General features: G+C 52.9%; 62 protein-coding genes and 1 tRNA gene (2 of these 63 cut by a window edge). 40 read left to right on the top strand and 23 right to left on the bottom strand.

Features of this window, described 5'->3' with window-relative positions; translation table 11 throughout:
- The 4 genes from E3E23_RS00940 to trm10 form a co-directional block, all read left to right on the top strand.
- Positions 1-497, top strand: the 3' portion of a protein-coding gene (locus E3E23_RS00940) for an extradiol dioxygenase (RefSeq protein WP_167906507.1). The gene continues 289 nt to the left of window position 1, outside the view; only the last 497 of its 786 coding nucleotides appear in the window; its start codon lies beyond the left edge, outside the window; the stop codon is at positions 495-497.
- Positions 498-572: 75 nt separating this feature from the next.
- Positions 573-650 (top strand) — tRNA-Glu (locus E3E23_RS00935).
- 551 nt (positions 651-1,201) lie between these two features.
- Positions 1,202-1,951 carry a hypothetical protein gene (locus E3E23_RS00930; protein WP_167905735.1) on the top strand — a complete coding sequence of 250 codons (750 nt, stop codon included), beginning with the start codon at positions 1,202-1,204 and terminating at the stop codon, positions 1,949-1,951.
- A gap of 107 nt (positions 1,952-2,058) precedes the next feature.
- Positions 2,059-3,177: a tRNA (guanine(9)-/adenine(9)-N1)-methyltransferase gene (gene trm10, locus E3E23_RS00925; RefSeq protein ID WP_167906505.1), complete on the top strand. Its 1,119-nt coding sequence runs from the start codon at positions 2,059-2,061 to the stop codon at positions 3,175-3,177.
- A 44-nt stretch (positions 3,178-3,221) separates the two neighbouring features.
- On the opposite strand, the gene E3E23_RS00920 is transcribed toward trm10, so the two are convergent.
- Positions 3,222-5,876 carry a valine--tRNA ligase gene (locus E3E23_RS00920; protein WP_167905733.1) on the bottom strand — a complete coding sequence of 885 codons (2,655 nt, stop codon included), beginning with the start codon at positions 5,874-5,876 and terminating at the stop codon, positions 3,222-3,224.
- Positions 5,877-6,121: 245 nt separating this feature from the next.
- Between E3E23_RS00920 and E3E23_RS00915 the strand changes: the two genes are divergently transcribed.
- Positions 6,122-6,883, top strand: a complete 762-nt coding sequence (locus tag E3E23_RS00915; protein WP_167905731.1) for a class I SAM-dependent methyltransferase — start codon at positions 6,122-6,124, stop codon at positions 6,881-6,883.
- Here E3E23_RS00915 and E3E23_RS00910 read toward each other — a convergent pair.
- From E3E23_RS00910 to E3E23_RS00900, 3 genes are read right to left on the bottom strand one after another with little or no spacing between them, the layout of a single operon-like run.
- On the bottom strand, positions 6,864-7,829 hold the full coding sequence (locus tag E3E23_RS00910) for an aminotransferase class I/II-fold pyridoxal phosphate-dependent enzyme (RefSeq protein ID WP_167905729.1): 966 nt from the start codon (positions 7,827-7,829) through the stop codon (positions 6,864-6,866). The genes E3E23_RS00915 and E3E23_RS00910 overlap by 20 nt on opposite strands.
- The gene (gene cbiB / locus E3E23_RS00905; protein WP_167905727.1) at positions 7,814-8,698 is read right to left on the bottom strand and encodes an adenosylcobinamide-phosphate synthase CbiB; all 885 of its coding nucleotides are present in this window, start codon (positions 8,696-8,698) and stop codon (positions 7,814-7,816) included. The genes E3E23_RS00910 and cbiB overlap by 16 nt, the downstream gene beginning before the upstream one ends.
- The gene (locus E3E23_RS00900) at positions 8,686-9,432 is read right to left on the bottom strand and encodes a uracil-DNA glycosylase family protein (RefSeq protein WP_167905725.1); all 747 of its coding nucleotides are present in this window, start codon (positions 9,430-9,432) and stop codon (positions 8,686-8,688) included. The genes cbiB and E3E23_RS00900 overlap by 13 nt, the downstream gene beginning before the upstream one ends.
- Before the next feature lie 73 nt (positions 9,433-9,505).
- Between E3E23_RS00900 and E3E23_RS00895 the strand changes: the two genes are divergently transcribed.
- The 4 genes from E3E23_RS00895 to E3E23_RS00880 are packed head-to-tail and all read left to right on the top strand — an operon-like array spanning position 9,506 to position 11,846.
- A complete protein-coding gene (locus E3E23_RS00895; protein WP_240920709.1) occupies positions 9,506-10,162 on the top strand; it encodes a diphthine--ammonia ligase family protein in 657 nt (218 codons plus the stop codon).
- A complete protein-coding gene (gene cobZ, locus E3E23_RS00890) occupies positions 10,159-10,569 on the top strand; it encodes an alpha-ribazole phosphatase CobZ (protein WP_167905723.1) in 411 nt (136 codons plus the stop codon). The genes E3E23_RS00895 and cobZ overlap by 4 nt, the downstream gene beginning before the upstream one ends.
- A gap of 3 nt (positions 10,570-10,572) precedes the next feature.
- Entirely contained in the window at positions 10,573-11,268 is a 696-nt protein-coding gene (gene cobS, locus E3E23_RS00885) for an adenosylcobinamide-GDP ribazoletransferase (protein WP_167905721.1), read from the top strand.
- The gene (locus E3E23_RS00880; protein ID WP_167905719.1) at positions 11,265-11,846 is read left to right on the top strand and encodes an NTP transferase domain-containing protein; all 582 of its coding nucleotides are present in this window, start codon (positions 11,265-11,267) and stop codon (positions 11,844-11,846) included. Before cobS ends, E3E23_RS00880 begins: the two co-directional genes overlap by 4 nt.
- Here the strand turns inward: E3E23_RS00880 and E3E23_RS00875 are convergent.
- Positions 11,785-13,239 carry a cobyric acid synthase gene (locus E3E23_RS00875; RefSeq protein ID WP_167905717.1) on the bottom strand — a complete coding sequence of 485 codons (1,455 nt, stop codon included), beginning with the start codon at positions 13,237-13,239 and terminating at the stop codon, positions 11,785-11,787. The genes E3E23_RS00880 and E3E23_RS00875 overlap by 62 nt on opposite strands.
- A gap of 68 nt (positions 13,240-13,307) precedes the next feature.
- On the opposite strand from E3E23_RS00875, the gene cobT reads away from it, so the two are divergent.
- Positions 13,308-14,315, top strand: a complete 1,008-nt coding sequence (gene cobT, locus E3E23_RS00870; RefSeq protein WP_167905715.1) for a nicotinate mononucleotide-dependent phosphoribosyltransferase CobT — start codon at positions 13,308-13,310, stop codon at positions 14,313-14,315.
- Here cobT and E3E23_RS00865 read toward each other — a convergent pair.
- Positions 14,312-14,899 carry an adenosylcobinamide amidohydrolase gene (locus E3E23_RS00865; RefSeq protein ID WP_167905713.1) on the bottom strand — a complete coding sequence of 196 codons (588 nt, stop codon included), beginning with the start codon at positions 14,897-14,899 and terminating at the stop codon, positions 14,312-14,314. The two genes, cobT and E3E23_RS00865, sit on opposite strands and share 4 nt — an antisense overlap.
- 111 nt (positions 14,900-15,010) lie before the next feature.
- On the opposite strand from E3E23_RS00865, the gene E3E23_RS00860 reads away from it, so the two are divergent.
- Positions 15,011-15,526, top strand: a complete 516-nt coding sequence (locus E3E23_RS00860) for a molybdenum cofactor biosynthesis protein B (protein WP_167905711.1) — start codon at positions 15,011-15,013, stop codon at positions 15,524-15,526.
- A gap of 2 nt (positions 15,527-15,528) precedes the next feature.
- Positions 15,529-16,719: a gephyrin-like molybdotransferase Glp gene (glp, locus tag E3E23_RS00855; protein WP_167905709.1), complete on the top strand. Its 1,191-nt coding sequence runs from the start codon at positions 15,529-15,531 to the stop codon at positions 16,717-16,719.
- A 66-nt stretch (positions 16,720-16,785) separates the two neighbouring features.
- On the opposite strand, the gene E3E23_RS00850 is transcribed toward glp, so the two are convergent.
- The 3 genes from E3E23_RS00850 to E3E23_RS00840 all read right to left on the bottom strand — a co-directional run bounded on the left by E3E23_RS00850 (position 16,786) and on the right by E3E23_RS00840 (position 19,527).
- On the bottom strand, positions 16,786-17,007 hold the full coding sequence (locus E3E23_RS00850) for a hypothetical protein (RefSeq protein ID WP_167906501.1): 222 nt from the start codon (positions 17,005-17,007) through the stop codon (positions 16,786-16,788).
- 363 nt (positions 17,008-17,370) lie between these two features.
- The gene (locus E3E23_RS00845; RefSeq protein ID WP_240920708.1) at positions 17,371-18,465 is read right to left on the bottom strand and encodes a DUF835 domain-containing protein; all 1,095 of its coding nucleotides are present in this window, start codon (positions 18,463-18,465) and stop codon (positions 17,371-17,373) included.
- A 6-nt stretch (positions 18,466-18,471) separates the two neighbouring features.
- Positions 18,472-19,527 (bottom strand): hypothetical protein, encoded by a 1,056-nt coding sequence (locus E3E23_RS00840; RefSeq protein ID WP_167905708.1) that lies wholly within the window; start codon positions 19,525-19,527, stop codon positions 18,472-18,474.
- A 121-nt stretch (positions 19,528-19,648) separates the two neighbouring features.
- Between E3E23_RS00840 and E3E23_RS00835 the strand changes: the two genes are divergently transcribed.
- Positions 19,649-20,932, top strand: coding sequence for an AMP-binding protein (locus tag E3E23_RS00835; RefSeq protein ID WP_167905707.1), 1,284 nt, complete (start codon positions 19,649-19,651; stop codon positions 20,930-20,932).
- Between the two features lie 83 nt (positions 20,933-21,015).
- Positions 21,016-22,266 carry an HD domain-containing protein gene (locus E3E23_RS00830; RefSeq protein WP_167905706.1) on the top strand — a complete coding sequence of 417 codons (1,251 nt, stop codon included), beginning with the start codon at positions 21,016-21,018 and terminating at the stop codon, positions 22,264-22,266.
- Here the strand turns inward: E3E23_RS00830 and E3E23_RS00825 are convergent.
- Positions 22,259-23,215, bottom strand: coding sequence for a transcriptional regulator (locus E3E23_RS00825; protein WP_167905705.1), 957 nt, complete (start codon positions 23,213-23,215; stop codon positions 22,259-22,261). The genes E3E23_RS00830 and E3E23_RS00825 overlap by 8 nt on opposite strands.
- Before the next feature lie 45 nt (positions 23,216-23,260).
- Between E3E23_RS00825 and E3E23_RS00820 the strand changes: the two genes are divergently transcribed.
- Genes E3E23_RS00820 through E3E23_RS00810 form a run of 3 tightly spaced genes read left to right on the top strand, consistent with a single transcriptional unit; the run spans position 23,261 to position 26,100 of the window.
- A complete protein-coding gene (locus E3E23_RS00820) occupies positions 23,261-23,794 on the top strand; it encodes a GNAT family N-acetyltransferase (protein ID WP_167905704.1) in 534 nt (177 codons plus the stop codon).
- Between the two features lie 31 nt (positions 23,795-23,825).
- A complete protein-coding gene (gene tiaS / locus E3E23_RS00815) occupies positions 23,826-25,112 on the top strand; it encodes a tRNA(Ile2) 2-agmatinylcytidine synthetase TiaS (RefSeq protein ID WP_167905703.1) in 1,287 nt (428 codons plus the stop codon).
- A gap of 31 nt (positions 25,113-25,143) precedes the next feature.
- Positions 25,144-26,100, top strand: coding sequence for a hypothetical protein (locus tag E3E23_RS00810; RefSeq protein ID WP_167905702.1), 957 nt, complete (start codon positions 25,144-25,146; stop codon positions 26,098-26,100).
- Between the two features lie 10 nt (positions 26,101-26,110).
- Here E3E23_RS00810 and E3E23_RS00805 read toward each other — a convergent pair whose 3' ends face one another.
- Both E3E23_RS00805 and E3E23_RS00800 read right to left on the bottom strand, forming a co-directional pair.
- Positions 26,111-27,124 carry a deoxyhypusine synthase gene (locus E3E23_RS00805; protein ID WP_167905701.1) on the bottom strand — a complete coding sequence of 338 codons (1,014 nt, stop codon included), beginning with the start codon at positions 27,122-27,124 and terminating at the stop codon, positions 26,111-26,113.
- Between the two features lie 35 nt (positions 27,125-27,159).
- Complete coding sequence (locus E3E23_RS00800) at positions 27,160-28,206, bottom strand: FAD-dependent oxidoreductase (protein WP_167905699.1); 1,047 nt, start codon at positions 28,204-28,206, stop codon at positions 27,160-27,162.
- Positions 28,207-28,376: 170 nt separating this feature from the next.
- On the opposite strand from E3E23_RS00800, the gene E3E23_RS00795 reads away from it, so the two are divergent.
- From E3E23_RS00795 to E3E23_RS00780, 4 genes are read left to right on the top strand one after another with little or no spacing between them, the layout of a single operon-like run.
- A complete protein-coding gene (locus tag E3E23_RS00795; protein WP_206205586.1) occupies positions 28,377-29,183 on the top strand; it encodes an SDR family oxidoreductase in 807 nt (268 codons plus the stop codon).
- Positions 29,184-29,206: 23 nt separating this feature from the next.
- Entirely contained in the window at positions 29,207-29,839 is a 633-nt protein-coding gene (locus E3E23_RS00790) for an isochorismatase family protein (RefSeq protein ID WP_167905697.1), read from the top strand.
- On the top strand, positions 29,821-30,636 hold the full coding sequence (locus E3E23_RS00785; protein WP_167905695.1) for an NAD(P)/FAD-dependent oxidoreductase: 816 nt from the start codon (positions 29,821-29,823) through the stop codon (positions 30,634-30,636). Before E3E23_RS00790 ends, E3E23_RS00785 begins: the two co-directional genes overlap by 19 nt.
- A complete protein-coding gene (locus E3E23_RS00780; protein WP_167905693.1) occupies positions 30,620-31,567 on the top strand; it encodes a radical SAM protein in 948 nt (315 codons plus the stop codon). The genes E3E23_RS00785 and E3E23_RS00780 overlap by 17 nt, the downstream gene beginning before the upstream one ends.
- Positions 31,568-31,609: 42 nt before the next feature.
- Here E3E23_RS00780 and E3E23_RS00775 read toward each other — a convergent pair whose 3' ends face one another.
- The gene (locus tag E3E23_RS00775) at positions 31,610-32,752 is read right to left on the bottom strand and encodes an amidohydrolase (protein ID WP_167905691.1); all 1,143 of its coding nucleotides are present in this window, start codon (positions 32,750-32,752) and stop codon (positions 31,610-31,612) included.
- A 161-nt stretch (positions 32,753-32,913) separates the two neighbouring features.
- Complete coding sequence (gene thsB / locus E3E23_RS00770) at positions 32,914-34,557, bottom strand: thermosome subunit beta (protein WP_167905689.1); 1,644 nt, start codon at positions 34,555-34,557, stop codon at positions 32,914-32,916.
- 175 nt (positions 34,558-34,732) lie between these two features.
- Here thsB and E3E23_RS00765 point away from each other — a divergent pair, with 175 nt between their 5' ends.
- Complete coding sequence (locus E3E23_RS00765; RefSeq protein WP_167906495.1) at positions 34,733-35,047, top strand: hypothetical protein; 315 nt, start codon at positions 34,733-34,735, stop codon at positions 35,045-35,047.
- A gap of 1 nt (position 35,048) precedes the next feature.
- On the top strand, positions 35,049-35,711 hold the full coding sequence (locus E3E23_RS00760) for a Kae1-associated kinase Bud32 (RefSeq protein ID WP_167905687.1): 663 nt from the start codon (positions 35,049-35,051) through the stop codon (positions 35,709-35,711).
- Here the strand turns inward: E3E23_RS00760 and E3E23_RS00755 are convergent.
- Positions 35,708-37,432 (bottom strand): endonuclease MutS2, encoded by a 1,725-nt coding sequence (locus E3E23_RS00755; protein WP_167905685.1) that lies wholly within the window; start codon positions 37,430-37,432, stop codon positions 35,708-35,710. The genes E3E23_RS00760 and E3E23_RS00755 overlap by 4 nt on opposite strands.
- 22 nt (positions 37,433-37,454) lie before the next feature.
- Positions 37,455-37,976 carry a hypothetical protein gene (locus E3E23_RS00750; protein WP_167905683.1) on the bottom strand — a complete coding sequence of 174 codons (522 nt, stop codon included), beginning with the start codon at positions 37,974-37,976 and terminating at the stop codon, positions 37,455-37,457.
- A gap of 130 nt (positions 37,977-38,106) precedes the next feature.
- On the opposite strand from E3E23_RS00750, the gene E3E23_RS00745 reads away from it, so the two are divergent.
- On the top strand, positions 38,107-38,613 hold the full coding sequence (locus E3E23_RS00745; RefSeq protein ID WP_167905681.1) for a hypothetical protein: 507 nt from the start codon (positions 38,107-38,109) through the stop codon (positions 38,611-38,613).
- Between the two features lie 4 nt (positions 38,614-38,617).
- Here E3E23_RS00745 and E3E23_RS00740 read toward each other — a convergent pair whose 3' ends face one another.
- From E3E23_RS00740 to E3E23_RS00715, 6 genes are all read right to left on the bottom strand, one after another.
- Positions 38,618-38,869, bottom strand: coding sequence for a hypothetical protein (locus E3E23_RS00740; protein WP_167905679.1), 252 nt, complete (start codon positions 38,867-38,869; stop codon positions 38,618-38,620).
- 104 nt (positions 38,870-38,973) lie between these two features.
- Positions 38,974-39,441: a cyclic pyranopterin monophosphate synthase MoaC gene (gene moaC / locus E3E23_RS00735; RefSeq protein WP_167905677.1), complete on the bottom strand. Its 468-nt coding sequence runs from the start codon at positions 39,439-39,441 to the stop codon at positions 38,974-38,976.
- Between the two features lie 32 nt (positions 39,442-39,473).
- Positions 39,474-40,913, bottom strand: a complete 1,440-nt coding sequence (locus tag E3E23_RS00730) for an RtcB family protein (RefSeq protein WP_167905675.1) — start codon at positions 40,911-40,913, stop codon at positions 39,474-39,476.
- 60 nt (positions 40,914-40,973) lie between these two features.
- Positions 40,974-41,387, bottom strand: a complete 414-nt coding sequence (locus tag E3E23_RS00725; protein ID WP_167905673.1) for a hypothetical protein — start codon at positions 41,385-41,387, stop codon at positions 40,974-40,976.
- Positions 41,380-42,324 (bottom strand): tRNA (cytosine(49)-C(5))-methyltransferase, encoded by a 945-nt coding sequence (locus E3E23_RS00720; RefSeq protein ID WP_167905671.1) that lies wholly within the window; start codon positions 42,322-42,324, stop codon positions 41,380-41,382. Before E3E23_RS00720 ends, E3E23_RS00725 begins: the two co-directional genes overlap by 8 nt.
- 9 nt (positions 42,325-42,333) lie before the next feature.
- On the bottom strand, positions 42,334-42,762 hold the full coding sequence (locus tag E3E23_RS00715) for an archease (protein WP_167905669.1): 429 nt from the start codon (positions 42,760-42,762) through the stop codon (positions 42,334-42,336).
- Between the two features lie 58 nt (positions 42,763-42,820).
- On the opposite strand from E3E23_RS00715, the gene panB reads away from it, so the two are divergent.
- Both panB and E3E23_RS00705 read left to right on the top strand, forming a co-directional pair.
- Positions 42,821-43,678, top strand: coding sequence for a 3-methyl-2-oxobutanoate hydroxymethyltransferase (panB, locus tag E3E23_RS00710; RefSeq protein WP_167905667.1), 858 nt, complete (start codon positions 42,821-42,823; stop codon positions 43,676-43,678).
- Positions 43,679-44,344, top strand: coding sequence for a glycosyltransferase family 2 protein (locus E3E23_RS00705; RefSeq protein ID WP_167905665.1), 666 nt, complete (start codon positions 43,679-43,681; stop codon positions 44,342-44,344). It begins immediately after the preceding gene.
- On the opposite strand, the gene E3E23_RS00700 is transcribed toward E3E23_RS00705, so the two are convergent.
- Positions 44,334-45,176 carry a DMT family transporter gene (locus E3E23_RS00700; protein ID WP_167905663.1) on the bottom strand — a complete coding sequence of 281 codons (843 nt, stop codon included), beginning with the start codon at positions 45,174-45,176 and terminating at the stop codon, positions 44,334-44,336. The two genes, E3E23_RS00705 and E3E23_RS00700, sit on opposite strands and share 11 nt — an antisense overlap.
- A gap of 233 nt (positions 45,177-45,409) precedes the next feature.
- Between E3E23_RS00700 and E3E23_RS00695 the strand changes: the two genes are divergently transcribed.
- The 14 genes from E3E23_RS00695 to E3E23_RS00635 all read left to right on the top strand — a co-directional run.
- Positions 45,410-45,841 carry a hypothetical protein gene (locus tag E3E23_RS00695; protein ID WP_167905661.1) on the top strand — a complete coding sequence of 144 codons (432 nt, stop codon included), beginning with the start codon at positions 45,410-45,412 and terminating at the stop codon, positions 45,839-45,841.
- 51 nt (positions 45,842-45,892) lie between these two features.
- Complete coding sequence (locus tag E3E23_RS00690) at positions 45,893-46,816, top strand: integrase (protein ID WP_167905659.1); 924 nt, start codon at positions 45,893-45,895, stop codon at positions 46,814-46,816.
- Positions 46,817-46,823: 7 nt separating this feature from the next.
- On the top strand, positions 46,824-46,991 hold the full coding sequence (locus E3E23_RS10045) for a ribbon-helix-helix protein, CopG family (protein ID WP_167905657.1): 168 nt from the start codon (positions 46,824-46,826) through the stop codon (positions 46,989-46,991).
- Between the two features lie 222 nt (positions 46,992-47,213).
- Complete coding sequence (locus tag E3E23_RS00680; protein ID WP_167905655.1) at positions 47,214-47,390, top strand: hypothetical protein; 177 nt, start codon at positions 47,214-47,216, stop codon at positions 47,388-47,390.
- Positions 47,387-47,740, top strand: a complete 354-nt coding sequence (locus E3E23_RS00675) for a hypothetical protein (RefSeq protein ID WP_167905653.1) — start codon at positions 47,387-47,389, stop codon at positions 47,738-47,740. Before E3E23_RS00680 ends, E3E23_RS00675 begins: the two co-directional genes overlap by 4 nt.
- A gap of 3 nt (positions 47,741-47,743) precedes the next feature.
- Positions 47,744-47,872: a hypothetical protein gene (locus tag E3E23_RS10040; protein ID WP_255452934.1), complete on the top strand. Its 129-nt coding sequence runs from the start codon at positions 47,744-47,746 to the stop codon at positions 47,870-47,872.
- 188 nt (positions 47,873-48,060) lie between these two features.
- Positions 48,061-49,896, top strand: coding sequence for a carboxypeptidase-like regulatory domain-containing protein (locus E3E23_RS00670; protein ID WP_240920706.1), 1,836 nt, complete (start codon positions 48,061-48,063; stop codon positions 49,894-49,896).
- Between the two features lie 4 nt (positions 49,897-49,900).
- Complete coding sequence (locus E3E23_RS00665) at positions 49,901-52,111, top strand: glycine zipper domain-containing protein (protein WP_167905651.1); 2,211 nt, start codon at positions 49,901-49,903, stop codon at positions 52,109-52,111.
- 11 nt (positions 52,112-52,122) lie between these two features.
- Positions 52,123-52,659 carry a hypothetical protein gene (locus E3E23_RS00660; protein ID WP_167905649.1) on the top strand — a complete coding sequence of 179 codons (537 nt, stop codon included), beginning with the start codon at positions 52,123-52,125 and terminating at the stop codon, positions 52,657-52,659.
- Positions 52,660-52,670: 11 nt separating this feature from the next.
- Positions 52,671-53,006, top strand: a complete 336-nt coding sequence (locus tag E3E23_RS00655) for a hypothetical protein (protein ID WP_167905647.1) — start codon at positions 52,671-52,673, stop codon at positions 53,004-53,006.
- A complete protein-coding gene (locus E3E23_RS00650) occupies positions 53,006-53,239 on the top strand; it encodes a t26-9p (protein WP_167905645.1) in 234 nt (77 codons plus the stop codon). Before E3E23_RS00655 ends, E3E23_RS00650 begins: the two co-directional genes overlap by 1 nt.
- A gap of 3 nt (positions 53,240-53,242) precedes the next feature.
- Positions 53,243-54,055 (top strand): hypothetical protein, encoded by an 813-nt coding sequence (locus tag E3E23_RS00645; RefSeq protein ID WP_167905643.1) that lies wholly within the window; start codon positions 53,243-53,245, stop codon positions 54,053-54,055.
- A 71-nt stretch (positions 54,056-54,126) separates the two neighbouring features.
- On the top strand, positions 54,127-54,552 hold the full coding sequence (locus E3E23_RS00640) for a hypothetical protein (RefSeq protein ID WP_371807507.1): 426 nt from the start codon (positions 54,127-54,129) through the stop codon (positions 54,550-54,552).
- Positions 54,553-54,562: 10 nt separating this feature from the next.
- On the top strand, positions 54,563-54,837 hold the 5' portion of the coding sequence (locus E3E23_RS00635) for a hypothetical protein (RefSeq protein ID WP_167905641.1). The gene runs 523 nt beyond the window's last position; the window shows 275 of its 798 coding nt (coding positions 1-275); it begins with the start codon at positions 54,563-54,565; the stop codon falls past the right edge of the window.

Below are 54,837 nucleotides of genomic sequence, written 5' to 3'. Positions count from 1 at the left end.
AGATCCCTGTAGTGGACATCAACTTCGGGGCTTTGAGTGGAGAGTACTCCCGCTTCCCGCTGAGCTGGGGCGAGCTGATACCGCTCCACTTCCTCGAGAAAAGGCCCCTCGTGGTGGTAACACCAGCGAGGAAAGTGCCAAGGGAAACGCTCATCCGCTTCGGTGAGATTTTAGCTAAAACCCTCGAGGGTTACTACAAAAAGGTCGGCCTCATAATCAGCGCCGATCACGGACACGCTCACGACCCCAACGGCCCCTATGGCTACGCGCCAGAGTCCAAAGAATACGACGAGCTCGTGATGGAGCTAATAAACGAGAACAGACTTGAAGGGCTCCTGAATCTCAGCGAAGAGTTCATAGAGCGGGCTAAACCCGACAGCTACTGGCAGTTGTTGATTATGCACGGAGCGTTAAGGGTTATTCCAATGGAGCTGAAGGCAAGCGCCTACGCCTGTCCAAGCTACTTTGGAATGGCGGTAGCGTACTACACAAGGTAATTTCCGTTGGTGCTTTTTAAAATAGGGAGCCTCAGGCGAAAGATTTTTAAGCGTTCATAAGTCCTTAACTATCGAGCCCCGGTGGTGTAGCCCGGTCAAACATGCGGGCCTTTCGAGCCCGCGCCCCGGGTTCAAATCCCGGCCGGGGCACCAAAATAGCTTTTTGCCATTCTGAGCCGGTTTCAGAGAATAGAATCCTTTCTAAATAGCCTCTTCGATGAAACAAGACCTGTTATAAGTCACCCTGTCAAGGGGCTTTACTACTTTTGAGCCCGAAGTTATTTGGATCGGAACACGGTGTCTCTTAGGCTCTCTTTCAGCCATCCCCCAGCTATCCGCTCTTGCAGTTCTGGATGTATTTATTTCTCAGTAATTTTTCGTTGAAGAACTGCACTTCTTTGAATTTTGTTATTTATAAGATCCTTCCTCCTGAGGGCGGTAGAAGACACCAAAACCCCGATGGAGCTCAACCTCCTGAAGGTGGTCATAAACATGGCCCTCTGCAACATCCCAATTAATCTCCGTAGACAACTACTAAAATAAATACCTCGCCACAGTTGTTCTGAGTAAAGAACCTTTGCATTCTTATCATGTATCTCGAAGGATTTTGTGATTTTGGAGATTTTCCAAGTGATTATAATATATTGTTACAGAAATACCAGAAAATTTTTTAATATTCAACAGGGAATCTCAGTGGTGGTATTATGGTAGGTGTTGTCAAGACTGGTATAGAGGAGATTGATTCCGCCTTGGGCGGAGGAATAGTTGATATGGGAAATCTTTTGATAGCCTACGATAGGAGGTCATTGGGATGGTTATTGGGTTTGAAGATCTTTAAGAGTATGATTGATCAAGGAGCAATTGGAGTCATATTAAATACAACCTTGCCAATTTCAAAACTTCAGTTGAGGACCAGATGCGTTGGATTGGATATTGAAAAAGAAGCAAAAGCAGGAAAGCTTTACATAATTGACCTCTTTGGCTCCAAGTATAAAATACCCGATAACCGGCCATATATTGTTCAGATAAAAGATTGGAGTGACGACACTGGAATCCCAAAATTACTCAAGATATATGGCACGATTGCGTCAAAAATTCCTAAGAACTCAACAGTTGTTGGTCTTGCATCGACTCTGGAAGGACTTTATCACGAATTCGGAAAACAGACCATGGACAACCTAATAAGGGCATCACTTGCGAGCTTTGAGAAAGCGGCAATAAGGGAAAATAAGTTTAATATTGTCACAGTCTCCCTCCTGAACAGAGATGCTGTTCCCGATTATGTAACGGCGTGGTTCTATAGTCTTAGCGACCAAATCATAGAGTTTATTTCCAGCACTGACAACATGGGTCTGGAAGAGACTATACTGGTGCCCAAATCTCTTGTCCCAGAGTTCAAACCGAGGCACTACACCATAAGACTCTCAAAAGAGCACAGAATCCAGATCTTTTGATATCTTATTGTTTTCTTTTTGAATACAGTTTTTCTTTATTCTTTAACCTTAACCAGATTCGGATGGAAAGGCTTTTAACTCCTCACCCGTTTCCCCGCCCGATGACCATGGAGAAGCTCAGCGACGTCTTCAGGAAGCTATTAGTTAGTAGGGGCATAGACAAGGTCGGCACGCTATCGAAGAGAGTGCCAAAGAGGGACACTAAAGACAGACTGCAGGATATAGCAATCCACGTGCTCGAGGGTTACGGCTACATCGGTAAGGTCGAGGAGCCGACGGCGATAGCCTGGGACTTGGAGAACGGGACGACGAAGGATGCGATCTACGCATTCATTCCGAAGAACCTCGCCCACCGCTTTGAGGCGGTCATAACGGCTGAGGACATCAAGAAGGCCATCCCGGAGTGGCCATACTTCATCGTTGACTTGATGCACTGGGACAAGCACACCCAGAAGGAGAAGGGCAAGGTCTGCCTCCAATTAGCGCAGTGCTACGGCCTGCTGAGGGACTACTTCACGGGCGACCGCTTAGCTGTTACGTGGGCGAACGAAGAGTTCAGGGAAATGGCCAACATGCCTCTCGACAAAGTCACTCTCCACGAGGGCCCGACCACAGAGTTTCTGAAGAGCGAAGGCATCGATGAGGTCGTTCTGCTCGATCCCTGGGCTGACGAGGTCTTAAGCGAAGAAGATTTTGGCGTTAGGGCCTTTATCATCGGTGGAATCGTTGATACAGGGGGTACAAAGAAGAAGACCACTCCAAAAATCGGAGAGGAGCTTGAGGCAGCGGGGATAAAAGTTCGGCGCAGGAAGATAGTCCTCAGGGGCGACATCGTTGGCGTTCCAGACAGGATAAACCACATACTCGAGATTCTGCTCAGGATGATGGTTGAGGGCAAAGATATGGATGAGGCGGTCTATGACGTCCAGTCACCACTCCACGCCCGCTGGCGCCTGAGGAAGGAGCTTCCAAAGCATGCAACGCGCTATATGATTAACGGGAAAGTTTACCGCGTTGTCGAGAAGGAGCTGTTTGACGAGTACTCCAAGTGGCTCAAGATACGCTGGGAGGACTTCGTCAAGGTTCTGCGCGAGTTAAATCTCGTCGCGCTCGAGAGGAAGCGGATGCACCACCTCAACAAGATTTCCAACCCGAGGATAATCAACGGCAAGGCTTACAGGGTCATACTCCTCAAGAAGGCCGCGATGCTGTGCTACAACTGCTGAACGTTCCTCTTTCTCGTTCTCCGACAAATTAGAGAAAGAAAAGTTCAGAAGAACAGGATTACTGCATCGCCAACTACCGCCGTCTCCACCTCTTCGCCCTCGCTGAAAACCGCCTTCCTCAGCACGATGTCGTCCTTGTTGAGCTCGACCTTCTGTCCTTCAACCTCGAACTCGACCCTTCCACTCTCCTTGAGGGCCTTTGCTATGGCATCGGCGTTCTCCTTGAGGTAGGCGGTAATCTTGGGCACGAGCTTTCCGTAGCGCGGCCCAACGCTCCTGAAGTTCGGCTTTATCTCGACGATGCGCTCCTCGAGCTCCGGCTCGCCCTTGATTATCTCAAGCTTCTCGATGTTCATAGTTCCAGCGATGTCCTTTTCGATGGCCTTCAGCATCTCATAGGAGTCGGTAGCGTAGATCGCCACGTGCTTGAGCTTGGCGTTTAACGCCAAGCCGTGGGAGTTCTTGTAGCGCCTCATGACACCTACTATCTCCCTGGCCAGCTCGCCGAGCTTCTCGGCGTTCTCGTCAATCCTGCCTTCGTCGTACTTCGGCCACTCGAGGAGGTGGACGCTCTTCGCTCCGATGCGTTCTTTGAAGAGGTTCTGGTAGAGCTCCTCCGTGATGTGCGGCGCGAACGGAGCGAGCAGGAGCATGACGTTGTAGAGCAGCTCGTATAAAGCCACCTTAGCCTTAAGCTTGCTCTCCTCGTCGTCGCCGTAGAGGCGGTACTTGATCATCTCGATGTAGTCGTCAGCGACCTCGTGCCAGACGAAGGTTATCAGCTCCCTCGTGAGCAGGTTGAAGCGGTACTTCTCCATTTCCTCCGTGGCGAACTTGATGAGCCTGTGAAGTCTCGAGAGTATCCACCTGTCTATGGGTTCGAGCTCAATGCCTTTTGCTGCCTCGTAGTCGAAGCCTTCGAGGTGCCTCTCGGCGAAGCGGTAGATGTTCCAGACCTTCTGGAGGAAGCGGTAGTTGTAGTCGACGGTCTCCCACTTGAATGGATGATCTTCGCCCTGAGGAGCCAGAGCAGTCCAGAGTCTCAGGGCGTCGGCTCCGTACTTTGGAATCACCTCGTCCGGTGCAACGACGTTACCGTAGCTCTTGCTCATCTTCCTTCCGTCTGGACCAGCCACCATTCCGTTGATGAGGATGTCGTCCCAGGGCTTTTCCCCGGTGAGCACGTAGGTCCTGAATATTGTGTAGAATGCCCACGTCCTGATGATGTCGGTTCCCTGCGGCCTCAGAGCCGTCGGGAAGTTGTGCTTGAACCACTTCTCGTCCTTGCCCCACTTGGTGATGATGAGCGGTGTAATGCTCGAATCCACCCAACAGTCAAGGACGTCAGTTACAGGCTCGAGCTCGGCACCGCAGACTGGGCACTTCTCAACGGGCGGCTTGTCAAAGCGCGGGTCAACTGGCAGGTCTTCCTCTCTGGCAGGAACTACGTGGCCGTTCTTACAGACCCAGAACGGGATTGGGGTTCCAAAGACGCGCTGCCTGCTTATAACCCAATCCCAGTCCATTGACTCGGCCCAGTCCTTGAGGCGGAGGAACATATCGCTCGGATACCAGTTGATTTTCTCTGCCACTTTCACAATCTCGTCCGTGAAGTCCTTCACCTTTATGAACCACTGCTTCTTCGGCAGGAGCTCGATTGGGGCCATACAGGAGCTCCTCTCGGTGTGCCTCAGGACGCGGTGGGTTATCTTCTCCTTCTTGTAGAGAAGGCCCATCTTCTCAAGGTCTTCGGCGATGGCCTTCCTTGCCTCCTCGGTCTTCATGCCGGCGTACTTGCCGGCCCTCTCGTTCATAGTGCCGTCCTCGTTGATGGCTATGATAACCGGCAGGTTGTAGCGCTTCTGCCACACAACGTCCTGCTCATCGCCGTAGGTACAGTTGTAAACGGCACCGGTTCCAAAGGTCGGGTCAACGTCCTCGTCGGCTATAACCGGCACTTCCCTCTCGAATATCGGGAGCTTCACCTTCTTGCCGACAACGTCCTTATACCTCTCATCGTCAGGGTGGACAAATACCGCAACACAGGCCGGCATAAGCTCCGGTCTGGTAGTGGCTATCGGGACGTAACCGGAGCCGTCAGCAAGCGGGAGCTTTATGTAGTAGAGAAAGCCGTCTTCCTCAACATAACCTACCTCGGCCTTGGCAAGGCTCGTCCTACATCTCGGACACCAGTAAACGGGGTGCTCGTCGCGGTAGAGCATTCCCTTCTTGTAGAACTCCAGGAGGGACTTCTGGACCGTTGCCTTGTACCAATCGTCCATTGTGTGGTACTCCAGATCCCAGTCGGCGGAATAGCCTATCCTTATGAACTGGTTGCGCATGGCCTCGATGGCCTGCCAGGTCCACTCAACACATTTCTGAAGGAACTTCTCTGGCTGATCCTTGCTGATTCCGAACTCCTTCTCCACCTTCAGCTCAGTCGGAAGGCCGTGGTTGTCGAAGCCCTGCGGGAAGAGCACGTTGTAGCCGGTCATTCTCTTGTAACGGGCCACTATGTCAATCCAGGTGTGGCTGAGCACATGACCAAGGTGGAGCGTTCCGCTCGTGAACGGCGGGGGCGTGTCAATTGCGTAGCTCGGTCTCTTCTCGTCGAGCTCGTATTTGTAGATTTTTTCATCCAGCCAGAACTTCTGCCACTTGGGTTCGATTTCCTGCGGGTTGTAATTCTTCGGGAGCATCTTACCACCTACCTGAGGCTTTTTCAGTGATAGTTTCCCTATCAGAAAGGGCGTTTAAAAAGGTTAATCCCTTTGGCAGTGCTAGAGGAGTCTGAACTAACCCAGAAGCGAAAAACGCGGGCTGAAGTTCAGTTGCTTTCAGTCTTACGGTGGACGATAGGCACCACCGATGCCCCTAATGGTGCATAGCCTTAAAAGGTTTTCGCGCCTTTAATCCCGTGGGGTCCAGCGATAGGGTGCTTAGTATGGGGGAGCTTTACACCTTACTTGCTGAATACTACGATGTCATATACCGCAGGAGAGTCGAGGGAATAGCAGGGGAGATTGATTTTGTCGAGGAGATTTTTAGGAATGACGCGCGCGTGGAGGTTAAGCGAGTCCTTGACCTGGCCTGCGGAACGGGGGTTCCAACCCTCGAACTTGCTAGGAGGGGCTACGAGGTTGTTGGACTGGATCTCCAGGAGGAGATGCTCAGCGTCGCCCGCAGGAAGGCCGAGCGGGAAGGATTGAACGTGGAGTTCATACAAGGAGACGCCGCAGAGCTGGGATTCCGTGAGGAGTTCGACGCGGTGACTATGTTCTTCTCCAGCATCTGCTACTTCGACGAGCACAGAATTAAAGAATTATTTAATTCTGTAATTAATGCATTAAAGCCAGGTGGAGTTTTCGTCGCGGACTGGTCGAACGTCGCCTTCATGTGCTTCAGAGGGGTGGACATATGGGAGGAGAAGAACGGAGACGAGGTCGTGGTAACGACTGGCTGGAAGGAGGTGGAAAACGCAAGCCAGATGCTGCACCTCAGGTACCTCGTTCAAATCGTGAAGTCAAACGGGAAAGTTAGAGCATTCCACGTCCACGAGGTTCTAAACATATACACAGCGCGAGAGATGCGCCTCTTGGCAGAGAAGTACTTTGACGAGGTCAGGATATACGGGGACGAAAGACGGGAGCTCGGGCCAAACGCATCAAGGCTGTGGTTCGTTGGAATCAAAGGCCAAGCTCCCTGAATGCCTCAATAAGCCTCTCATTCTCCTCTCTTTTCCTCACGCTGAAGCGGACGTACTGAGGCAAACCAAAGCTCGTGCAGTCCCTCACGAGGATCCCCTTCTCCTTCAGCCGTTCGACGGTTCCCCTCGCATTGCCGACATTTTTTATGAAGAAGTTGGCGTCGCTTTTGATGTTCAGGGCCTTTTCCATCCGCTCCTTCTCACCCCAGATGAGCGGCATCGTTTTCTTGAGGTGCTCGAAGCCGTCCTCGATGAGGAACTCCAGAAAAGCGTAGCCGAGCGAGCCTATGCTCCAGGGCATGCGGACGCTTTTAAAGGCCTCCTCGAAGCCGATGACGTAGCCGACCCGTATCCCCGGTAGGCCGTAGCTCTTGGTGAAGGTCCTGAGCTTCACGAGGTTTTCCCCTTCGGGACTTTTCGCCCCTTTGACAAAGTCTATGAAGGCCTCGTCAAGTATGAGGAGTGCGCCTTTGTCTTCGACGACATCGAGAAGAGGCTTGAGCTCCTTTGGCGAGTAGAACTTACCGTCGGGGTTGTTGGGGTTGCAGAAGAAAACGATACTCTCCTTCTCCACGAGTTCGGCAAGCTTCTCTGGATCGTTTGGGCCTTTGATTACCTCCGTGCCGAAAATCCTCGCTACTCTCTCGTACTCCTCGTAGGTGTGGCGTGGGATTACTACCTTGCGCTTTTCCCTCATCGCGAGGATGCCGATTAGATAGAGCGCCTCAGTGATTCCGGCCGTCACCGTCAGGGGTTCACCAACTAACTCCGAAAGCTCTTCCTCGAGCTTTTCCCAGTACAAGTAACGGCCGCTCAGCTCTTTTGCTCGGTTAAACATATCATCTAGCCATTCCGGGAGATGCGGATTCAGAGAAGCGGAGAAGTCGAGCAAACCTTCTTCCCTCGCACCGCCGTGGTGGGCCTTGAAGCTTACAGGCTTAAGCATGGACACACCCCCACAAACAAAAGTGCAAGGCATATTAAAACCCACTCCCCCACAACAATCCAATAAACCCCGAGAGCCTTCTTAATGTCATCAAGCATCGGCTCCCTGCCTTCAAAGCGATAAACCCCTTCTTTCTCAAGCCAGACGCCGAGGACGGCGCTCATCGCTGCTATGGGCTTGTCGGCGTTTATCTTAAACTTCGCCTTCCCCCAGTATTCGAGAACCTTTTTCGGACTGAGCGGCAGGAAGAGGATGACCGTTATTCTAGCGGGGATGAAGTTGAGAACGTCATCGAGCCTTGCCGCAAACTTGCCAAAATACTCGTGCCTTTCATCGCGGTAGCCTATCATGGCGTCCATAGTATTCACAGCACGGTAAACAAGAGCTCCTGGCAGACCAAAGAGGAGGTAGTAGAACAGCGGAGCAACGATGCTGTCTGTGATATTCTCGGCGAGGCTCTCTATGGCCGCTGAATTGAGATGGGCCCTATCGAGCTTTGAGACGTCCCTGCTGACTATCCAGCCCACGTACTTCCTCTGCTCTTCTATGTCGTCCCTCACCGTGTTCTCCACGTGCTGGGCGAGGCTTTTAATTGCGAAGGAGCTTTTTAGAAGGTAAACGCCCAGAGCGAAACCTAGCCACCCTGGCAGAAGCTCCGGAAGCTTGGAAAGGGCGAAGGCGAAGGTGATGACAAAGAGAGAAGCAACGGTCCCGGCGAGAAAGTCCAAAATCGGGCTTCTTCTTCTGTATATCCCATCAAAGAGGCCGATTAGCCTGCCGAACCAGACGGTGGGATGGACTAAAGCGGGCGGCTCGCCGAGGATTAGATCCCACAGGAGCGCAACCACAAAAATCGCTAAAGCCTCCATTCCCCGAAAACCTCCTTTATCTGGGTGTATTCACTGAGCATCTCCTCGTTAGGTTCCCTCAAGCCCCTGCGCACGTACCAGGCGGGGTGTCTTAGATAGGTTGCATCAAAGCCAAGCCTTTTTAGGGCCTTCTCTGCAGTTCTGCCGATGGCAAAAATTGATTTAGGTCTCAAAATTTCAAGCTCCCTCTCCAGAAGGCCGAGCTCCCGTTTGTCGAAGCCCTTAAGCTTATTCCCCGGCGGATTGCACTTGACGACGTTGGTGATGTAGACAAAGTCGGGGTTCACATCGAGGGCAAAGAGGGCTTTCCTGAGCAGCATTCCCGAGGCGTCGCGATAGAAGCATATTCCAGTTAATCCGCATCCCTTCCTTCCCGGTGCTTCGCCGACCAAAACAACACCCGAACCGACCCAGCCGTTGGCGAATGGCAGACCATCGAAACTCCTAACCTCGAGCTGATAGCTGTAATACTCCTCGTGGCAGAAGCGGAGCGGCTCGTTCAGGAACTCGCGGTAGAGCGCCTCAAGCTCCCCTGCTACTTTTTCGTCTTTCTCGTTGAGGACCATAAAACGCTGCTCCGGATTGTAAATCGTCCTCGCGTAGAGGCCGTAAACCTTCTCCTCGAGGCTGAGAAAGTCTCGCCAGTCCCTCAAAAGCAGGGGACGTGACTTCAGATTCCTCGGGTTTACGTAGATATTGCCAATCCTCTCAAGCTCGCTGAAGTGGAGCAGCATATCCTAAGCTTTCAGGACTGGGTTATAAACCTCACCCAAAAGGATAAAACGTCCAAGTCCCAAATGGTAGGGGATGACGATGAACGGAGGCAAGGGCATCGCCTTATTCTCAGGCGGCAAGGACGGGCTTTATGCAACTTATTTAGTCCAGAAAAGCGGCATAAGTGTCCCGTATTTCCTCGTCCTGAAGACCACCATCGGACTCTCGCCGCACTACGAGAACCTGAGCGAGCTGGAAAAGCTCGCCGGAGCTATGGGAAAGGAGCTTCTGATCTTTGACATGGCAAAAGGGAGCGAGGCTTTAGCTGAATTCATCGGTTCGCTCGGCGTTGATTACCTCGTCGCGGGGGATGTGCTGCTCGAAGACCACCTGGAGTGGATCGAACGGCTGGCCGAAGGAGCGGACGTTAAAGTCTTGGAGCCTCTATGGGGCAGGGACACGCTTGAGCTCGCGAGAGAGATAATCGAAGCGGGATTTGAATACGCGATAATCGCGGTCAACAAGGAGAATCTCTCCAAGGAATGGCTCGGCTACACCTTCCGCTCGGTTGAGGATTTGGAGCGCTTCCTCGATGCAAACCCCGGCATTGACCCCCTCGGCGAGTTCGCTGAGTTCCACACGGTGGTCTTAAAGTGCCCGCTGTTTGAGGGAAGTTTTGAGCTGAAGCCGCAGAAGGTAGATGAGAGCGAGACCTACTGGTGGCTGAAGTTCAGGCTGGTGAGAGAATGAGAGCCGGAGAAATCCTCAGGAAACTTGAATCAAAGGGCATAACCCTTGAAAAGATGCTCGACACCGCGATGGAGCTCTACATCGGCGAAAATGCCGGAGACGTTAGAGAACTGCTGGAGGAGACGATGCTGAGATATCTTAATGACATCAACGTTCAGTCTCTGCTCATGGCGGCGCTCCTCCTCGAGGAGAATTTTGACGTTGGAGGTGACCCCGTGAACTTAGTCGCCGACGAGCTCATCGGGATAAGCATAGCGGAATACATCGGGGGTAAAATGGCTCTCTTCAATTTCTTCTACTATGACACGAGAAAGCCCGGAATACTGAAGGAGCTGCCGCCCTTTTTGGACGATGCAGTAGGCGGCTTCATAGCGGGCTGCATGACGAAGCTCCTTTCGGAGGACTGAGCCATGAAAAACCTCCTCCCCTTCCTGACACGGGTGCCAATCAAGGGCAACTTCGAGAAAGCTCGCGAGGAGCTCTGGGCCTTTCCACTCGTCGCTTTGGTGAGTTCGGCGCTCCCGACGCTTGTCCTCTACTTAAAACTTCCCCTCTCGAACGTCCTGGCGGTCTTGGCGCTCTACCTCACCATCGGTCTTCTCCACCTTGACGGTCTGGCGGACTTCGCCGACGGAGTGATGGTTAAAGGCGACCGCGAGAGGAAAATAAAGGCGATGAAGGATCTGAACACCGGGATAGCGGGTCTCTTCGCGGTGGTCATGGTTCTGTTCCTCCAAGTCTATTCCCTCCAGCTCGTTCCTTTCTACGCCCTCTTCCTGGCGGAGCTAAACTCAAAGCTCGCCATGCTCCTCGCGCTGGCAACCAGGAAACCGCTCGGCCAAGGGCTTGGGGCATACTTCATGGAGAAGATGAACAGCGGCCAGCTTCTCGGCGGGCTCATCTTCTACGCCATTCTCCTCGTCCCTGTAATTGTCTATGAGCAGAATGCCCTGGTCTCGCTCCTCGGTCTGGCCTTCGGAGGTTATACCATCAAAGTTGCCCTCGACAACTTCGGCGGGATAAACGGCGACTGCATAGGTGCAATAGCGGAGATAACGAGGGCTGGGACGCTTTTGGTTCTGGCTTTCGTTTGGTGGTATACATGATAATCATCCTCGCCGGAGGCAAATCAACCCGCATGGGGCAGGAAAAGCCTGTCCTCAAGGTGGCCGGTAAGCCGATGCTCCTCTGGGTCTACGAAGAAGCGGGGAAAGTTGACGACGTCCTCGTTGCTCTATCGCGGAACACCCCCAAAACAAGGGAGCTCTGCCTCAGGGAAGGGATTCCCTTCATTGAGACGCCGGGAAAAGACTACGTCCAAGACATCCAGTGGCTTTTGAGTGAGTTCGGCCCATTCGTAAGCGTCTCCGCCGATATCCCCTTTGTGAAGGCCTCGGATTTTTGGCTTATCGAGAAGGCCTTCGACGGAAAAACGAGCCTGACAGGGGTCCTTCCGCTTGAAAAGGTACCGGGAGACTTGAATCCAGTAGTTTACCGGGGTTATGCAATCGTTGGGCTGAATGCCGTCGCTGAAGAAGGAGAGAGATTTTTTGAGTTCACAAATCCCCTGTTAGCCTTAAATGTGAACACTCCTGAAGAGCTGGAGCTTGCGAAGAGGATTGCTAACCTAATCCGAGCTCCGAGAGGATGTATCCCACGTCGAGGTTCTTCTCAACAATCCTAGCAAAGCGCTCTATCTCTTCTTCGATGCTCCATCCATCAACGCTTATCGGCTCAAGCCCTTTCTCCACCCGCAGGAAGTTGAGGAGCCGCTCCGTGAAGGCGAAGTTATGGAAGATGCCGTGTAGATAGGTCCCAAAGGCTCTCTCACCAAGGGCCCCTTCGGGCTCAACGGCCTTAGCACCGTTTATCTCGCGTATTATCGAGAAGGGCCTCTCTGAGGTTGAGCGGCCCATCCTTATCTCGTAGCCCTCAACGCTCATTCTCTTAGCCGACTCCCAGAGGATTTCGGCCTTCAGGTGGTTTGTCCGCTTAACGGGCGTGAAGATCGTTTTAGCGGGCAGCAGTCCAATGCCCCTGACCTCACCGCGCTTCGATTCGACGTTGTCGATTATCTTCTCCCCGAGCATTTGAAAGCCGCCGCAGATTCCAACGACGAAAGAGCCTTCGCGGTGAGCCTGGATTATCGCGTCCTCTATTCCGTTCTCGCGCATCCAGAGCAAGTCCTCGACGGTGTTCTTGCTCCCGGGGATTATTATTAAATCGCCCTCGATTTCCTCTGCTTTTGTAACGTAGTCCACCCCATTGGCCCAGTGAAGGGGCTCAAAGTCGGTAAAGTTGCTTATGTGGGGAAGCTTGACTATCTGGATGTGGAGCTCGCCATTAACCTTCGGAAAGCTCGTCAGAGAGTCCTCTTCTGGCAACTTGTGCTCGACGTAGGGAACGACTCCGAGGGTGGGCTTCCCGTAGCGCTTCTCCAGATATTCGAAGCCTGGCTCCAGCAGGGAGGCATCGCCGCGGAACTTGTTGAAGACAAAGCCAAGGATTAGGTTTCGCTTCTCCTCGCTCAAGAGCTCCATCGTGCCCACTATAGAAGCGAAGCTCCCACCGCGGTCAATGTCGGTAACGAGGATGGTCTTCGCTTTGGCGTGCCTCGCAACGCGCATGTTGGCTATGTCGTAGTCCTTGAGGTTAATCTCAACGGGTGAGCCTGCACCTTCGATTATCACAATCTCGTGCTCCGCCATGAGTTCATCCAGAACCCGCATGGCCTTCCGAAAGAGCTCCTCCTTCCGGGAGAGCATGTATTCCCTGGCTGAAACGCTCCCTATGGGCTTTCCCATAAACACAACTTGGCTCCTCATGTTACCCTCGGGCTTGAGGAGTATCGGATTGAACCTTACCGAGGGCTTCTTTCTGCAGGCTACTGCCTGGAGGTACTGGGCACGACTTATTTCGCCGCCTTCTATGCTCGGTGCGGAGTTCAGGCTCATGTTCTGGCTTTTAAACGGGACAACGTCATAATCCAAGTTCGAGAAGATCCGGCACAGAGCCATGACGAGGAGGGATTTTCCAGCTCCGGAGGAAGTTCCCTGAATCATTAGGGCTTTTCCCATTCACACCCCCATTGGAGGTGGACGAAGAACATATAAACCTGTTGGATAAAACCTCCAGCGGTGATGCTATGAAGAGTCTCATGCTGATTGTCCTTGGGAACACAGAGATAAGCACCGTGCCTGGAATAAGCGTCGCCGGGGCGACGCCCGAATTAACAAAGCTCACCCCACCGGCTGACGCGGAGTATCTTTTCTATGAGAAGCCAAAAATCATAGATGTCATTCCAGTAACGCCCGAGGGGCACCCGACGCCGGCTATAATAACCAAGGCCGCCAGGGAGCTTGCAAACTTCCCGCTGATAATAGTCCGCGGTGGAACTTACCTAGCTCCTCTCGTGCCTCACGTCCACATCAGCGACCACGTTGGCAGGGACTTCAGGAAAGAGCCTGCCCTTCCGGGGGCTGAGGAGATAATTGAGAGGGCAAGGCTCTTCGGAGAGGAGTTGTCCAAGCTCCCGATAGAGGAACTCGTCATAGGTGAATCCACACCCGGTGGAACAACAACAGCTCAGGCCGTTCTCTGGGCCCTCGGCTACGAAGCGAGGACTTCCTCCGCAGCACCGAACAATCCCCAGAGCCTAAAGGAGGAGGTTATAAAAGCAGGCTTTGAAAGGGCTGGAATAAAGCCTGGAGACTTCAAAGAGAAACCCCTTGAAGCACTCAAACAGTTCGGCGACCCCATGATGGCGGCAGTTATAGGAATCTCGCAGGGCTTCACCGGGGAGGTTGTTCTAGCAGGCGGGACGCAAATGTTGGCAGTGGCCGCTCTGCTAAAAGCCCTCGATGAGGATCTGGACAGATTCATGATAGCGACAACCAGGTGGGTGATCAATGACAGGAGCTCAACCTTCATCGAGACGGCCAAGGAGATAGGGGTAATCAGCTATGCAGCGGATTTAAACTTCTCAAAGAGCGAGTTCAAAGGCCTGAGGGACTATGAGAACGGCTACGTTAAGGAAGGCGTAGGGGCCGGTGGAGCGACATGGCTCGCAGTTAAAGCCGGCTTTTCGCCAGAGGACGTCTCGAAGAAGGTGGAAGAGCTCTACAGAAGGCTGATGGAGCTGAAGGCCACCTAACTTCTGGTTTTCTCCCACTTTCTCAGGCTCTCCTCAAGGGCCTTCCTGACGGCTTTCCCTATCGAAATTCCGAGCTCGGTTGCAGTTCCTGCCCATTCCTTCTCTCCAGGATAAGCAAAAACCCCTATGCTGTCGCTCGTCGTCCCGGTGGCGTTGTAGCCGAGTCTCAGCAGGGTGTAAGTCTTTGCTTCAGTGGCAGTCATTATCGCGTTTGCCATGGCACCGACAGTTAGGCCTTCGTTTATCACGAGGGCGATGTTTATGGTTCCGGGTTTCCACGGCGGGGGAACTTCGCCGGCTATGGCTGGGTTCGTCACCCCCGCGGTGATGTAAGCCTCGACGCTTCTGACTCTGGATATAGAAAGAACCTTCCTCACGTCTGCTGCCGTCATGAAGCCGACGTAATCCCTCAATCCGTTCTCCAGCTCGAACCTCCTACAATCGGCCTTATAATCCCCTGAGTAGTTCTTGTGCACCATCATAAAGAAGAATCCGTTGGCCCTTACAAGTCCGCCCCGATGGGGCGCGTTGCTGAGGGCGAGCATCTCCCGCTCGAAAGGCCTGATGAAGTGCCCGAATTCCATGGGAGAACGTCCGCGGTGGCCTTATTAACGCTTGCGCCGAGCTGTTAAACGCTTCCGCTTACCAATGAAAAGGTTATTAACCCTGCCTGCAAAGGATTTTCGGGTGATAGGATGGGAACCGAAGAGCACAGGAAGAAAGCGCCCAAAAGGTTTAAGTTTGCAGTCATAACCGTCAGCGACACCGCGAGCAGGGGAGAAAAGGAAGACGCGAGCGGAAAGTTCCTGGTTGAGACCCTCACTGAGGCTGGAAACGAAAATGTTCATTACACGATAGTCCCCGACGAAAAGCTGGCCATCATAAAGGCCGTCATTGAGTCGGTTGAGAAAGGCGCTGACGTGGTCGTCACCACCGGCGGAACGGGGATAACGAGCAGGGACGTCACGATAGAGAGCTTACGGCCCCTCTTCGATAAAGAGCTGGCCGGCTTCGGCGAGATCTTCAGGCTCAAAAGCTTTGAAGAGGTTGGAACAGCTGCGGTTCTCACCAGGGCAACCGCCGGAATCATCAGGAGCGGTGAAAAGGCCACGGTCGTCTTCTGTCTGCCCGGAAGCATCAACGCGGTTAAGACCGGGGTGGAGATAATCAAGCGCGAAGCCTACCACGTTCTAAAGCACGCGAGGGAGTGACTATGAGGGAGTTCAAACGCTTGACTCCATACAAGGAAGCCTTTGAGCTGATGCTCAATGACCTGAGGGAAATAGACGGGGTTGAAAAAGTACCACTCGACGAGGCCTATGGCAGGGTCTTAGCTGAGGACGTTGTTTCTCCCATAGACAGCCCTCCCTTTGACCGTTCGGCCGTCGATGGCTACGCAGTTAGAGCAGAGGACACCTTCCAGGCGAGGGAGTACCACCCGGTAGAGCTTGAGGTCATAGACGAGATAACCGCCGGCATGGAGAGCGGGAAAGAGGTCACCAGCGGAAAGGCCGTGAAGCTGATGACGGGCAACAAAATGCCCAAGGGCGCGAATGCAGTAATAATGCAGGAGATGGTGAAGCGCGAGGGAGACAGGATTTACGTCCTGAGACCGGTAGCCCCGGGCCAGAACGTGGCCTTCGCCGGTGAGGACGTGAAGAAGGGCGAGGTCGTCCTGAGAAAGGGACAGATTCTCAGGCCACAAGATGTCAGTCTGCTCAAGAGCATCGGGTTTAAGAGTGTCAAGGTCAAAAGAAAGCCCCGCGTTGGGATAATCGTAACTGGAGATGAGCTTGTCGAGGAGTTCGACGAGGAAGCCCTTAAAGCCGGCAAGATACTCGAGAGCAACTCCGCCCTGCTCAAGGGATTAGTGCGGCAGTACTTCGGGGAGCCAGTCTTCTACGGCGTCATCCCGGACGACGAGGAGAAAATTAAAGCAGCAATAGAAAAGGCCAAGGCCGAGAACGACCTCGTCCTCGTCACTGGTGGAAGTGCCTTCGGTGACAAGGACTTCGCGCACCGCTTCGTTAGGCTGCTCTTCCACGGCACGACGATAAAGCCCGGCAGACCTGTGGGTTATGGAGAAAAGGTCTTCATAATGAGCGGCTACCCCGTGGCAGTCTTTGCTCAGTTCCACCTCTTCGCCAAGTACGCCTTAGCAAAGCTTGCAGGGGCCGACTTCAGGCCAGTTAAGGTTCGCGCGGAGCTGACCGAGAGGGTTCCCTCGCAACTCGGCCGCTACGAGTTCGTGAAGGTCTGGTACGAAAACGGAACGGCAAGGCCGATTAAGAAGAAGGGTAGCGGGATAATCAGCTCGCTCGTCAAGAGCAACGGCTACATCGTGATTCCAGAGGACAGCGAGGGTTACTTAGAGGGGGAGACCGTGGAGGTCGTGCTTTATTAAGAACTCCTCCAGACATCAGGAAAGCCCATGAACTGATAACCCACATAAGATCGTAGGAAAGAACACTCACTCCTCCATCAGCTCTTCTTTTTTCGGCTTCTTAATGAGGAGCTCGACTTCACTGGGGAGCTCTCCATGGTCGGCAAGGTTCTCCACGATCTCGATGACTTCGAGTTTCTCCCGTTCTTTCTCGTCCATAACCTCGGTCAGCGGATTTGGTCTTGCCCACGGGATTATCTCCTGTATCTTGCTGTCAAAGTCTTCCGGCTGGGTATTCAAACCTTGCATGTTTCTCACATTTGTTAATATCGTGCAAGAATAAATAAACCTTTTCTATACAGATTTTGCAATTATCTGGGCCCATAATGCAAAATTTGCAGAGAACACAAATGTTCATGCTATGGCCCGCCCGTAACTCCCGCCCCCATCGATGCCTGACGGCGGACTCGGGCGGGCTAACCCAGGCGGGCCTTCGCTGTGCTCGGCCTGGGTTTCCCACGGTCATTGCGCTCCGTAACGCGGAAGGCCCTCCCGTGGGGACCTCGCTGAGGCCGAGCTGTAGCCCCCGCATCGCCCCCCGGTTCATTCTCCCCGGGGTCCTCGCGCAGGGGCATTATTGGGATTGAAAAAAGAGGTATATAAGGTTACCTTTTACTCAACGAGCTTTCTGAGCTGGGCATAGAACCGGGAGTCTAGGCTCTCCTTCTCCAAAACGATGATGAGAGTGCCGTTGTTGACGATGACGAAGTCCCTGAGTTTGGACAGAAACTTCATGAGGCTTTCCCAGGAGTTGTAGACCATGAGGTATTCCAAACAGTCAATTACAATTATTCCATGCTTTCCTGACCGTGAAAACTCTTCCAGATACCTGTAGGAAATCTCGGTTATCCTCGCTAGGTCTGTGGGGTATATGGTATTCTTGAACTTACCCTTGAAGGGGATAGTGGTGACAAAGTAGTACGTCCATTTGTCCGAAACGTCCAGTACGTCTCTGATAAAAGCGAGCACTGGTGCATCGTTTAGTAGTTTCTTGATCTTCCGGTATTCCTGCCAATCTAGAACAAGAACTCCGGGCTTGATGTCCACGGGATTCCCATTTTCTTTCGTGGGGGGTCTGAAGGATTCCGACGATACGAGCTTCAACATCGCGATTACCATGCTAACTATCAGTACGGTTGAAATGGTGAATCCTATAGGCCGGTACCAGTCGTTGAGTCCAAAGAGCGCAGCAGGTACCAAGTGCAGCCCGAAGAGTATAATGCTCAAGTAAAGATACTTAATAGCACTCTTGTATATCTCCTCGGTCTCTCTGAGCAAGAGCCCACCGGCGATGACAAATATCCCGCTTATGCCCAAGGTAGCAGCGCTTGTTGCGGTCCACATGGGGTCTTGAGTATATATGTTAGCACCAAGCATATACAACATGAAGAGTACCGGCATCGGAACAAGCATCACGAGGGTTCTGTGCTGCACGCATATTGATTCCTCTTCAAGGAATTCTATGGCCCCGTAGAATATAAGCGATGAAAACACCGGGAGGGATATCGAACCGAGCAACTGAAGAACCGGATCGCTGAGAGACGTGAGAAATATGGCAATGAAATCAAAGATCCACGCCACTGAGAACGCGAGAGCAGACCGTCTCTTATTATGGAGGTATATACGGAAGATCAATCCTGCAGCAATTAAATCTGCTGCCATTACGATGATTGCCTCAACAAAGACAAGCGCTTGGATACTATCCAATTCATTTCACCCCACCCTTCTTTTAGGGTCCCCAAACCCGTCCCATCTAAACGGTCCCTCAGCAGGAGTTCTGAGGGCAGTTTCATCCTCAAGCTTAACTATTAAAACCTCCGGCCTGGCGATTATCATTCCCACCTGTCCCCTTTCACCGTGTTTCACTATCTTGTATCCGTCTTCCTGCTTCAGAGGAAAGATTATCGTGAATGGATAGTTCGGATAATACCAGAAGCTCCTTCCTTTCTGGATACCAACTAGATCCCCAAAGGCATAGTAGCCGTAAAGGGGTATCAGAGTGGCGTTCTCAAACTTTTCGGAAAGGTGTTGGAAGAACTCGTAGTTGATCCCAACACCGCTTATTATGGCAGTCTCAATGTTCTCACGGTATGGTTCAAAGAGGGCCATCAAGGGGGGTGCTGATCTTACAGTGTTTATCGTATCCTTCTCCATCACGCGCTTTGTGTACCTCACGAGGGGATCGAGGATTTTAAGGATGGCCTCAAGGCCATGCTTCGCGTAGACCTTCTTCAGTCCATTCGTCTCCATCCCTATAAAGTACAAAACGCCCCCGTAACTCCATACAAGCTCGCTTATTTCGTCTTGATACCAACCGTAGGGGCCATGGGCCAGTGCCTTCATCTGGTGTTCTTCATCATAAATCTCCTCCAGGCCGTAGATTTCATCGAGAGATTCCCTAAGGTACATGTGGAGTGCTTTCAGATAATCCCTATCCCAGTGACCAATTGCCCTTTCTCTCGTGGTTCCAGAAGACTGGTAAAAGCGGATTCTGCCCGAATAGTTGTTAGGGATGAACTCCAGCCAGTTATGGCGCAGATATTCCTCGTCGACGGCCAGACCTGAGTTAAAGATTTTTTCGAAGACCTCCTCCAAAGTGCCCTGGAAAAGCTCATCTAAATCCAGACGCGCGGCAGAAATAACCCTCTTCCAGTGGGGAGTATTGGTCATGTGAAACTCAAAAACTTCTCTAAGGTACTCCTTCGTTTCAGTTTTCCCAACATGCAAAGGATTTATATGGAGTTTATCCAACACCCTCTGATAATCCATGGTAGGTGTTCTAACTGGGAGAGTATAAAAACCTTTCCCAATGGATTCTTCTGCGAATTTGATTGGATAAACCCTAACAATTAAATATTGTTAACTCAAACTACTGACTCGGTGAACTCCTGTGAGCCTGATTTTGGGAAGGCTTGATAAAAATGGGGTTGAAGATTTCAGGTACACAGTTGAGAAAGCCATAGAGACCACCGAGCTCTGGAGGGAGAAGTTCTCGGGGCTTAAACCAGAGGAAATTAAACCAGAGGACATAGCCTCTCTGACCGAGAGGATAAACATAACCCCCCATGATCTCTATAAAATAGACGAAGTGTGGCCCCGCTACATTAAAGAAGGCAGGGTTTTCTACACCGTCATGAGGACGAGCGGAACGACCGGCAGGCCAAAGAGGATACCCTATACCAAGGACGACCGCTTTAGGACGGGCAGGCAGATAGAACCATGGGTAAGAGAATACATGGACAAAGGCGACAGGATTGCATCATTCTTCCCGCCGCTGCCCTCATCCTCCGGAATGTTTGCCTTCGGCGGCTTTGAGGCCCTCGACGCCAAGGTGGCCTATTATCAAGTTCCCATCCAGTACCTCATGGACAGGAACCTCCTTTTAAAGGAGCTCAGGGATATAAGACCAACCGCCCTCTTCTGTCTCACAGCCACAGCATACAACCTCGGACTGATCCTCCCGGAGGACATAAAGAAGGACATTCAGACGATAGTGGTCGGAGGAGAGACACTGACAAAGGAACTTGCCATGGCGACGCTTGAGCTGTTTGAGAATGCCGTGATAATTGACAACTTCGGCTCGACCGAGGACGCTATAACCAGCTACCGTGTAATAACAAAGAAGAAGATGAGTGAGTTCCATTTTACCGAGTCTATCGTCGTGTTGAAGGATAACGGTGATAACTACAGTGAATACAAGCGCATGTACATCACTAAGGTGATGAGGGACGGCGAGCTGACTGGCCTTCCGCTCTTCAACTACGACATAGGAGACCTTGCAAGGGTCGTCGACGGTAAGGTCAAAAACATAATCCGCATCAAGGACGTTGTGAGCCTTGCCGGGGCTAAGCTCCACATCGACCAGATTATGGAGATAGTTTACGACCATCCCGACCTCCTCGACTTCGTGATAATTTACCACCCGCTCTCTCCCGAGAATCCAAAGCCAAAGGCCATCATTCGGATCGCCTACAGCGGAAATAAGCCGGCGGGAATAGAGGACGAGGTCAGAGAGCTCATCTACGAGGCGAACAACCCGGTAAGGTATGAAGTTGAGGAATCAAAGCAGGCTGGGTTGATCATCGAGGCAGTGCCACTGGTGAAACTCAGAGAAGGCCTCCCAAGGAAACCAGGAAAGACGAAGAGAATTTACATAGCCGGAAAAGATCTCTGATTCTGCCGCCCTTTTCCTTTCAATTTTGTCATAATGCCCAAAAGTTATTTAAGGAGATTCTCAAACTTCCAGCGGTGATATTAATGGATGGAAAAATTATTCATGATGGCATTCACGGAAGCATGAAGCTTACCGGCTTGATCCTCGATCTCGTCAAGACTCCCGAATTTCAGAGGCTTAGGAACATAAGGCAGCTCGGTCTGGCTTACCTCGTCTACCCAGGTGCCAACCACTCCCGCTTTGAGCACTCTCTCGGAGCGTGGAACATAGCGAGAAGGCTCTCAATGGAGGTTGGTCTGAGCGAAGATGAGAGCATGCTCCTCCAGGTTGGTGCACTTCTCCACGATATCGGCCACGGCCCCTTCAGCCACACTTTTGAGAGCATCTACAAGCACTACGTCAAGGAGCACGACCACATGCGCCTCGGGCAGGATATAGTCCTGGGGAGGATAAACATAACTGAAAGCGAGAACGGCGGCAGTATTCCCGAGATAATAGAGAGCTACGACTACGACTTCACCCCAAAGGACGTCGCCGACCTCATCCTCGGAAAGCACGAGAAGCGCTACCTCGGCCAGATGCTGCACGGAGATGTTGACGTCGACCAGCTTGACTACCTCATAAGGGACGCCCACTACACGGGGGTTGCACACGGCATAATCGACCTCGAGAGACTTATGAAGGTCCTAAAGGTGCACGAGGGCGAGCTCGTGGTGGACGAGAAGGGAATCGAGGCCGTAGAGGGCATGATGGTCGCCCGTTCGCTGATGTATTCGAGGGTCTACTTCCACCACACGGTGAAGATAGCCGAGGGAATGCTTACAAGGGCTCTGGAGTTTGCCCTCGAGGAGGGCCACCTGTGGGACTTCTGGAAGATGATAGACTGCAGGGTCCTCGTGGAGCTGGAGGACTTGGAGGGATACCCTGCTGAGATAGTCAGGCGCATAAAGTACCGCGAGCTCTACAAAGCGGCTGTCCTCGCGAGCGCCGATGAGCTGACTGGCGAGGAGAAGAGGGAGCTTCTTACCGCTTACAGGAACGTGAAGAGGAGGCAGGAGATAGAGAGGGCACTGGCCGATGCAGTAGGGGCAAAGGAAGGGGAAGTCATCCTCGAGTTCAGCATAGCCGACCTGATGCTCAGCGAACCCAGGCTGAAGTCAACGGAGATAAACGTGCTCCTCGGAAGCGGGGAGGTTCAGCCGCTGACCAAGGTCACTCCGCTGGCGAATGCCCTCAAGAGACGCCAGACCCCCAGGTGGGCCGTGCTCATAGCCTCACCGAAGGAGTACATTGAGAAAGTGAGGGAAGTTTGGAAGAGGGTTATTTTCAGCTAAAGAGCTGCTTCTTTATCTCCTTTTTCAGCTCTTCAATCATCTCTATGAGCTCATCGGCGTCCTTAACTTCCTGGAGGCTGTCCTTGGGAATCAGCGGCACTTCCTTAACGACTTCAGTTTTGGCCTTCTCAAGGATAAAGATGCCGTCGCTGTTGATTATCCTGCTTACCTCCGCCACCATCTCGGCACGCTTGACCGTTGAGCGGGTCTTCTTCTCGTCTATGCCCGTGAGTATCTTGAACTCCTCCTCCTTCGAGACCGCGTTGAAGGGGGCCTTCCTGACCTTGACCACGCCAAGGCCCAGAACCTTGAGGCGCTCGAATACCTCCCTCTCGAGGGGCGTCTCGGGCGTAACGTCGAGGTTGGCCTCAACCGTCGAGTTAAGTATGTCTATTGGCTCGGCCAACGGTTCGTCAAACACCTCCTCAAGGCGGATTGCAACGTCAAGGGAAACCGCCTGCTCCCCTCGCTCATAGTTGAGGAGGCTCTTCCTGGAGACTCCAATGAGCTCGGCCAGCTCGTTCACGCTGTAGCCGTGCTTCTCGCGAAGGTGCCTCAGGAGCTTCCCGTTTATCCTGACGTAGAAGCCGCCGCGCTCGGCAAAGATGGCTGGAAGCTCGTTCTCGACAAGGACATCGTAGAGGGTTTCTGGCCTTAAGGCATAGATGCCAAAGCGCTCGTAAACTACTCCCTCCTCTAGCTCGGCGTTCTTGGTCTTCAGCCCAACGATGAGCGGGGAGGCCTTAAAGAACTTGGAGAGCCTTTTTAGGTCCTCAGCCTGCTCTTCCGTAACGGTGTCTATGTTAGTTGCCACTTTAATGAAGAGCAACAGGAGTAACCTGCTCGCCACTATGTCGAAGCACGAGCCTTTGAAGTCCATCCTGGCGGTTTTGTAGCCCGTGCCCCTGAGTATCGCCTCGACGGTTCTTATAAGTCTCTCCCTGTCCATCATTTTTAAATAGGCAAATGGCCTTAATAAAGTTAAGGTGTTTGCATGAGGCCGATAATCCTCAGAGGAAACTTGGTTTCCCTCGGAGTCCTCCTGCGGGAGGATCTCAGCCAGGTCTGGATGTGGTACAACGACAGGGACGTAAGGCGCTACCTCTCCTTTCCGGAGGAGATATTCTTCTATGAGGACGAGCTGGAGTGGTACGAGGCCCTGAGAAGAGAGAAGAAGCACGAGAAGGTTTTCGCGATAATCGAGAACTCCTCGCGCTCACTCGTTGGACTCGTGGGACTTCACAAAATCGACTTCCATAACGGACACGCCGAGCTAGGCTACTTCATCGGGAAAGAGTACTGGGGCCGCGGCTACGCCAGTGAGGCCGTTTCTCTGGCGGTTCGCTATGCCTTTGAGTGGCTCAACCTGAGGAAAGTCTATGCCCATGTCTACGAAATCAACGGGGCTTCAATAAGGATTCTCGAAAAGAACGGCTTCAAATTGGCCGGCCGCTGGAGGAAGCATCAGTACGTCCCAGGGGAAGGCTTCGTTGATGTTCTCTGCTACGAGCTCTTCCGCGAGCCTTAGCTTTTTAAACCCCTTTCTTTTTCTTCCAACCATGAGGCTCCACATCGGCATCGACGACACTGACTCACCGAACGGCATGTGCACTACCTACCTCGGTGCCATCCTCTACCGCGAGCTGTCCCGGATAGCGGAGCCCATAGACCTTCCCCGCTTGATCAGGCTCAACCCGAACATTCCCTACAAGACCCGCGGCAATGGAGCGGTGGCGATGACCTTTGAGGTCAATGAGGAGCTTATAACCGAGGTTAAAAACACCGTCCTCTTCTACGTGGACCGGCTTGCCGACTTCGAGCACGAGAACACAAATCCAGGAGTGGTATTCGTCGAGGGGGAAATTCCTAAAGAGCTCGTAGAGTTCGCAATGAAGGCCCTCCGCGAGCACGTCACTATAGAAGAGGCGGAGGAAGCTGCGAGAAACGCTGGAGTAGAATATTTCAAGTTCAAGGTCGGGAGGGGCATAATCGGCGCGCTCGCGGCTGTTGCTTATCCGCTGAAGAGGTTCACCTACGAGCTGTTAGCTTACAGAGAGCCCGACAACTGGGGAACGCCGAGGAGAGTGGACAAGGAGAGTGTCTTTCTGGCCGATAGCTGGAGCTATCCCTTCACCTACGACAACGTTGACCCCTACAAGAGGAGCGTCCTCATAACACCCCACGGCAAGGATCCCGTTCTGGTTGGCATCAGGGGAATTGACAGGGGAAAGGTTCTCCAGACCTTTGAGATGGTTCGCTTTGAGGAGCCCGTGACATTTTACCAGCTCTACAAGACGAACCAGAACACAGACGACCACCTTACATACAAAAAAATCGGCGAGCTGAAGCTCTACGACAGCGCGGTGGTTAGGGGAACGGTGGTTAAGCCCTACTGGGAGCGCGGGAGGCACGTATTCTTTGAGCTTGAGGATGAAACGGGAAGGATTCGCGTTGCTGCCTTCGAGCCGACCAAGAAATTCAGGAACTACGTGAGGAAGCTCCTCCCTGGAGACGAGATAATCGCCGCCGGTGGAGTGAAGGAGCACGACGGCGTTCTGACGCTCAACCTCGAGAAGTTCTATCCGGTGAAGCTCGTTCCAAGGATCGAGTACCAGAAGCCGAAGTGCCCGAAGTGCGGCGGGACGATGAAGAGCAAGGGTGATTATCTCAAGTGCAAGCGCTGTGGCCATAAGATGCCGAAGAAGCTCATCCCAGTTGAAGTCCCGCGCGAGCTGGAGAGGAAGATTTACGAAGTGCCGCCCGACGCGAGAAAGCACCTGTCGAGGCCTCTAGTGCTGCCAGGTGGAGAGGAGAGGGTTTTAGAAATAGTGACTGATGGACAGTAATATTTTAAATTTTCATACCCTAACAACTGACATGTTAGATGACATTCTCGAGAGAGAGTTACATAATATCTCCATGAAGATAGATGCAATAAACCCAAACTACGAAATTTTATTTGCCCTTTTGTCTGCATCCCTATCCCTGCTAACATCATACTATGGTGGACTTGCAAACATGCTTAATCTTTGGGGACTCTCTTTTGGTGCAATGTTTGGCTTGTGGGTAATTTGGTCCAGCATAGTACCTCGTCAGCACACAGAGAAAGACGGAGAAACCACAGACACATCCAAGCTCCCCAAACAACTAGTTGAATACTACGGCGAAGTATTTGGGAAATTTGTATATTCTGGAGTTCACTCCTTTGGAATTTTATCCATAATATCCGTAGGTGTGTATTTATTGTTGTATTCTACTCACAATGTGAAAGAAAACTTATGGCATCCTCTCTTGATAGCTTTTCTAGTGGAATTGGCCTTAATGGGATTGGTTGTTAATGAAGATCGTGCAATCAAGATATTTGTTTGGGCATACAACCTCAAACACGGTCTTGAAGGAGAAACGGACATGAGTATAGTGAGGTTGATTGTAGGAGCCATTTCAGGCTTAATCTTGTTTTCTGGCTCTATCTGGGCAACTTGGAAAGTTTGTTATTTGCTTTATCTTGGGGTTAAGGGAGTTCAAGAGATTTCTGTCCATGTACTTGCTTTATTCCTTTTTCTGCAGTATATCCTTGTATGGGTATTAATGAGTGCAATTAACAAGAATCAAGTCCACAGAGAACTTACCAATGCTATTATCTGCCTTCAGAATCTCCAGTATAAATTCTCATCAAGCGAAGAAATACCTATAGACAAAATTGCATCTTGTGTGAAATACACTCACTTTCTCAAGCTAACTCCTTTAAGAATCTTGGAACTTTACTTCTATCTCCCTCATCCCCTGTATAAACAAGTGCTTAAAGAGTCGGGTGAGACTTCCAAAAAGGAATAAGAAAAGACTCTCAAACGCTCTTCATCACCTTCCACACCAGCACCGGGAAGACGAGCGTCGCATCGGCCCATATCTCGACGTAGTCAGCCTTTGCCCTTATCTTGCCCCAGCTCACTCCTTCGCTCGGCGGCGCGCCGCTCAGCGAGCCGTCCCAGGGGATTGCAGTGGTGATGTATATCGCGTAGTCCGTTCCTCCTCTGAAGAGGTTGGCGTTTATTATTGCATGCTTCGGCAGGGAACCTCCAAGGATTATCGAAGCGGTTTCCTTTGCCGTGACAGCCAAGTTGTTGAGCCTCACGATGTCATTAGCTACGTCTATGATAAGCTCCCTGTCTCCGCGCTCCTCCTTGAAGAAGTAGAGCATGTCCCCTATCGAGCCGTCGGTTATAGCAGGGCAGAATATCGGGACGTTCCGCTTGTAGGCCCAGTAGATAATGCTGCGCTCCTTCTCCTTCCCGAGCTTTTCGTCCATGAAGCGGCCCATCTCGTAGATGAACTCGCTCGCCGTCAGCGGCTTCCCGCGCTCCTTTTCCATCTCACGAACCCGTTCAAAGAAGGGTATCATGTACTTCTCGAATTCAATGTACCTGTCGTTGGGCACGAAGATGTTGCCTATTCTGTTTATGCCCTTCTCTCTCATCTCCGCGTCGTTGACGTACCAGTCGCCCAGAATGAATGGCTTGAGGGCCTTTATGAAGTCCTCCTCAACGCCGCCAGCCGTTGTTACGATGACGTCCACCTTGCCTTCCTTGACTAGCCATGCTATCAGCTCTCTGAGGCCAGAAGAGACTATGTTGGAAGTGTAGCCGAGGAAGACCCTGACCTCTTCGCCGCTGGCGCGCTTTCCCTCCACCTTTTTCCATATTTCGATGGCCCTTCCAAGGTGCGTCGCCTGGAAGCCTATGCGGTGATAGTAATCGATGACCTCTTCAAGGCTCCTCACTTCATCCAGCCACGGCCCCTCGATGGGCGTTCCCTCAATCTCTTCCGATTCCTTGAGGACTATATCTTTTGGCTCGGTCATGATAGTGGGTTCAGGGGAGGGCGTATAAACTTTGCTCAGCACTTACCGCTGAGAACCTCCGCTATGAGCCTGCCGGTCATAGCAACGGGAAAGACCCTGCGCGGTGCCGTCCTCAGGAGCCACTCCTCTATCCTCTCAGCGACGGCTCTTCCCTCTCTTATGGCTGTGCCTATGTTCCTTGGGGTTATGACGTCACCGGCGAAGAATATTCCCGCCTCCTCCAGCACCTTTTCGCTGGCGCAGACGATTTCCTTTATTGGACTCGTGGGCAGCTGGCCGATGGCATAGGCAACGACGTCTGCGTCTATGACAAAGTGCTCGTCCGTCGTCACGACGTTTCCCCCGACTATCTTTGTTTTAGCGAATTCAACGCCCTCCACTTTCTCCTCCCCGAGTATCCTGACGGGAGTCGCGTGCTCTATGAACTCGACGCTCTCTGCGATGAGCTTTCTTATCTCAGCCTTAGCGTAGCTGTGCTCGAGGGAGCGGCGGTAGACCATGGTTATTTTTTCCGCACCCAGAAGACGACCCTCCATGGCGATATCAACTGCTGTGTAGCCGGCTCCGATCACTACGAGATGCTTCCCCTTAATGTCAGGGATTCTTTCCCAGGAGTAATAGCCTATGCGGGCCATCTTTATGCTGTGGAGCAGGCTGAGGGCATCGTAGACTCCAGGAAGCTTAACACCGGGAACCTTCAGCTTTCTCGGCTTCCAAGCACCGGTCGCTATTATGAGAGCATCGAACTCGCTCAAAAGCTTCTCAATCGAAACGAAGTGCTCGGCCCACTCGTCGCCGAGCTCCTTTGGGGAATCATAGATCACCTTCGTTCTGAAGTGGAAGTGGACGCCTAGCCTCTCAAGAGCCTCGACGCCCTCTCTAACTGCCCTTATTGGAATCCTCGCCTCGGGAATGCCAAAGGCGACCATTCCACCGCCCTCGGGCATCTTGTCATAAACGTGAACCTCATAACCCCTGCACGCCAGATAACCCGCGGCGGCCAGGCCTGCAGGTCCCGCTCCGATAATCCCTATTTTAAAAGGCTTAGCTTCTTCTCTCTCCCCGCAGATGTAGAACCTCACACAATCACCCCCAAAATTTTTCAAGAAATCTGTCTAAAACCGAAGGTTTTGCACCTTAAGTTGTTTTCTCTCGAAACACCGACGATGAGACGAATTAGGTTACCCTAATTCGGGTAATCTTCGTCAGAATGACAGCCAACGTTTATTAATCCCCGGGCGAAGAAAGGATCATGAGCGTGGAGATAGACCTCAAGGGCCTGGGTGTGATAGTCACGGCCTCATCACGCGGAATAGGGTTCAACGTGGCGCGGGAACTGTTGAAGAGGAACGCGAGAGTCGTTATAAGCTCACGGAGCGAGGAGAACCTGAAGAAAGCCCTCGACGAGCTCTCTCCCTTCGGAGAAGTCTACGCAGTTAAGACCAACCTCTGCGACCAGCGGGGCCTGGAGAACCTCGTCAAGGAGTCCCGGGAGCTTTTAGGTGGAGTTGATGCCCTCGTCTGGAATGCCGGAAACGTCCGCTGCGAGCCGTGCCTCCTCCACGAGGCGGGCTATGATGACTGGATTGAGGCCGCGAAGCTCCACGCAGTTGCCCCAGGCTACCTGACGACCCTCCTCGTCCAGACGTGGCTTGAAGGGAAAAGAAAGGGAGTGCTCGTTTACCTCAACTCCGTCTCGATAAAGGAGCCAATGCCACCGCTGGTTCTGGCGGACGTTACGAGGGCCGGCCTTGTTCAGCTGGCGAAGAGCGTTTCAAGAACATACGGAAAGCACGGAATAAGGGCCTACAGCGTTCTGCTCGGCAGCTTCGATACGCCTGGCGCACGGGAGAACCTCAAGGCCGTTGCCGAGTCGAGGGGCGAGACCTTTGAGGAGACCTGGGAGCGGGAAGTGCTTGGCAGAACGCCCCTCCACAGAACCGGCAGATGGGACGAGCTCGGCTCACTCGTAGCTTTTCTCCTGAGCGATGAGGCAGAGTACATGCTCGGCTCGACAGTGGTCATAGACGGGGTAATGACGAGGGGGATAAATCTTTAAGCCTTTTCTCCCTTCCTACGCCCATGAAGGAAGACTACTTCACCGAGGACTTTATCTTGGAGATGAGGGAGCGGTACTTCAGGCAGAGAAAGTGGGAGAAGATACGGCCCTTCAAGAGGGCCGCCGTTCTGGCGATAGACCTTCAGCGCTACTTCCTGAGCGAGGAGAGCAAGGCGTACCTGCCCTCAGCCAGAAGGTTCGTTCCGAGGCTGGTGGAGTTCTATGGAGAAGCTTCGAAGCTCGGAGTCCCAATAATCTTCACGCGCCACTACCACGAAGGGGGCAACATGGCCCACTGGTGGGGCGACGAGATGAAAAGGGACGATCCGATGAACGAGCTCCTCGGGGAGTTCAGGCCCTTTGCCGAAACCGTAATCGAGAAGAGCACCTACAATGCCTTCTATGGAACCGAACTTGAAGGCATTCTAAGGAAACTCCACGTGGAGACCGTAATCGTCACCGGCGTCATGACCCACCTCTGCTGCGAGACGACCGCTCGGGAGGCCTTCGTGAGGGGCTTTAGGGTGGTCTTTCCCGTTGACGGGACACTGACCCAGAACAGGTTCTTCCACGAGGCGACGCTCAGAAACCTCTCCCACGGCTTCGCGGTTACGCCGCTCCTCTCGGAGGTGTTGGAATGGCTCTCGTCGGGATAATCGGGGCTGGAATCGGCGGCATAGCGACGGCAGTCCAGCTCAAGCGCTACGGCATTGGGAGTGTAATTTTCGAGCGCGACCGAATCGGGGGGCTGATAAGGAACGCCTACTCCGTGGAGAACACCATGTTCTTTCCCGACGGAATCAAGGGTGAAAAGGTCGTCGAAATCCTCGAGGAGTATGTCAAAAAATACGACCTGAAAATCCTCTACGAGGAAGTCAAGGCCGTGAGAAAGACCGGCGAGCTGTTTGAGGTCGAAACGGACAAAGGAACTTACCGCTTCAAATACCTCGTGGTCGCGACGGGGACGAGACCGAGAAAGCTTCCCTTCGAGGGGATAATCTACCACGTCGCTGAAGTTCCGAGGCGGCACTACGGGCGGGTTCTCATCATTGGCGGCGGCGATGTGGCCTTTGACTACGCCATGACCATGAGCGAGATGAGCGATGAGGTAATAATTCTCATGAGGAGCGAGCCCAAAGCATTGCCTTATCTCCAGAAGCTCGTCTCTGAGAGGCCGAACATAACAACTCTCCGGGGACAGCTCCGGGAAATCGAGCGGGGAGAAAAGCTTTTAGCCAAGACCAGCGCTGGCGATTTTGAGGTTGATTTGGTGCTCGGCGCGATAGGCAGGGTTCCCAACGTCGAGCTCGTCGAAGAGATTGAGGATGATAACCTTTTCCTCGTCGGCGACGTGAAGAACGGGATTTACAGGCAGACCGCCCTGAGCATAGCCGACGGCATAAAGACCGCCATGATCATATGGAGGAGGGAAAGATATGGAGATACTGAGTGAGGTTGGCGACCCGAACGTTGCGGTCGTTTACATCGGAAAAACTTCGAAGGGCAACATAGTGGAGTTTGTGGAGTCGGTTCCGACCTACAATCCGCAAGAAAAGTGGGTGCTCATAGTTTCATCGCTCAACGGCTGCCCCGTGGGCTGTAAGATGTGCGACGCTGGCTTCTTCTACAAGGGCAGACTTACAGTTGATGAGCTCCTCGAGCAGATTGAGTATCCGATAAGCAAGCGCTGGAACGGGAAGCCGAAAACCAGGAAGTTCAAGGTGCAGTTCGCGCGCATGGGCGAGCCGAGCTTCAACATGGCCGTCATAGAGGCGATGCGCATTTTGGGCGAGCGCTACGAGAACTTCCACCCGTCGCTCTCCACCGTTGCCCCGATAGGAACCGATAAGTTCTTCGAGGCCCTCCTCGAGCTCAAGAAGAAGATGTTTCCAACCAACTTCCAGCTCCAGTTCTCGATACACTCCACCAATCCGAAGCAGAGGGACGAGATAATCCCGATAAGGAAGTGGGACTTCGAGAGGATATCCGAGTACGGAAAGGCCTTCTACGACGAGGGCGGCAAGAAGATTACGCTCAACTTCGCCTTAGCGAGGGAGAACGAGGCCGATACAGAGGTCATAGCCGAGTACTTCCCGAAGGAATACTTCCTCATCAAGATAACGCCGCTCAACCCGACGGTGAGCGTGCTAAAGAATAAGCTCACCAACGACGTTGACCTTGAGACGGGCCTTCCGATAAAGCACAGGAAGTTCGTGGACGATTTAAAGAGGCTCGGCTACGACGTCATTATATCGGTAGGTGACACGAGGGAGAACCTCATCGGCTCGAACTGCGGCCAGTACATCCTCCGCTTCCTCAAGGAGAGGCCAGAGCTTAGAGAAGCCTACACCTTCGCGAGGGGATTTGACTTTAGTTTGAGCTGAAGGCCTTTCTTCTCATTTCTTCAAAATTAGGAAAAAGAAAACTCACCAATCCGCCTCGTGAATAAGCTCTCCCTCCGCGAAGACGTGCGTCGGGTAGTTCTCCATGTGGAACGGATCGCCGTTCCAGACAACCAGCGAGGCCCACTTGCCCTTCTCTATGCTTCCGAGCTTGTCGTCAACGCCGAGGATTTTCGCGTTGTTGTGGGTTATGATCTTTATCGCCTCTTCCTTGCTCATGCCGAGCCTTATGAAGTGCCTGAGCTGGAGGTAGAGGTTGGCCTGGAGCGTAACTGGGTGGTCGCTCATCAGCCCAAAGAGCGGCTTGACCTCGAGCAGGTATCTGGCGTTCTTCCAGTCCTCGTGCTTCAGCTCGACCTTGTAGGGCAGGGAATCAAAGGGGCCGTAGACGAGTGGCACGCCTTCTTTCTTTATCTTCTCGAAGGTTTCCCTGCTGTGGACGTCGCAGGCGTGCTCGATGGTTATCTTAAGCCCAAACTTCCGCTTTATCATCAGCAGGGCGGCGATGTCATCTTCCTTATGCACATGAACCCTGAGTGGAACCTCTCCCTTAAGGACCGGGATTAGTGCCTCAACCGTTGGCTCTATCTCTTCCGGTTCTTTCTTGCCCTTCTCGAGCAAAGCTATCGTCTTCTGCGTCTTTATGAGCCAGTCAAGGAGAATACCTATGGCACCCATCCTCGTGCTTGGCCTTGTTCCCTTCCAGTTCGTGGTCGAGCGCGGGTTGTAGCCGAAGGCAGCTTTGACACCGACGTACTTCATGAAGGCATCCTCTATGTCTCTGCCGTAGTTCTTGATGAGAACGGCCCTTCCGCCAATGATGTTCCCGCTGCCCGGCAGGACGGACGAATACAGAACGCCAAACTCGATCGAGTGCTTGAAGGCCTTGTCGTCCATGTAGATGGAGTAGAGCGCATCAACGAGCGGAAGGACTGCATCCATCTGCTCGTTGGTCTCGCCTTCCTGGTAGGGCTCGCCGTAACGGCCCATTCCTATGTGGCTGTGGCCATCGATGAATGCAGGGGTTACAACGCCCTCCGCTATCACTTCGGCCTCCTTGGGCTTCTCCTTCGTTATCTCCTTAATCTCCTTGTCGAAGACTACGTATACGTCTTTCTGGACGTTGCCCAGACCATCGTAGAGAATGGTGGCTTTAACAGCCTTCATAGGTATCACCGCTTAAGAGTTCGCCCGAACGCTTAAATGCCTGTCGATTCTGTAATTACCGAATAGCATAATCACATAGTCTAGAATAATGCAGAAGCCTGGGACGAACCAAGGAGACCTTTCTGAAAGCCCTGCAAAAGAGAAATGAAATAGAAAGGGGCTCACATGCCCATTTCCATGCCGCCCATTCCGCCGGGCATTCCGCCCTCTCCGCCTTCCGGCTTGCTGAGCTTGGCAGCGATGACGTCATCTATGCGGAGTATCATTATTGCCGCCTCGCTGGCGCTCTTGATGGCCTGCTTCTTGACGCGGAGCGGCTCGATGATGCCCCTCTCGATCATGTCAGCAGGCCCGCCCTCGAAGATGTCTATGCCTATGTTCTTACCCTTGTTCTTGTGCTCGCTGATGACCTTGACGAGCATCTCGACGGTGTCGAGACCTGCGTTCTCGGCGAGGGTCTTCGGGATTATCTTGAGCGCATCTGCGAAGTTCTCGATGGCAAGGGCCTCCTTGCCGCCGACCTGCTTGGCGTACTCGTCGAGCCTGATGGCGAGCTCTATCTCGCCGGCACCTCCGGCCGGGAGAACTGCTCCGTCCTCCATGACGTCCTTGACGACCTTGATGGCGTCCTCAAGGGCCCTCTCAACCTCATCGATGACGTGCTCGGTTCCACCGCGGATGAGGATGGTGACGGCCTTCGGGTTCTTGCAGCCCTCAACGAAGATCATGCTGTCGCCGGATATCTTGCGCTCCTCAACTATCTCAGCATAGCCGAGGTCATCACTGGTAAGGTCCTTGACGTTGGTAACTACCTTGGCACCAGTAGCTTTTGCGAGCTTCTCCATGTCGCTCTTCTTGACGCGCCTGACGGCGAGGATGCCATACTTGGCAAGGTAGTGCTGGGCAAGGTCGTCAATACCCTTCTGGACGAAGACGACGTTAGCTCCAGTTGCGGCTATCTGCTCGACCATGTCCTTGAGCATCTTCTCCTCCTGCTCGATGAACTGGAAGAGCTGGTCGGGGCTGGTGATGTTAATCTTAGCGTCGGTCTCGGTCTTCTTGACCTCGAGGGCGTCGTTGATGAGGGCTATCTTAGCGTTCTCGACCTTGGTCGGCATCCTCGGGTGGACGCGCTCCTTGTCGATAACCACACCGCGGATGAGCTCGCTCTCCTCGACGCTCTCGCCGGCTTTCTTCTCGATCTTGATGTTGTCTATGTCAACGACGTACTTTCCGTTCTTCTTCTCCGCCACCTGCTTGACGGCATCAACAGCGAGCCTGGCAAAGAGCTCCTTGTGGCTCTCGGCGTTCTTACCGGTGATTGAAGTCATGGCTATCTTCAGGAGGGTCTCCTCGTCGTCGGGAGTGACCTTGATGGCGATGTCCTCGAGTATTTCCTGGGCCTTCTCGGCGGCCATGGTGTAACCCTTGACGATGATGCTCGGGTGAATGTTCTGGTCAAGAAGCTCCTCAGCCTTCCTAAGAAGCTCACCAGCAATCACAACAGCGGTAGTAGTACCGTCACCAGCCTCCTTATCCTGAGTCTTAGCAACCTCAACCATCATCTTAGCAGCAGGGTGCTGGAGGTCAATCCTGTCGAGAATGGTGGCTCCATCGTTGGTAATAACAACATCTCCAAGGCTGTCAACAAGCATTTTGTCCATACCCTTCGGACCGAGGGTGGTCCTCACGGTCTCAGCAATAATCCTCGCGGCGAGGATGTTAATCCTCTGAGCATCCCTACCAACGTACCTCTGGGTCCCCTCAGGCAGAATAACAACCGGCTGTCCACTAAGCTGTGCCATTCGACATTCCTCCTTCTAAATCAATTTGGCAAAAACGCTTCGTCAGCGCTCTATAAAAACTTTTGGGTCAAAAATTTCAAATTTTTGAGATTTTTTTAAACATGTGACGACAGTTAAGGGAAAGAGTGGAGGAAAAGGCTAAAACCTTCAATAGCAACAAGGAGTGGTGTGGAAAATGGAGCCGACCATCTACAACGTGCCCTTGGGAAAAATAAGGGAGATTTTCGAAGGCATCGAAAAATACGGGATAGTCGGAATAGACACTGAGAACGAAGCTTCCCTACTTGATGATATGCTCCAGTCGGACAAGGAGAGGCTTAAATACGCCCGTGAGAAGCTCGACGATGGGACCATCGACTCGGCGCTGCTGGTCGTAAAGGACGGTACTGGAACGCTCGTGGTGAAGATGGAGAACATCATAACGATACGCGTTACAGTTGGGGATTACGGAAGGCTAATAGAAGACTTCGAACTAAAGAGGAGGGAGTGAGGTGGAGCTGATAAAGCAGGGCGCGGAGGCAAAGATTTATCTCGCGGACTTCGGTGAACTGTACTTTCCCTGGGATAACGAGAAGATCATCATCAAGCACAGGATTCCAAAGCGCTACCGCATAAGGGAAATAGATGAAAGGTTGAGAAAGGAGCGCACCGTTCGCGAGGCGAGGGTTCTCCACAGGGCCAAGGAGTTCGGTGTTAACTGTCCCTACGTTTACGAGGTTGATCTGAGGGACATGAAGATAACCATGGAGTTCATAGAGGGGGAAAGACTGAAGGAGCTCCTTGAGAGCCTCCCGATGGAGGAAAGGCTGGAGCTATGCCGGGAAATCGGCAGGCAGGTAGGAAAGCTCCACGAGGCCGGAATAGTGCATGGCGACTTGACTACCTCGAACATGATACTCCGTGGTGGGAAAGTTTACCTGATTGACTTCGGCTTGGCGGACTTCGATCCTACGCTGGAGGCCCAGGGGGTTGACCTCCACCTGCTCAAGAGGGCCATGGAGAGCACGCATTACACCTGGTTCGAGGAGGGCTTTGAAGCGGTGCTGGAAGGCTATGCTGAGGTCAGGGGCAGAGAGAAGGCAGCAGAGCTGAAAGCTAAGGTTGAAGAAATCGAGAGCAGGGGACGGTACAGGGAGAGGAGCTGGGTGAGTTAGCGGAACGCCCTCCAAACCCTCTCGAAGATCTCCCTCTCTTTTCCACGCTTCTTCCTAGCAAGGCGCTCAACTATGAGCTCGGGCGTGCTTCTTCCGAGCGTTCCAAACTTCGGCTGTCTGTCCACAATGAGGTTGAGGTTCTCGTCCAGACCTTTGGCCTCTATGCCGTCAACCCTCGCGAAGGGCAGCTCCCTCTTCAGGTCCTCTCCGAGGTGTGAAACTATGACGACGTAAAAGCCCCTCTCGTGGGCCACCTTGAGAAGTTCGCCGATTATCTTAACGGCCGCTCCTGGCTCGGTTATGGCCTCGAACTCATCTATAAGGATCAGCTTTCTGCCCTTGCCCTTCAGCGCCCTGACGAACGACCTCAAGGCCGTCTCAAAGGCTCCGGCACCATAGACGCTCCTCTTACGCCTGAAGAAGAACAGCTCGTCGAGAGGCTCCACCCATGCTTTCTCCGCCGGAACGGGCAGCCCCATGTGGGCGAGGAGCGTTATCTGTGTGATCAGCTCCAGGAGTGAAGTTTTTCCACCGCTGTTCGCACCGGTGAGGATTACTACGGGCTCGTCCTTTACCTTCTCTGCGCCGGGAAGGGCAAAGTTCTCGGGCTTTCTCCCGACGACGTAACTCACCGGCTGGGGGTTCTCGATGAATAGGTGCCTGCCGTTGATGAACGCGATTCCACCGTCCCAGAGCTCGGGGAAGACAAAGCCCTCCGCAAACTCCTTCACTGCCCTCAGGAAGTCCAGCTCGTAGACCTTCGCCAGCTCCTCCTTGAGCCTGGCCAGAAGCGGACGGATTTTTCCGAGAACCTCTCGGCTCTTGAGGTAGAGCTCCACCTTGAGCTCCTTCTCAAGTTCCTCTCTCAGCATTTCAACTCTCTCTGGGGGAACTGTAACGGGATAGAGCTCCTCACGGGAGAACAACTCAATCGTGACGCCGAGCTTTTCGCTCAGCTCTTCCTCGGCCTCGTTGATGAGGTCTAAAATTTCGCCCTCCACCTCTCCGAAGTGTGAGAAAATCGCCTCGTAGTTCCCAGCTTTAAGCTCGCTCAGGAATTCAAGCAGCTCTTTCCCGCTCAGCGTCAGGCTGAACTTCTCGAGCTTTTCTGAAATCTTCTCGTTCAGTTCGCGCTCCTTCCCGGCTATTATCTCGTCGAGAGAATCGAGAAGGGAGCTTTTGTTCATGACCTCCTCAAGCTCTTTGAGGGCATCTAATATTTCTCCCGCGACGCTTCCCCCTCCGGTCAGTATCCCGATTTTCGCCAATGCTATCAACGTCTCTCGGTTTTCCCAAAGGGGCATAACGTAGAGCTCGGGGGCTATATCAGAAGGGGTAAGCTCAACGTCTATACCGTAGCCAACCGTGCTGAGTACGAGCGGATAGCCCTCGGCATCCTCAAGGCTCGTCGAGACCTCGCAGAGGTTTAAATTCTCTGCTTTTTCAAGCTCGCTCTCGTCAACTATCAGAATCCTGTCGTGGAGGAAGTCCCGCCTGAACTTTATGGGCCTGATTTTCGAGAGGTAGTCCTTAAGCTCGGGTCTAATCCGCGGGAGGTTCTCCCTCAGATAGGCCTGTCTCTGGAGGATTTCGTCTTTATCACCCACGGGCTCGAAGCGGTCGAGAATAGCTGAACTCCCAGGAAGGACTAACCTTCTCTTTATATCCTCGCGGATGGCTTTGTATATCGCCCTGGCCTCTGGGTTAAGCTTGAGCGTCATCGTTCAAAAGATGGGAAGGGGTCTAAAAAACCTTCCGCTGGCACTCCTCGATTTCCTTGAGGAACTCTTCCCTGCTCAAGCATTTCTCACCGCGCTTGAGCTTGACGGCCGCTATCTTGTAGTTGCCCCTCCCAGCGAAGCGGCAGACTTTTTCTGGCTCGTCCACGAGCCTCGCGACTGCCAAAGTCTTACCGTTGCACTCGACGTAGTCTATCACCGTATCCCTGAAGCCCGTGAAGATTACCACCGCCTTCCTGCCCGGGTTGAGCGGGGCCAGATCATCGTCTATTGGAGGTAGCTCCCTAACGACGCACTGCCCTGGAAAATCCCCGGCCTTGATACGATTTACAAGCTCCGGAAGCTCGCCGGTCTTTTCAAAGGCCTCTATATCCTCCCTCGCTATCTCTACTGGCCCTGTCGAGTAGCAGAGGACTTTCTCGTCGTGGTACATGATGTAGGTTCCATCATCCATGAAGAGGAACGCTATCCTCTCGCGCGGCTTATCAAATATGTAGCCAGCTTTACTCTTCTTCACCAGATACATTACTCCCACCCGAGAAGTTTTCCCGTGGAGGCTTAAAAAATAGGCTGGCCAGAATTGAGAACCAACAAAGTTTTATAAGACCAGTGAGGTTAATACTAACAGAGGCAGTAATCAGTCTGGAGGCTTTTCCATGCTCCTCGAAAGGCTCCTCAAGCCAGCGTATCACTTCAGGGTCTGGGGGCTGAAGTTCGAGAGCGAAAAGTTCAAGGAGGGGCTGAGGCGAAATGGCATCAGCCCCATGGAGCTGAGAGAAGACTGGGATGCGGAGCTAATGGTCGAGTCTTTCCTCGCGTCGAGCTTTGGGAAGTACGTCTACCTCATGAAGTTCAAGGACGGGACTAAACTGCTCGTGAGGAGCACCAAACCTCTCACGAAGGGGGAGAAGATCAAAGAGAACGCCTACTTTGTGAGAAGCGAGGGAGCACTAAAGAAGCTCATTTTAAGCCAAACCTCGATGACGATGAAGATACTCATGGAGCTCCAGCCCTTCGTCATCTGGGCGCCCCTCATCTTCGGCCTTCAGTATCTGGAGGGCAGATACCCTCTGGCGAGCATCTTTCTAATACTCCTGGGATTCTTCCTCAACGAACTGCTCAAAGTTATGGAGTACTTCATCCTGGGCTACTGCAGGGAATAAGAAATCAGCTGAGGAAGGCGAGTGCGATGAAGATGGCCAGCAGAACGAATGGGGCCACAAGCACCACTGCGACGATGCTCGCAGCGTTCTCTCCTGAGGGGGTTTTCTCAGATGCCTTCCTGTGGAGCCAAGGAATTATACCTACTGCCATTATGACAACCCCAGCCAGCCAGACCAATATCTCGCCGTTCGATTCCACGGCCTTAAACATCGCCCACTTGCCAAGCAGGTAAGCTCCAATAAGCAGCGGTACCATGAGAACCGCTCGCTTCAAGCTTTCCGAGGTGATCAGAAAATAGAGTGTGGTAAGGTATACCAGGGTGAAAAACACGCCAGCCAGGAAGGCTGGCACTATCAAGGTTATTCCTCCTTCACCTTCTCCACGACGTGAACGTCCTCGATCCTCGTAAACGGATACTGACCCTGCTCGTCCTTCTCGACGGCCTTAACCATGTCCCATATAGTCAGCAGCGCGAGGGTTACCCCCGTCAGGGCCTCCATCTCGACTCCGGTCTTATAGGTCGCCCGAACCTCGCAGGTGGCCTCTATGTAGTCCTCGCCGAACTCGAAGGTTATATCCACGCCCGTCAGCGGTATCGGATGGCAGAGTGGTATGAGCTCGGGGGTCTTTTTGACCGCCAGAATGCCCGCTATCTGTGCCGTCGCTATGACGTTGCCCTTCTTCGTCTTTCCGGCCTTTATGAGCTCTATCGTCTCTGGCCTGAGCCTTATCCTGCCCTTGGCAACGGCCCTCCTGAAGACCTCGCTCTTGTGGCCGACCTCAACCATCTTAACGCCCTTCTCATCGACATGGGTGAGTTCCTTCATGGTGAAACCTCCAAAAGTTAAGAGAAAATGAATCAGCCCTTGGCCACTCCGAGCGGCCTCATCCTGGCAACAAGTGTGGCTATTCCCGCCTGGTGGACAACGTTAACGACGTTGTCCACGTTCTTGTAGGCTCCTGGGGCTTCCTCAGCAACGACGCGCATGCTGGCCGCTCTAATATAGATTCCCCTCTGGAAGAGCTCGTTCCTCAGCTTGTCGCCGCGGTACTGCCTGGTCGCGGCGTGCCTGCTCATGAGCCTACCTGCTCCGTGGCAGCTCGAACCAAAGGTTTCCTTCATCGAGCCCTCGGCCCCAGCCAGGACGTAGCTGGCCGTTCCCATCGAACCCGGTATGAGCACGGGTTGGCCGACGTCTCTGTATGCCCTCGGAACGTCCGGGTGTCCGGCCGGGAAAGCTCTGGTAGCTCCCTTCCTGTGGACTACAACTTTGACCTTCTTTCCATCGACCTCGTGCTCCTCGACCTTCGCTATGTTGTGGGCCACATCGTAGACGATGCTCATCTCCATGTCCTCGGCTTTCTGTTTGAAGACCTCCTCGAAGCTCTCCCTGACCCAGTGGGTTATCATCTGCCTGTTGGCCCAGGCGAAGTTTGCAGCGGCTTTCATAGCTGAGAAGTAGCGCTGACCTTCCTCCGTCTGGAACGGAACGCTGACCAGCTCACGGTCTGGCCAGGGCACGTTGTACTTCCTGTTGGCCTTCTCCATTATCCTCAGGTAATCGCTCGCTACCTGGTGGCCCAGTCCGCGAGAACCGGTGTGCACCATGACGACGATCTGTCCCTCGTAGAGGCCATAGGCTTTGGCAATTTTCTCGTCGTAGATCTTATCAACTACCTGAATCTCAAGGAAGTGGTTACCCGAGCCGAGGGAACCGAGCTGAGAAGCACCGCGCTGCTTCGCCTTCTGGCTGACGGCCTCTGGGTCGGCCCCATCCATTCCTCCGCCCTCTTCAAGGTGCTCCAAATCCTCTTTCCAGCCGTAGCCATTATCGACGGCCCACTTGGCGCCATCGGCCAGGACATCATCGAGCTGGCTCCAGTGGAGCCTGACCCTTCCCTTGCTGCCCAATCCGGAAGGCACATTCTTGAAGAGCGTATCGATGAGCTCCTTAATCTTTGGACGGACTTCCTTTTCGCTCAAATTCGTCCGTATGAGCCTGACGCCACAGTTGATGTCGTAGCCCACACCTCCGGGGCTTATAACACCCTCGTTGACGTCAAAAGCGGCAACGCCACCGATTGGGAAACCGTAGCCCTGGTGGCCGTCGGGCATAACGATGGAGTACCTGTAAATTCCGGGCAGCATGGCAACGTTGGCAGCCTGCTCAAGGGTTTTGTCTCCCCTCATCTTCTCTATGAGCGCATCGTCGGCGTAGACCCTACCCGGAACGCGCATTCTCTTATCGAACTTTGGAATTTCCCACCTTATCTTGTCAAGCTTTTTCAGCGGAACCATTCCCTCACCCCCATTTTAGATTGCCCTAAAGTTATTTAAGCTTTAACGGGACGGTTCTGGTCATTTGAGCTTCAACCTTCTATCCTTGGGGACGTAATTGTATATCCTTCCGTCCTTGGCCTTACCCGTTCCGAGGTAGTAGTCACCCCATTTCAGGATTACCCAGCCGCTGATGTTCTCCTCGACCTCTATGCTCTCCCCAGCGAGATAGCGGAGAGCCCGCTCTTCATCGAGCTCGACCACGTTTTTCGTGGCCTTCGGCCCCACCAAAAAAGAGCCCTCGATGGTGAGCCTTATCCCGTCGCTCTCAATCCTGCCGAAGTATACCCCCTGCCTGTCCGTGCTCTTTACCTCGAAGGAACACGGCCTGTAGGCGTAGACCTTGCTGTTCCTGCCCCTAATTTCGTAAACCAGCTCTGGGGCGTAGCCGTAGTTCTCTATCAGCAGCCTCTTGACCCTCTCGGAGTCACTCATCTGCACCACCGTCCTTGGGCTTGACTATCTTGGCTATGAAAAACGCCTCGGTGTCGTTGTCGTTGGGGTGAATCCTGAGGGCCTTCCTGAGTTCCTCCGAGTACTGCCTGCCCTCCCACTCTAAAACGGGCTCGCTCGTTCTAACTGGCAGGTCTATCTTTTCCAGCCTTGCGTCAGTCTTTCTGAGGAGGTAATCCACGACCTCCTCGTTCTCCAGCGGGTCAATGGTGCATGTTGAATAGACCATAACCCCCCCAGGTTTCAGCGCGCGGTAGCCGGCTAAGATAAGTCTTTTTTGTATGTTCATGTAGCGGACGACGGTTCTAAGGCTCCACTCCGTCAGAAAGCGCCACTTCTTCCTTATCATTCCCACGCTTGAGCAGGGGGCATCGAGGAGAACCCTGTCGAAGGTGTTCTCAAAGCGACCGAAGTAGGCACCATCGCGCGTCGTTACACGCGTGTTCAAAACGCCCATCCTGTTGAGGTTCGCTATGAGGACGTTTGCCCTCTCTATCTTCGGGTCGTTGGCTATTATGCAGCCCTCATTCTCCATGTACTGGGCTATCTGTCCGGTCTTGCTTCCCGGTGCGGCGGCCATGTCGAGAACGAGCTCTCCAGGCTTTGGATCAAGAACAACGGGCGGAATCATCGAGCTGGCCTCTTGGCCGAATATCAGACCGAGGCTGTGCTCGGGAACCGTGGCAAGGTTCTCAACGTTGATGAAAAAGCCCTCTCTGACCCAGGGAATCGGCTCAAGCTCGTAGCGCTCGCTCAGGCGCTCCACGATGTAGTCGAAGGGCGCCTTGAGCGTGTTCACCCTGATGCTCTGCCTTAGGGGCCTTACTATGAACTCCCAGAACTCGTCGGTGTCCTCTATCTGAGAATAGCGCTCGTAAAACTCAGGGTTGGCCTGCCTAACCTCGTCCCTGGCATTCATCGAATCACCTCATAAATCGGGCACGAGCTGGACCATCCATCTCCCGTCTGACAGTTTTTCAATCCTCATGTCGTGGTAGGTTATGGCCTTAACTTCCTCCTTGGGCTCGTGCTTCACGTAATCAAGGGGCTCACCATAGGCCCTGGCCCTGAGCCTGTAGCCCCCCTCTGTCTTCTCGATTTTGACCTTGAAGTCCCCAAAGACGAGGCCGTCCATCTCGTGAAGCACCAAAAGCTCCTCGAGGAACATGTAGAGTAGAGCCTCCAAGTCCTCGGCCTTCACCTCGATTTCTCTCACTTCTTTCGGCTCGACCTTCCTAACATCAACCATGACATCGAAGAGCGCCAACGCGACAGCTTCAAAGGCCTCCTCAAGGGTCTCACCGTACCCGCGGATTCCAATGTCCGCGGTGTGCTCGTAGTGCTCCCACTCGCGCATCTTATCACCTCCAGAAGACTTATAGGGATGGGGGGTTTATTAGGCTAAGGGTGAGAGCATGAGAGAGATAACTCCAAGGACGATTATGGAGATGAAAGGCAAAGAGAAAATCGCCATGGTCACCGCTTACGATTATCCTTCCGCGTTCATAGCAGACAGGGCGGGAATGGACATCGTATTCATCGGCGATTCTCTCGGCATGGTCGTTTACGGCGAACCAAGCACACTGGTCGTTTCTATGGATCAGATGGTTCTCCACACGAGGGCCGTTGCCAAAGCCGTCAAGCGGGCGCTCGTTCTGGCCGATATGCCCTTCGGGAGCTACGAGGTTGACGTTGAAGAAGGCATCAGGAATGCCATCAGGCTGATTCAGGCCGGTGCAGATGCCGTCAAGATAGAGGGCGGCTATGATCATAAAAAGCTCGTTAAGAGGCTCGTCCGCATGGGGATTCCAGTTATGGGGCACACCGGCTTAACTCCACAGCGCTACCTCAGATTGGGAGGCTATCGCCTGATGGGCGAAACCGAGGAGGAGATCGAGGAAATCCTGCGCGATGCCAAGGCCCTTGAAAAAGCCGGGGCATTTGCTGTCGTTCTGGAGTTCACGCTTGCTGATGTTGCCAAGCTTGTAACCGAGGAGGTTTCCATTCCGACCATCGGCATCGGGGCCGGGCCATACGTGGACGGACAGGTTCTGGTCTGGCACGACCTCCTTGGAATTTACGAGAACGTCCCACCCTTCGTCAAGAAGTACGCTGACATAGGTGGGATGATTCGCCTCGCCCTCGAGAACTACCGTGAAGAGGTCAAGAACGGCTCTTTCCCTGCAAAGGAGCACTACTGGGAGTTTCTCGATAAGGAGGAATTCAAGAGAAAAGCCAGGAAGGTCCTCGAAAGGTTAAGCGAGGATGATTGAATGCTGGAAGGCAAGAGGATAACGGTGATAATCCCAGCATACAACGAGGAAAAGAGGATACTAAACGTTCTCAGCAAAATTCCGGAGTTCGTTGACGAGATCATAGTGGTGGACGACGGTAGCGGGGACAACACCTACGGAGTTGCCGGGGAATACTCCAAGACTGACTCCAGAGTGAAGGCCTTCCGGCTGGAGAAGAACTGCGGCAAAGGCTGCGCAATGAGGGAAGGTGTCAATCACGCGAGCGGAGATGTAATTGTCTTCATGGACGCGGACGGCCAACACAGGCCAGAGGAAATCGTGAAGCTCGTTGAACCGATAGTCAACGATGGGGCGGATTTTGTCATCGGTGCAAGGAAATTCGAGGTTCAGGGAAAGAGACCGCTCCACAGGAGACTGAGCAACATAATCACCACCAGGCTTATACGCCTAAAGCTCAGACAGTACGTTTACGACACCCAGAGCGGCTTTAGGGCGATACGGAGGGAGTTCGTCCCAGAAATCGAAAGCGACCGCTATGAGGTCGAGACGGAGGTGCTGATAAAGGCCGCCAAGGCCGGGGCGAGGATTAAAGAAGTGCCCGTGAGCATGATATACGGCGTCGAAACAGGCCACTTCCGCCTCGAGGATGTTTTCCGCTTCCTCTGGGCACTGCTCAAGTTCTGAGCTCGCTCTTTACCCTAACCGCCCCAAGGGTTCCGAGGGTTATCAGGAGGAAGCCGAGGGCGTGGTAGGGAGTAAAGCTCTCCCCCAAGAACACACCGATTCCTATCGCGACCGCAGGGGCTGGAGTTATTATAGCCGTCGCCTTAGAGAGGTTGATGAGCTTTATCGCCTTGTACCAGACAATCTGGCCGAGAGCTATTATCAAGCCCTCAGCAAGGACGAACTTTGAGAGCTCAAGACCCGTCGCAACCGCGAAGGGAAGCAGGATTAAGAAACCAAACGTATTCCTGAGGGCTGCTATAGTTATGGGGCTGTATGAAAGCTTTTTAGATATAACATGACCAAGTTGCCAGAAAAGGGGAACCAGCAGGAGAAGGAAATCCCCAAAATGAAGCTCCATGGAACCGCCCTGGGTGATTACAAGAACCAAGCCGGCTAGGATAACCGCAGAATATGAGACAAGATTTCTGGTTATTCGTTCTCCAAGGAAAACCCACGAAAGGAAGAACGAGAAAAGAACTTCACTCCTGGTAATAAGGGAAGCGTTTATGGCGGTGCTCAGCCGCACTCCATAGGAATAGGCCAAATAAGCTAGTGCCGTTCCAAAAAGCCCTATAAAAAAGGCACCCTTCAGCCCCTTCCGGTTATCCTTAATCTCCCGCCATCTTCCGCTCCAGAGGAGGCTTCCCCACAGAATTAAAGACGCTGTAAGAGCAGAGAACGTGGCAAAGCTAACCGGGTTCGAGGGGTTTGATTTTATTACCACTGGTTCGAGGCCGTAAATGAGCATTCCAATCATTGCGAGGAGTGTCCCGAGGGATTCCTGCTCCATGTTTCTCCATTTCTCTTTTGGGGTTATAAATCCTCAGGAGGGTGCGGCGATTGCTGTTCCCAAGCGGCAGCAGCTCAAATCGAGAAAGAGTATGCCCTCCATATATTGGATTTTGTCCAATGGAATATAAAAACTACAGGTTGTGGGTATATACGTAATAAAGATGGAAAAAAGTCAAACTCAACGTAACAACCTTTAAATAGGACGGAACGTAATAGCAATGGGGAGGTACCGTGAAGCATGTAATTCTTGGACCATTAAACTTGAGGCGCTTAGAAGCCTTTGGATTCGCGCTTATGGTAGTTGTTATTGTCTTGCTCTCAGTCAGCATCCTTGGAGTTTCATACCAGCTCCAGGAGGAGGTAGTAATACCGTCCGGGGATTATTACGTGTATGAAATCCAGGGTTACGAGTGGAGTATGGTTTATTTCTCAATAACCTCCGATAATCCTGTGACAGTATGTATCACAGACGACACCGGCCTCAGCATGTTAGAATCCGGGAGGGGTGCCCTCTGCTTCTTTAAGGTAGATAACACGTACAGTCTGGAAAGGACCTGGAGATTCCCGAAGAACGGTTCCATGTACCTAGTCATAATGTCTGATTCAGCCGATGGGCCCACCAAGGTTCAGCTTTTGGTAAGATCAGGGATTATTCTGTGGTGAGCAATAAAGCCTTCAAATAACAGGAGCCGTTTCATTGAGGATGCCGTTTTGATGAGGCTTTCAATTGAGGAATGGCCTGAGAAGTGGGAAGGATGGTTGTGGAGCCGGGAGCGGGATTTGAACCCGCGACCTGCGGATTACGAGCTTGTCATCGGGTTTAAAACGCTAAATGAAGTTTGGAGCCATGAGAAAAAGGCTTTCCGGGAATGGCTTTCACTTAAAATAGGCAGAGAGCGCACAGTGAAGGACTATTATAACGCGCTGGAGACGATGTTCAAGAAGTATAACGTGAGCTTCGATAAGAAGAGCATCAAAAAGACTATTGACGCACTTGAGAACAAAAAGCGGTACGTCTATGGGCTGAAGAACTTTCTAAAATTCCTCGCAGAGCGAGAAATCATCAATGAAGACTTCTCAAAAATGCTTCAGGAGGCAGCTAAAGCAAAGCGCAGCGGTGTTCGCGAGGAGTATCTCGCTGATAACGAAATCAGAGAAGCATGGAAGCATGTTCAACAGAGGAGGGAGGAAGCGCAGCTTCTTTTCAAGCTAATGGTCTTCTCTGGCATTCGGCTTGCTCAACTAATTCGCCTGCTAGAGACGTTTGAGCCTTCAAAACTGCAGTTTCCTCTGGAAGGAATAGCCAGATATCCTCTCAAGGAGCTTTCAAGGGGCAAGAAAAAGGGCTTTTGGGCATACATGCCCGCGGAGCTGGCAAATGAGCTCAAAAGAATCCGCACAAAAGAGACAACAGCATGGAAATGGGTTCGTTATGGCCGCGTTTCTGCTAGCACCATCAGGAAATGGCACTATACCTTCCTCATAAGGCAAGGAGTTCCAGCCGACATTGCCGATTTCATCCAGGGCCGTGAGGCTGAGACCATTGGAGCGCGACACTACCTGAATAAGACTCTCCTCGCAGATGAGTGGTATTCTGCGGTTGTGGATGAGTTGAAGAAGGTGTTGGAGAGGAGGTGAGCGGAGGATGGCCCGTCCTAAGTTGAATGATTCTGGTGCTTTTGTCTGGTCTGTTAGCATCGATAAGGAGACGCATAGGATGATCAAGAAGCTCGCAAAGGAGACGGGAGTGAACAACCAGTCAGCAGTAGTTAGGATGGCAATTAGAGAGCTCTACAAGAAAATCATCGGATAAATTCTGCATTTTTTATTTAATCTTTAGCTAAGCATTCCTTAGCGCTTTTCTAATATTCTTAAATATCCTCGCCGTACTCTCTATTTTAGGTTACCTTGGGCCTTCCTCCGCTCAAATCAGTTCTCTAATCAGGTTCACAGGAGGCCGAGCCCGAACTCCGAGGGCACCGATGAGATGGGAGGAGGGCGATGAGGCCCGGTAATCGCTTCCGGAGGCGGTAGTATGGACACGCTGGAGGGTATTGCTCGGGAGATTGAGTTCTATGACAGGTACATGGAGAAGCTTCGCAGGCAGATTGACGCGGCACAGCGTGAACTCGCGAGGATTTCGAGACTGAAACAGCAGAAGGTCATGGAGCTAGCCCGGCTCAAAAAAGCACGGAGGGTGACAGCAGTATGAAGCCGCGCAGCCTCGCTCAACTGATTCTCTTCATCATCGTCGTCGCCATGTGGCTGAAGTTCGCCTGGCCCATGATGACGAAGGAGAGCCTGGCAATCGGCGCCATTGGTGGCCTTCTGGTTCATTGGGCGCTGACGAACAAGGGCTCAAAGGCAGTCGCCCTCATCGAGCCGCTCACTTCGGGCTGGAGGGTCCTTCTCTATGACATGATGCTCGTGGCCTTCCTCGCGGCGTTGATTCAGCAAAACGGCAGCGCTGTTCTGGAGGTTCTAATGGATCTGAACGAGAAAACTGCGGTTCTGGCTTCTCTGGTCGGCGCTATCATCGTGGACTACTCGGTGGGAGGCTGAGCGATGGACGTTCTGCTCATTCCGCGCCTGGCCATCGCGGCTGCGTTCGGCCTTGTCCTGGCATATCTCGCGTATGACGCGCTCTCGGCCTGGTGGTGGGCGCGGGAGCACTCAAGGAGGTGGGTGAAGTGAAAAGAGTCGGAGTTCTGCTCGCTCTGTTGGTGTTTTTCAGCACTTTGATTGTAGTAACGGATACGGTTAGTGCAGGACTCAGCGACTATCATGGTTTCTTTTACATTATGTCCTGGAGTGACAGCCCTCTTCAATACATTCAAGATGTTGCAAATGCGACAGGTGCAACAGTTGAGGATGCTGATACTTTGAAATTGAAAGAAAAGACAGTAACGATTGGAGGCACAAGCTTTACAGTGAGATACTACGCTGATTTCACAGAGACGAGCGTTATTATCTACTCTGACTACGAATATGGACTTTTTGTAACTGACACAGAGACAACAACAATGCTTGAGAGCCTCAAAAATCAGATATCCTCAGTCCTGATGGGTCAAAAAGGTTTGGCGATAACTCATCAAGGACTTTATACTGACATGGAGGTTCAGGGTAATTATGTTAATATCAAGTTCTTTGATGATGGAACTAATGATCATGGGTATCCCACGACTGGCACAGTTCACACATTAGACTTTATCTTCTTTAACTCATGGTCAGACGGTGACGATGGCACAGTTCAGCCGTGGGGCAAGATCGAGAAGGACGGCATACAGTTGTGGTATGCGGCATATAAGACTCCTGAAACGAGTAGCCATATCTACAGAGAGTCTGGTCTATTCATTGGGGCTGGAGATTATGCTGTGACGGTCGATGGAAATTATCCATACAGCGGTATTTGTGTTATGGTGGTCTATACTTCAGACCAGCCGGAAGGGGTACAGAGTTACGAACTTTCTAAGCCCTATCTGGTGACTTTTCACTTCAAGGATGCTTTGACGGGTCAGAGCCTTTCAGGAGTGACTGTGAAAGAAGGCAACTCTGTTTTGGGCACTTTTAATGACAGTAACACACTCGCGCTGATAGTTGGCAATCACACGCTGACCTTCGAGAAAACGGGTTACTGGAGCGTCACCAAAACCATTGATGTCCAGGATGACATGATCGTTTCAGTCGAACTCTACCCCTCCAGTGCGGCCTTCCGCTTTGAGAACTTCCCCACTGACATCACGATTCCCGAGAACACGATTTACGAGCTCACCTTCACCCTGAGTCCGATTGATACTTCCGCGACCTACAACACTTACCTCTCATTAAGCGGCCTCTCTGACATCATAGAAGTCAGAAAAGCCGGCTCTCTCGTCAGTCCTGAGAACGGGAAGTATTACCTCGGCGACATCTCCTCGCCCGTCCAGGTCAGCATCAAGTTCAAGGCCGGAGCGGTCGGCACTCACGGTTTCACTCTCACCCTCACCTCGAACGACGCCATTATGAGCAAGACCTACACGACGACGAAGACCGTCACCTACACTGTCGAGCCGCTCCCGTTCAGCGTCCAGATGCCAAGCGAGTGGCAGGTGGGCACGAACGAGCTTCGCATCTCGGAAAGCAGTGGGCAGAGCTACCTAATCACCGCGGTTCTCAAGGACAGCCAGGGCAACGAGGTCTGGTCTGACAGCTACGCCTTCTCGCCCTACGAGGCGCACACCTTCCAGATCAATGTTCCAGCTGAGGGCTCCTACACGCTCGAACTCACCTGGAACGGCCAGACGGCAGTCTATGACATCACCGTGAACCCTGCCATTACCCTCGTTACCAAGACCTTTACCGTCTCCGAGGGCGGCGAGGGAGTCATCACGCTCCACTTCAAGAACCCGAGCTCCAGCGTGCAGTACTACACCATCAAAGTGAGTGGCGGCTTCTTGCCGGTCGAGATAAACCAGAGCATCAGCGTTGCTCCATTGACTGAAAAGGACGTTTCAATAGCCTTCGCCGTGCCGGAAGACCTGACTTACGACGCCTACGAGCTCCAGGTGCAGGTTCTCCAGGGTGATGCAGTCGTCTTCAGCGATAAGGTTGCCGTAAGCATCGGAGATTCTGGAGGATTCACGCTCTTCGGCGGCGGTAGCAGTGGAAGCACCTGGCTCTGGATTGCCGGAGGGCTTCTCGTCGTGGGTCTTGGGGTTTGGGCACTGAGAAGGAGGTGAGGTAATGAAGCCCTTCTTTTCTAGATTTTTCAAGAAGCGCGAGGATGAGGAAGAGGAGGAGAAAAAGAAGTCACACAGGCGGGAGCGGAGAAATCGCTTGGCTGGAGCCCTCATACTCATGATACTCCTTGCTGGCATCATTGCAGAGCCGGTAGCAGCGTTTTCGTTTCCAACGCCGCAGTGGGGTTGGTGGAATGAGCTGAAATCAAATGTCCTCGGCGGTGCAGTAGGCGCTCTGGCTGGAGCAAAAGTCGGAGCCTCAATAGGTGCAATGGTCGGTGGCCCCGTTGGTGCCTTGGTAGGTGCCGGAATTGGAGCGCTGGTAGGATATATTGCAGGCGCTCATATTGAACAGAGTATCAAAGACGAAGTAGGATCGTACATTCCGGATTTAGCAAAAACACTCTTTGGAATTCCTGACAATGGAGGGGTGCCCTCTGTCAACTTCCAGACGACAAAGAACGTGACGAAGGAAGAATTTGAGAACAACCTACCAATGCTCAACGCTCTTGCTCAGAATCTGACAGAGCAGGCTGATCAAGTTGCGTATCAGGACATGCAAATCCTGCTTGCCAAGCTGAAGAGCGACATCATAGATTATGACTACCAGGAAGGTGGAGATTCTGGCGAGTTCGCCAACGTTCACCTCAAGGGGCCTGAGAGCATCTACGGCTTTTCGGCCTTCCCGATTGAGTTCCAGCTGAGCCCCCGCGGAAACACGCAGGTGAAAGACCCGATCTGTATCACAAACGTCAAAATCTATGCCAAGGACACCACGACTGGCGATATCTTTTGGACGAGAACCTGGAGCTACCAGCCTGGCTACCTCTGTGGGGAAGAAGGAACAGTCTGGACTTTTGATACAATCCTCAAGGGCTACGACCCAAACATCGCGCTCGTTCAGAAAGTACTCTCTGGCCAAGCTACCGAAGAGGACATTCAGCGGCTCTTTGGATCCAAGCCCAACGAGTTTGAGATTATCGTCGAAGTCCAAGGCTATCGTGAGATATACTATCTCGGAGCCGGTGGCGAGTGGATCTTTGACCACACCGAGAACATAGACGCGACTTGGAGCTCTCTAAGCGCCTACCGCCACATTGGTGGTGGAACCTACCCGCTTTCAGGCTTCAAAGGTACGCTTCCGATCCACTTCAAGGATGCTCCCGAAGCTAGTGAGTACACCAGGTACTTGGTCACCGTCGCCGGTTCAAGCTCAAATCTCGTTCCAGTAGTTTACGCGAACCCACTCCACATTCTGAACGCCACCAGTACGTATAAGTTCATCGTTCGTGGCAATCCTGGCTACTTTAACCCACTGAACCCACAGATAATCGATGATGCAAGAATCGTCGTCTACCGCGTGCTCAAGAACGGAAATTGGGAGCTTGCCGCAGCTGTCCCACTCGAGGGAATGACCTCGCTCGGCGATATTTCACAAGTCGGAAAGATCTTGCAGGCATCAGTCACATACCACGCCGACAGCGAAACCGTCGCCTACCGCGTCTTCCTCGGAGTTCTAGCCGATGTGGTGAGAGATGACAACACCACAATTCCAGTCTGGATACTCGTCGAGCCGGCCATCGCGACCGTTGACCCGACCAGAGACGTCGTTATGGACGAGTACATCACCGAAATCGGCGACATTGTCGGAGACAACGTCATCACCGCAGCCGAGGCTGAAAAGCTCACCAGCATGGCGCAGGCTATGATAGACTCACTCAAGACCAAGATCCACACCGCAGAAGTCTGGAAGGCGAAAGGCGAAGCTGAGAACAAAGAAGACGTCGTCAACTACGCGCAGAAGGCCATCGACCATTACAACGAGGCTATCAAGTACGCCGAGAAGCCGAAGGACGTCGACGACACCAGCACACTCCTCCGCTATGCTGAGATCGTCAAGGAAGAGGAAGCGATAGGTGACTACTACCTCCAGGCGGCACAGGAGGCCTATTACGGGCAGACCGAGCAGGCCAAGGCCCTCGAGAGCAACGCCAAGAGCCTCGAGGAGCTCGTTGATGAGTATAAAGGTGGACTTAGCACCTTCTTGCCAGACCTGAGCGACTGGAAGAGTGTGCTCTGGTTTGTTCTCAAGATAGTCATCGCCATTGCGGGAATCTACCTCGCCAAGAAGCTGTTTGGAACGGTTGGAGCACTCATCGCGGCCGGCCTTGCCTTCGTATTCCTGGTTGGCCCGATGTTCGGAATATACCTCTGAGGTGGTGAAAGATGGGAGATACAAAAGGTTTGAAGCTCGGGCAGTGGGGCCTCAAGACGGCCCTCGCCTCGGCCTTTCTTGGGGCCCTGCTCTGGTATGGGGCAGAGAAGAGCGTTACAGTAGCACAGATAAACGTTGCACTGGCCAGTGTGCCCCTAGCCTTCGTTGCCCTGATAGAGATCTTCGATAAGGTTGCTGACAAGAACGACTACTATAACAAGCTCTACGCTACGTTTGGAGCAAAGAAGAGCCGTGCAGGAGCTATACTCACCAGCCTGCTTTTCGCGGCCCTTGGAATGTTTGTCGTCATTTGGGCGCTGACGGGCACGATAACGATGAACATCGGCACGATAGGGCCGGAAAACATCTTCGTCGCAGGGCTCATCAGCCTCTACATCTTCGCGCCCGAAACGGGCGACGACGAGCTTCTACTTTGGACCTGGATTGGAGCAACCATCGCTACAAAGGGACAGTACCTCGTCCTGGTCCCGCAGATGTGGGGCTTTGACTTGAGCATGCTCGTGAGAACCCTGATTCCAGCACTCTGAGGTGGCCCACAATGCTCGGCAGGGTTGCAGCAGCTCTCATCGCCTTCATCCTCTGTGTTTTCCACTGGCAGGACACCATCATCGCAGTAGGCCAGCTCCTTGGGCTTTCAGGATTTTGGGCCCTCTACATCCCCTCGGCCCTCATCGGGCTTTCAGTCTACAGGATCGCCGACATGGACAGTTGGGGCCTGTGGGACGCGGCCAGCTTCCTCGTCATCGGCAGCATCATCATGCTCGCAATGACTTCAGACCCTGAAGCGACCGCCTACGAGCTTGTGAAGGGCGTCGTTTCGTTCAGCGTTGCGGCCATCCTTGGAGCTCTTGCCCTCCGCGGAGGTGGGCGCTGATGGATGTGAACGATGCAATCAACCAGCTCCAAAGCCTCGCAGGAAGCCACCCGTACATCGCTCTGGCCCTCATACTGTTCCTCATCGGTGCGCTGGTCAGGGGCAAGGTAGCGCTGATATTCTACGCTCTCGGCGGTCTGGCACTCCTCAAGTCATTCGGGCTAGTTGACACTTTCTTTTCTTTCCTGAAGGAAGTTCCTTCCCTCATCGAAAGCGCACTCGGAGGTGTTTGAAGAATGAGAAAGAAGGAGAAAAGGTGGATAACAATCGGCCTGATAGTGCTCTTCGCGGCCATAGCCTGGTGGGCCTACAACGGCGGCTTCGGCAGCGGCGGCTTCATTGACCTGAGCAACACCCTTAGCGGCGACAACACCAGCACCACTGAAACCTACCAGCTCGCCATAGCCGACCTTTCGGCGGCTGTTGACCAGGCAACCGGCCACGTGTTCGTGACTTTCAGCCTGACCAACGCCGAGCACTTCAACATCAGCAGCGTCGAGGTCCTCTACGCGCTCAACGTCGCCGACCCGAACAACGCCACCTACACCGCCCTGAACGCCACCGCCGAGAACGGCACCTACAAGGCCGAGATTCCGTCAAAGTTCGGCGACCTCGTCTACTACAAGGTCAAGGTCACTTACGACGGCGATAAGGTCCTCGAGAGCGAGGTGCAGAGCATAACCGTCACCGACACCACCGCGCCGACCATCAACAGCATCAGCATTGACTACAACAGCACGACCCTGACCTTCGCAATCAGCTTCGATGCCACTGACAACGACCAGATAGCCAAGTACTACGTCTATTGGGCCGACCTCGGCACTTCCAACACCGTGAGCAACACTACCGCCTTCACTCCAGTCGAAGCAACCACCCTGCCAATCACCATAGCCAACCTCACCGAGGGCAACTACTACGCGTTCTACTTCAAGGTCGAGGACCTGAGCGGCAACATAGCGACCCTCTACAACGAGACGGCTCCGCTCATCATCCAGGTCAACGCGAGCGCGACCTGGCCAGTTGTAGTTCCTGAGCAGAGCTCGAGCTGAGGTGGGCTGAAATGATGCCCACCTACCGCGCCTCTCCATCTTTTTCAAAAGTGATATTACGCCTGTTCGCAGTGGTTAGCCTAATTTTTTTGCTCCATTTCAGCTATTCGACGTTCGTCGAGCACGACCCGCTGAAAGAAAGACTGTATGAGCTCGGCTATCCAACAGAGGGCTACATCTTCACCAACGCCACGGTGAGGTGGGCTGACGGACATTTGACAATCTTCCAGGGCGCTTACGTCGAAGACTATCCAATCACCGCCGAGCAGGCGTACGAGATTGTGAGAAATTACCTCGCCGACTACAACCAGAAGCTGAAACAGTACGACATGAAAATCGAGCCGAAAAAAGAGAGTCTCGCGGAAAAGGAGGAGAACAACAACCTGTATTGGGTCTTCGAAGTCTACATCCACAAGGGCTCGACCGAGATTTTTGCGGGCTTCGCCTACGTGAACAGAAAGACAGGCACGGTGAAGATGAAAGGCCTTCTGGACTGAGGTGAGCGAGATGAAGAAGTTCACAATCCCGTTTATCATACTAGTATATATAGGACTAAGCGGGCTCGTTGGGGCCATCTACACCTGGACCGGAACGGCCGACGTGGGCTCCCACATCTACGTGAACGACCTCGTTCTCACTGTGGATCAGGACAACGTAACCAAAGAGCTCGCCCTCATAATAGAGAAGAACGGTCAGCTCCTCGGCCTGCTCAAAGCCGGTGAGAGTGGCGAGTTTGAAGGGCTGAGCATCAGCTTCAAGGAGTTCAACGGCTACGGCATCAT

Source organism: Thermococcus sp. CX2 (assembly GCF_012027555.1).
GTDB lineage: Archaea > Methanobacteriota_B > Thermococci > Thermococcales > Thermococcaceae > Thermococcus.
Note: the sequence above shows the minus strand (reverse complement) of the source record. Positions and strands in the feature narration are given on the sequence as shown.

Coding starts and splice junctions, on each gene's coding strand:
- E3E23_RS00810 (WP_167905702.1), top strand. CDS start 25,144: ATGTTAGATGACATTCTCGAGAGAGAGTTACATAATATCTCCATGAAG.
- E3E23_RS00650 (WP_167905645.1), top strand. CDS start 53,006: ATGGATGTGAACGATGCAATCAACCAGCTCCAAAGCCTCGCAGGAAGC.
- tiaS (WP_167905703.1), top strand. CDS start 23,826: ATGAGGCTCCACATCGGCATCGACGACACTGACTCACCGAACGGCATG.
- E3E23_RS00755 (WP_167905685.1), bottom strand. CDS start 37,432: ATGACGCTCAAGCTTAACCCAGAGGCCAGGGCGATATACAAAGCCATC.
- E3E23_RS00780 (WP_167905693.1), top strand. CDS start 30,620: ATGGAGATACTGAGTGAGGTTGGCGACCCGAACGTTGCGGTCGTTTAC.
- E3E23_RS00910 (WP_167905729.1), bottom strand. CDS start 7,829: ATGCTTAAGCCTGTAAGCTTCAAGGCCCACCACGGCGGTGCGAGGGAA.
- E3E23_RS00865 (WP_167905713.1), bottom strand. CDS start 14,899: ATGGAATTCGGGCACTTCATCAGGCCTTTCGAGCGGGAGATGCTCGCC.
- E3E23_RS00645 (WP_167905643.1), top strand. CDS start 53,243: ATGAGAAAGAAGGAGAAAAGGTGGATAACAATCGGCCTGATAGTGCTC.
- E3E23_RS00920 (WP_167905733.1), bottom strand. CDS start 5,876: ATGCTCCCGAAGAATTACAACCCGCAGGAAATCGAACCCAAGTGGCAG.
- E3E23_RS10040 (WP_255452934.1), top strand. CDS start 47,744: ATGGACGTTCTGCTCATTCCGCGCCTGGCCATCGCGGCTGCGTTCGGC.
- E3E23_RS00840 (WP_167905708.1), bottom strand. CDS start 19,527: ATGGATTATCAGAGGGTGTTGGATAAACTCCATATAAATCCTTTGCAT.
- E3E23_RS00805 (WP_167905701.1), bottom strand. CDS start 27,124: ATGACCGAGCCAAAAGATATAGTCCTCAAGGAATCGGAAGAGATTGAG.
- E3E23_RS00660 (WP_167905649.1), top strand. CDS start 52,123: ATGGGAGATACAAAAGGTTTGAAGCTCGGGCAGTGGGGCCTCAAGACG.
- E3E23_RS00705 (WP_167905665.1), top strand. CDS start 43,679: ATGCTGGAAGGCAAGAGGATAACGGTGATAATCCCAGCATACAACGAG.
- E3E23_RS00785 (WP_167905695.1), top strand. CDS start 29,821: ATGGCTCTCGTCGGGATAATCGGGGCTGGAATCGGCGGCATAGCGACG.
- panB (WP_167905667.1), top strand. CDS start 42,821: ATGAGAGAGATAACTCCAAGGACGATTATGGAGATGAAAGGCAAAGAG.
- E3E23_RS00715 (WP_167905669.1), bottom strand. CDS start 42,762: ATGCGCGAGTGGGAGCACTACGAGCACACCGCGGACATTGGAATCCGC.
- E3E23_RS00795 (WP_206205586.1), top strand. CDS start 28,377: ATGAGCGTGGAGATAGACCTCAAGGGCCTGGGTGTGATAGTCACGGCC.
- E3E23_RS00775 (WP_167905691.1), bottom strand. CDS start 32,752: ATGAAGGCTGTTAAAGCCACCATTCTCTACGATGGTCTGGGCAACGTC.
- cobZ (WP_167905723.1), top strand. CDS start 10,159: ATGAGAGCCGGAGAAATCCTCAGGAAACTTGAATCAAAGGGCATAACC.
- E3E23_RS00655 (WP_167905647.1), top strand. CDS start 52,671: ATGCTCGGCAGGGTTGCAGCAGCTCTCATCGCCTTCATCCTCTGTGTT.
- E3E23_RS00740 (WP_167905679.1), bottom strand. CDS start 38,869: ATGGTACCGCTGCTTATTGGAGCTTACCTGCTTGGCAAGTGGGCGATG.
- E3E23_RS00875 (WP_167905717.1), bottom strand. CDS start 13,239: ATGGGAAAAGCCCTAATGATTCAGGGAACTTCCTCCGGAGCTGGAAAA.
- E3E23_RS00690 (WP_167905659.1), top strand. CDS start 45,893: ATGAGGCTTTCAATTGAGGAATGGCCTGAGAAGTGGGAAGGATGGTTG.
- E3E23_RS00730 (WP_167905675.1), bottom strand. CDS start 40,913: ATGGTTCCGCTGAAAAAGCTTGACAAGATAAGGTGGGAAATTCCAAAG.
- E3E23_RS00700 (WP_167905663.1), bottom strand. CDS start 45,176: ATGGAGCAGGAATCCCTCGGGACACTCCTCGCAATGATTGGAATGCTC.
- E3E23_RS00745 (WP_167905681.1), top strand. CDS start 38,107: ATGCTCCTCGAAAGGCTCCTCAAGCCAGCGTATCACTTCAGGGTCTGG.
- E3E23_RS00675 (WP_167905653.1), top strand. CDS start 47,387: ATGAAGCCGCGCAGCCTCGCTCAACTGATTCTCTTCATCATCGTCGTC.
- E3E23_RS00830 (WP_167905706.1), top strand. CDS start 21,016: ATGGATGGAAAAATTATTCATGATGGCATTCACGGAAGCATGAAGCTT.
- E3E23_RS10045 (WP_167905657.1), top strand. CDS start 46,824: ATGGCCCGTCCTAAGTTGAATGATTCTGGTGCTTTTGTCTGGTCTGTT.
- E3E23_RS00915 (WP_167905731.1), top strand. CDS start 6,122: ATGGGGGAGCTTTACACCTTACTTGCTGAATACTACGATGTCATATAC.
- E3E23_RS00900 (WP_167905725.1), bottom strand. CDS start 9,432: ATGCTGCTCCACTTCAGCGAGCTTGAGAGGATTGGCAATATCTACGTA.
- E3E23_RS00860 (WP_167905711.1), top strand. CDS start 15,011: ATGGGAACCGAAGAGCACAGGAAGAAAGCGCCCAAAAGGTTTAAGTTT.
- trm10 (WP_167906505.1), top strand. CDS start 2,059: ATGGAGAAGCTCAGCGACGTCTTCAGGAAGCTATTAGTTAGTAGGGGC.
- glp (WP_167905709.1), top strand. CDS start 15,529: ATGAGGGAGTTCAAACGCTTGACTCCATACAAGGAAGCCTTTGAGCTG.
- E3E23_RS00750 (WP_167905683.1), bottom strand. CDS start 37,976: ATGTATCTGGTGAAGAAGAGTAAAGCTGGCTACATATTTGATAAGCCG.
- cobT (WP_167905715.1), top strand. CDS start 13,308: ATGAAGAGTCTCATGCTGATTGTCCTTGGGAACACAGAGATAAGCACC.
- E3E23_RS00765 (WP_167906495.1), top strand. CDS start 34,733: ATGGAGCCGACCATCTACAACGTGCCCTTGGGAAAAATAAGGGAGATT.
- E3E23_RS00895 (WP_240920709.1), top strand. CDS start 9,506: ATGACGATGAACGGAGGCAAGGGCATCGCCTTATTCTCAGGCGGCAAG.
- E3E23_RS00680 (WP_167905655.1), top strand. CDS start 47,214: ATGGACACGCTGGAGGGTATTGCTCGGGAGATTGAGTTCTATGACAGG.
- thsB (WP_167905689.1), bottom strand. CDS start 34,557: ATGGCACAGCTTAGTGGACAGCCGGTTGTTATTCTGCCTGAGGGGACC.
- E3E23_RS00820 (WP_167905704.1), top strand. CDS start 23,261: ATGAGGCCGATAATCCTCAGAGGAAACTTGGTTTCCCTCGGAGTCCTC.
- E3E23_RS00880 (WP_167905719.1), top strand. CDS start 11,265: ATGATAATCATCCTCGCCGGAGGCAAATCAACCCGCATGGGGCAGGAA.
- E3E23_RS00790 (WP_167905697.1), top strand. CDS start 29,207: ATGAAGGAAGACTACTTCACCGAGGACTTTATCTTGGAGATGAGGGAG.
- cbiB (WP_167905727.1), bottom strand. CDS start 8,698: ATGGAGGCTTTAGCGATTTTTGTGGTTGCGCTCCTGTGGGATCTAATC.
- cobS (WP_167905721.1), top strand. CDS start 10,573: ATGAAAAACCTCCTCCCCTTCCTGACACGGGTGCCAATCAAGGGCAAC.
- E3E23_RS00720 (WP_167905671.1), bottom strand. CDS start 42,324: ATGAATGCCAGGGACGAGGTTAGGCAGGCCAACCCTGAGTTTTACGAG.
- E3E23_RS00825 (WP_167905705.1), bottom strand. CDS start 23,215: ATGGACAGGGAGAGACTTATAAGAACCGTCGAGGCGATACTCAGGGGC.
- E3E23_RS00725 (WP_167905673.1), bottom strand. CDS start 41,387: ATGAGTGACTCCGAGAGGGTCAAGAGGCTGCTGATAGAGAACTACGGC.
- moaC (WP_167905677.1), bottom strand. CDS start 39,441: ATGAAGGAACTCACCCATGTCGATGAGAAGGGCGTTAAGATGGTTGAG.
- E3E23_RS00930 (WP_167905735.1), top strand. CDS start 1,202: ATGGTAGGTGTTGTCAAGACTGGTATAGAGGAGATTGATTCCGCCTTG.
- E3E23_RS00850 (WP_167906501.1), bottom strand. CDS start 17,007: ATGCAAGGTTTGAATACCCAGCCGGAAGACTTTGACAGCAAGATACAG.
- E3E23_RS00665 (WP_167905651.1), top strand. CDS start 49,901: ATGAAGCCCTTCTTTTCTAGATTTTTCAAGAAGCGCGAGGATGAGGAA.